The sequence below is a fragment of the Actinomadura sp. CNU-125 genome (assembly GCF_001942465.1).
In the GTDB taxonomy this organism is placed as follows: domain Bacteria; phylum Actinomycetota; class Actinomycetes; order Streptosporangiales; family Streptosporangiaceae; genus Spirillospora.
Window position 1 is genome coordinate 1 of the sequence record NZ_MKJY01000555.1, and the last position, 57005, is coordinate 57005.

General features: G+C 73.6%; 54 protein-coding genes and 6 pseudogenes (1 of these 60 running past the window's edge). 15 read left to right on the forward strand and 45 right to left on the reverse strand.

What is annotated here, in order from left to right; all coding sequences use genetic code 11:
• The 4 genes from BJF79_RS40485 to BJF79_RS40500 form a co-directional block, all read right to left on the reverse strand.
• The coding region (locus BJF79_RS40485; RefSeq protein WP_143220827.1) for a sigma-70 family RNA polymerase sigma factor at window positions 1-974 on the reverse strand (974 nt) is incomplete at its 3' end.
• A gap of 71 nt (window positions 975-1045) precedes the next feature.
• Window positions 1046-2251, reverse strand: coding sequence for an RNA-guided endonuclease InsQ/TnpB family protein (locus BJF79_RS40490; protein WP_075905364.1), 1206 nt, complete (start codon window positions 2249-2251; stop codon window positions 1046-1048).
• Between the two features lie 273 nt (window positions 2252-2524).
• Window positions 2525-4144 (reverse strand): alkaline phosphatase D family protein, encoded by a 1620-nt coding sequence (locus tag BJF79_RS40495; protein ID WP_075905366.1) that lies wholly within the window; start codon window positions 4142-4144, stop codon window positions 2525-2527.
• A gap of 74 nt (window positions 4145-4218) precedes the next feature.
• Window positions 4219-5208, reverse strand: a complete 990-nt coding sequence (locus BJF79_RS40500; protein ID WP_075905368.1) for an NAD-dependent epimerase/dehydratase family protein — start codon at window positions 5206-5208, stop codon at window positions 4219-4221.
• A gap of 98 nt (window positions 5209-5306) precedes the next feature.
• Here BJF79_RS40500 and BJF79_RS40505 point away from each other — a divergent pair, with 98 nt between their 5' ends.
• Window positions 5307-5975 carry an SMI1/KNR4 family protein gene (locus BJF79_RS40505; RefSeq protein ID WP_075905370.1) on the forward strand — a complete coding sequence of 223 codons (669 nt, stop codon included), beginning with the start codon at window positions 5307-5309 and terminating at the stop codon, window positions 5973-5975.
• Here the strand turns inward: BJF79_RS40505 and BJF79_RS40510 are convergent.
• From BJF79_RS40510 to BJF79_RS40540, 7 genes are all read right to left on the reverse strand, one after another.
• A complete protein-coding gene (locus BJF79_RS40510; protein ID WP_075905372.1) occupies window positions 5966-7432 on the reverse strand; it encodes a DUF4303 domain-containing protein in 1467 nt (488 codons plus the stop codon). The two genes, BJF79_RS40505 and BJF79_RS40510, sit on opposite strands and share 10 nt — an antisense overlap.
• 172 nt (window positions 7433-7604) lie before the next feature.
• On the reverse strand, window positions 7605-7997 hold the full coding sequence (locus tag BJF79_RS40515; protein WP_075905374.1) for a VOC family protein: 393 nt from the start codon (window positions 7995-7997) through the stop codon (window positions 7605-7607).
• 44 nt (window positions 7998-8041) lie between these two features.
• Complete coding sequence (locus tag BJF79_RS40520; protein WP_075905376.1) at window positions 8042-8650, reverse strand: Dps family protein; 609 nt, start codon at window positions 8648-8650, stop codon at window positions 8042-8044.
• A 101-nt stretch (window positions 8651-8751) separates the two neighbouring features.
• Window positions 8752-10026, reverse strand: a complete 1275-nt coding sequence (locus tag BJF79_RS40525) for a cytochrome P450 (RefSeq protein ID WP_075905378.1) — start codon at window positions 10024-10026, stop codon at window positions 8752-8754.
• 91 nt (window positions 10027-10117) lie between these two features.
• Window positions 10118-10702 carry a TMEM165/GDT1 family protein gene (locus tag BJF79_RS40530; RefSeq protein WP_075905380.1) on the reverse strand — a complete coding sequence of 195 codons (585 nt, stop codon included), beginning with the start codon at window positions 10700-10702 and terminating at the stop codon, window positions 10118-10120.
• A 264-nt stretch (window positions 10703-10966) separates the two neighbouring features.
• Window positions 10967-11626 carry a response regulator gene (locus BJF79_RS40535; RefSeq protein ID WP_075905382.1) on the reverse strand — a complete coding sequence of 220 codons (660 nt, stop codon included), beginning with the start codon at window positions 11624-11626 and terminating at the stop codon, window positions 10967-10969.
• Window positions 11614-12882, reverse strand: a complete 1269-nt coding sequence (locus BJF79_RS40540; protein WP_262403298.1) for a sensor histidine kinase — start codon at window positions 12880-12882, stop codon at window positions 11614-11616. The genes BJF79_RS40535 and BJF79_RS40540 overlap by 13 nt, the downstream gene beginning before the upstream one ends.
• 172 nt (window positions 12883-13054) lie before the next feature.
• On the opposite strand from BJF79_RS40540, the gene BJF79_RS40545 reads away from it, so the two are divergent.
• The gene (locus BJF79_RS40545) at window positions 13055-13258 is read left to right on the forward strand and encodes a hypothetical protein (RefSeq protein WP_075905386.1); all 204 of its coding nucleotides are present in this window, start codon (window positions 13055-13057) and stop codon (window positions 13256-13258) included.
• Window positions 13259-13400: 142 nt separating this feature from the next.
• Here BJF79_RS40545 and BJF79_RS40550 read toward each other — a convergent pair whose 3' ends face one another.
• Both BJF79_RS40550 and BJF79_RS40555 read right to left on the reverse strand, forming a co-directional pair.
• Window positions 13401-15734: a cation-translocating P-type ATPase gene (locus BJF79_RS40550; protein WP_075905387.1), complete on the reverse strand. Its 2334-nt coding sequence runs from the start codon at window positions 15732-15734 to the stop codon at window positions 13401-13403.
• Window positions 15731-17431, reverse strand: a complete 1701-nt coding sequence (locus tag BJF79_RS40555) for a hypothetical protein (RefSeq protein ID WP_075905389.1) — start codon at window positions 17429-17431, stop codon at window positions 15731-15733. The genes BJF79_RS40550 and BJF79_RS40555 overlap by 4 nt, the downstream gene beginning before the upstream one ends.
• A gap of 544 nt (window positions 17432-17975) precedes the next feature.
• Between BJF79_RS40555 and BJF79_RS40560 the strand changes: the two genes are divergently transcribed.
• Window positions 17976-20048 (forward strand): ABC transporter ATP-binding protein, encoded by a 2073-nt coding sequence (locus BJF79_RS40560; protein WP_187357131.1) that lies wholly within the window; start codon window positions 17976-17978, stop codon window positions 20046-20048.
• Between the two features lie 24 nt (window positions 20049-20072).
• On the opposite strand, the gene BJF79_RS63990 is transcribed toward BJF79_RS40560, so the two are convergent.
• From BJF79_RS63990 to BJF79_RS40605, 12 genes and pseudogenes are all read right to left on the reverse strand, one after another.
• The gene (locus tag BJF79_RS63990; RefSeq protein WP_262403299.1) at window positions 20073-20309 is read right to left on the reverse strand and encodes a 2-hydroxyacyl-CoA dehydratase family protein; all 237 of its coding nucleotides are present in this window, start codon (window positions 20307-20309) and stop codon (window positions 20073-20075) included.
• Window positions 20306-21382 (reverse strand): 2-hydroxyacyl-CoA dehydratase family protein, encoded by a 1077-nt coding sequence (locus BJF79_RS40565; protein ID WP_262403300.1) that lies wholly within the window; start codon window positions 21380-21382, stop codon window positions 20306-20308. The genes BJF79_RS63990 and BJF79_RS40565 overlap by 4 nt, the downstream gene beginning before the upstream one ends.
• A complete protein-coding gene (locus BJF79_RS40570; protein WP_075905391.1) occupies window positions 21382-22497 on the reverse strand; it encodes a 2-hydroxyacyl-CoA dehydratase family protein in 1116 nt (371 codons plus the stop codon). Before BJF79_RS40570 ends, BJF79_RS40565 begins: the two co-directional genes overlap by 1 nt.
• A complete protein-coding gene (locus tag BJF79_RS40575) occupies window positions 22494-23525 on the reverse strand; it encodes a CaiB/BaiF CoA transferase family protein (protein ID WP_262403301.1) in 1032 nt (343 codons plus the stop codon). Before BJF79_RS40575 ends, BJF79_RS40570 begins: the two co-directional genes overlap by 4 nt.
• Window positions 23480-23728, reverse strand: coding sequence for a CoA transferase (locus tag BJF79_RS63995; RefSeq protein ID WP_262403302.1), 249 nt, complete (start codon window positions 23726-23728; stop codon window positions 23480-23482). The genes BJF79_RS40575 and BJF79_RS63995 overlap by 46 nt, the downstream gene beginning before the upstream one ends.
• Complete coding sequence (locus BJF79_RS40580; protein ID WP_262403303.1) at window positions 23728-24990, reverse strand: CapA family protein; 1263 nt, start codon at window positions 24988-24990, stop codon at window positions 23728-23730. The genes BJF79_RS63995 and BJF79_RS40580 overlap by 1 nt, the downstream gene beginning before the upstream one ends.
• Complete coding sequence (locus BJF79_RS40585; protein ID WP_075905393.1) at window positions 24950-25765, reverse strand: amino acid ABC transporter ATP-binding protein; 816 nt, start codon at window positions 25763-25765, stop codon at window positions 24950-24952. The genes BJF79_RS40580 and BJF79_RS40585 overlap by 41 nt, the downstream gene beginning before the upstream one ends.
• Entirely contained in the window at window positions 25762-26628 is an 867-nt protein-coding gene (locus BJF79_RS40590; RefSeq protein ID WP_262403304.1) for an amino acid ABC transporter permease, read from the reverse strand. Before BJF79_RS40590 ends, BJF79_RS40585 begins: the two co-directional genes overlap by 4 nt.
• A complete protein-coding gene (locus BJF79_RS40595) occupies window positions 26625-27551 on the reverse strand; it encodes a transporter substrate-binding domain-containing protein (protein ID WP_262403305.1) in 927 nt (308 codons plus the stop codon). The genes BJF79_RS40590 and BJF79_RS40595 overlap by 4 nt, the downstream gene beginning before the upstream one ends.
• Before the next feature lie 263 nt (window positions 27552-27814).
• Entirely contained in the window at window positions 27815-28375 is a 561-nt protein-coding gene (locus tag BJF79_RS64000; protein ID WP_410050207.1) for a PaaX family transcriptional regulator C-terminal domain-containing protein, read from the reverse strand.
• Between the two features lie 155 nt (window positions 28376-28530).
• Window positions 28531-28749 (reverse strand): annotated as a pseudogene (locus BJF79_RS67850) (hypothetical protein); the annotation flags it as partial.
• A 49-nt stretch (window positions 28750-28798) separates the two neighbouring features.
• Window positions 28799-29299: a dual specificity protein phosphatase family protein gene (locus BJF79_RS40605; protein ID WP_075905395.1), complete on the reverse strand. Its 501-nt coding sequence runs from the start codon at window positions 29297-29299 to the stop codon at window positions 28799-28801.
• 302 nt (window positions 29300-29601) lie between these two features.
• On the opposite strand from BJF79_RS40605, the gene BJF79_RS40610 reads away from it, so the two are divergent.
• Complete coding sequence (locus BJF79_RS40610) at window positions 29602-31929, forward strand: glycosyl hydrolase family 95 catalytic domain-containing protein (RefSeq protein WP_143220830.1); 2328 nt, start codon at window positions 29602-29604, stop codon at window positions 31927-31929.
• Window positions 31930-32009: 80 nt separating this feature from the next.
• On the opposite strand, the pseudogene BJF79_RS52205 reads toward BJF79_RS40610, so the two are convergent.
• The 17 genes and pseudogenes from BJF79_RS52205 to BJF79_RS40685 form a co-directional block, all read right to left on the reverse strand.
• Window positions 32010-32375, reverse strand: a pseudogene (locus BJF79_RS52205) (substrate-binding domain-containing protein); the annotation flags it as partial.
• A 67-nt stretch (window positions 32376-32442) separates the two neighbouring features.
• A pseudogene (locus tag BJF79_RS67855) lies at window positions 32443-33045 on the reverse strand (LacI family DNA-binding transcriptional regulator); the annotation flags it as partial.
• Window positions 33042-34049 (reverse strand): Gfo/Idh/MocA family protein, encoded by a 1008-nt coding sequence (locus BJF79_RS40620; protein ID WP_075905399.1) that lies wholly within the window; start codon window positions 34047-34049, stop codon window positions 33042-33044. The gene BJF79_RS40620 and the pseudogene BJF79_RS67855, both read right to left, overlap by 4 nt.
• An 87-nt stretch (window positions 34050-34136) precedes the next feature.
• Window positions 34137-34781 carry an amidohydrolase family protein gene (locus BJF79_RS40625; protein ID WP_262403329.1) on the reverse strand — a complete coding sequence of 215 codons (645 nt, stop codon included), beginning with the start codon at window positions 34779-34781 and terminating at the stop codon, window positions 34137-34139.
• On the reverse strand, window positions 34667-34987 hold the full coding sequence (locus BJF79_RS64015) for an amidohydrolase family protein (RefSeq protein WP_262403308.1): 321 nt from the start codon (window positions 34985-34987) through the stop codon (window positions 34667-34669). The genes BJF79_RS40625 and BJF79_RS64015 overlap by 115 nt, the downstream gene beginning before the upstream one ends.
• Window positions 34984-35328 carry an L-rhamnose mutarotase gene (locus BJF79_RS40630; RefSeq protein WP_075905401.1) on the reverse strand — a complete coding sequence of 115 codons (345 nt, stop codon included), beginning with the start codon at window positions 35326-35328 and terminating at the stop codon, window positions 34984-34986. The genes BJF79_RS64015 and BJF79_RS40630 overlap by 4 nt, the downstream gene beginning before the upstream one ends.
• Entirely contained in the window at window positions 35325-35816 is a 492-nt protein-coding gene (locus tag BJF79_RS40635) for a VOC family protein (RefSeq protein ID WP_075905403.1), read from the reverse strand. The genes BJF79_RS40630 and BJF79_RS40635 overlap by 4 nt, the downstream gene beginning before the upstream one ends.
• A gap of 4 nt (window positions 35817-35820) precedes the next feature.
• Window positions 35821-37101, reverse strand: a complete 1281-nt coding sequence (locus BJF79_RS40640) for an ABC transporter permease (protein ID WP_075905405.1) — start codon at window positions 37099-37101, stop codon at window positions 35821-35823.
• The gene (locus BJF79_RS40645) at window positions 37091-38677 is read right to left on the reverse strand and encodes a sugar ABC transporter ATP-binding protein (RefSeq protein WP_083734603.1); all 1587 of its coding nucleotides are present in this window, start codon (window positions 38675-38677) and stop codon (window positions 37091-37093) included. The genes BJF79_RS40640 and BJF79_RS40645 overlap by 11 nt, the downstream gene beginning before the upstream one ends.
• Window positions 38678-38715: 38 nt before the next feature.
• On the reverse strand, window positions 38716-39705 hold the full coding sequence (locus BJF79_RS40650; protein ID WP_083734604.1) for a sugar ABC transporter substrate-binding protein: 990 nt from the start codon (window positions 39703-39705) through the stop codon (window positions 38716-38718).
• 46 nt (window positions 39706-39751) lie between these two features.
• A complete protein-coding gene (locus BJF79_RS57605; RefSeq protein WP_075905407.1) occupies window positions 39752-40747 on the reverse strand; it encodes an alpha-ketoacid dehydrogenase subunit beta in 996 nt (331 codons plus the stop codon).
• Window positions 40740-41690 (reverse strand): thiamine pyrophosphate-dependent dehydrogenase E1 component subunit alpha, encoded by a 951-nt coding sequence (locus BJF79_RS57610; protein WP_075905409.1) that lies wholly within the window; start codon window positions 41688-41690, stop codon window positions 40740-40742. The genes BJF79_RS57605 and BJF79_RS57610 overlap by 8 nt, the downstream gene beginning before the upstream one ends.
• Window positions 41690-43036 (reverse strand): lyase family protein, encoded by a 1347-nt coding sequence (locus BJF79_RS40665; RefSeq protein ID WP_262403309.1) that lies wholly within the window; start codon window positions 43034-43036, stop codon window positions 41690-41692. The genes BJF79_RS57610 and BJF79_RS40665 overlap by 1 nt, the downstream gene beginning before the upstream one ends.
• Window positions 43036-43782 carry an SDR family NAD(P)-dependent oxidoreductase gene (locus BJF79_RS40670; protein ID WP_083734605.1) on the reverse strand — a complete coding sequence of 249 codons (747 nt, stop codon included), beginning with the start codon at window positions 43780-43782 and terminating at the stop codon, window positions 43036-43038. The genes BJF79_RS40665 and BJF79_RS40670 overlap by 1 nt, the downstream gene beginning before the upstream one ends.
• Before the next feature lie 116 nt (window positions 43783-43898).
• The gene (locus tag BJF79_RS40675) at window positions 43899-44405 is read right to left on the reverse strand and encodes a hypothetical protein (protein ID WP_075905411.1); all 507 of its coding nucleotides are present in this window, start codon (window positions 44403-44405) and stop codon (window positions 43899-43901) included.
• Window positions 44406-44528: 123 nt separating this feature from the next.
• Window positions 44529-46094, reverse strand: a complete 1566-nt coding sequence (locus BJF79_RS57615) for a protein kinase domain-containing protein (RefSeq protein WP_262403330.1) — start codon at window positions 46092-46094, stop codon at window positions 44529-44531.
• A gap of 288 nt (window positions 46095-46382) precedes the next feature.
• A complete protein-coding gene (locus tag BJF79_RS40685; RefSeq protein ID WP_075905415.1) occupies window positions 46383-46841 on the reverse strand; it encodes a MarR family winged helix-turn-helix transcriptional regulator in 459 nt (152 codons plus the stop codon).
• A 258-nt stretch (window positions 46842-47099) separates the two neighbouring features.
• Between BJF79_RS40685 and BJF79_RS40690 the strand changes: the two genes are divergently transcribed.
• Entirely contained in the window at window positions 47100-48161 is a 1062-nt protein-coding gene (locus tag BJF79_RS40690) for an LLM class flavin-dependent oxidoreductase (RefSeq protein ID WP_075905417.1), read from the forward strand.
• Complete coding sequence (locus BJF79_RS40695) at window positions 48158-48796, forward strand: NAD(P)H-dependent oxidoreductase (protein ID WP_075905419.1); 639 nt, start codon at window positions 48158-48160, stop codon at window positions 48794-48796. Before BJF79_RS40690 ends, BJF79_RS40695 begins: the two co-directional genes overlap by 4 nt.
• Here BJF79_RS40695 and BJF79_RS40700 read toward each other — a convergent pair.
• Window positions 48774-49436 (reverse strand): NADPH-dependent F420 reductase, encoded by a 663-nt coding sequence (locus BJF79_RS40700; protein WP_075905421.1) that lies wholly within the window; start codon window positions 49434-49436, stop codon window positions 48774-48776. The two genes, BJF79_RS40695 and BJF79_RS40700, sit on opposite strands and share 23 nt — an antisense overlap.
• Window positions 49433-50284, reverse strand: a complete 852-nt coding sequence (locus tag BJF79_RS40705; protein ID WP_262403310.1) for a helix-turn-helix transcriptional regulator — start codon at window positions 50282-50284, stop codon at window positions 49433-49435. Before BJF79_RS40705 ends, BJF79_RS40700 begins: the two co-directional genes overlap by 4 nt.
• Before the next feature lie 215 nt (window positions 50285-50499).
• Here BJF79_RS40705 and BJF79_RS40710 point away from each other — a divergent pair, with 215 nt between their 5' ends.
• From BJF79_RS40710 to BJF79_RS64025, 4 genes and pseudogenes are all read left to right on the forward strand, one after another.
• Window positions 50500-51114 (forward strand): SDR family NAD(P)-dependent oxidoreductase, encoded by a 615-nt coding sequence (locus BJF79_RS40710; protein ID WP_262403311.1) that lies wholly within the window; start codon window positions 50500-50502, stop codon window positions 51112-51114.
• 81 nt (window positions 51115-51195) lie between these two features.
• Window positions 51196-51588, forward strand: coding sequence for an ester cyclase (locus tag BJF79_RS40715; RefSeq protein ID WP_075905425.1), 393 nt, complete (start codon window positions 51196-51198; stop codon window positions 51586-51588).
• A 106-nt stretch (window positions 51589-51694) separates the two neighbouring features.
• The gene (locus BJF79_RS64020) at window positions 51695-52366 is read left to right on the forward strand and encodes an FAD-dependent oxidoreductase (protein ID WP_262403312.1); all 672 of its coding nucleotides are present in this window, start codon (window positions 51695-51697) and stop codon (window positions 52364-52366) included.
• Window positions 52363-52575, forward strand: a pseudogene (locus BJF79_RS64025) (NAD(P)/FAD-dependent oxidoreductase); the annotation flags it as partial. The gene BJF79_RS64020 and the pseudogene BJF79_RS64025, both read left to right, overlap by 4 nt.
• 56 nt (window positions 52576-52631) lie before the next feature.
• Here the strand turns inward: BJF79_RS64025 and BJF79_RS64030 are convergent.
• Complete coding sequence (locus BJF79_RS64030; protein ID WP_262403333.1) at window positions 52632-52859, reverse strand: hypothetical protein; 228 nt, start codon at window positions 52857-52859, stop codon at window positions 52632-52634.
• Window positions 52860-52909: 50 nt separating this feature from the next.
• Here BJF79_RS64030 and BJF79_RS64035 point away from each other — a divergent pair, with 50 nt between their 5' ends.
• The 5 genes and pseudogenes from BJF79_RS64035 to BJF79_RS40735 form a co-directional block, all read left to right on the forward strand.
• The gene (locus tag BJF79_RS64035; RefSeq protein WP_262403334.1) at window positions 52910-53077 is read left to right on the forward strand and encodes a hypothetical protein; all 168 of its coding nucleotides are present in this window, start codon (window positions 52910-52912) and stop codon (window positions 53075-53077) included.
• A 112-nt stretch (window positions 53078-53189) separates the two neighbouring features.
• A complete protein-coding gene (locus BJF79_RS40725) occupies window positions 53190-55148 on the forward strand; it encodes an AAA family ATPase (RefSeq protein WP_410050210.1) in 1959 nt (652 codons plus the stop codon).
• Between the two features lie 556 nt (window positions 55149-55704).
• The gene (locus tag BJF79_RS67860; RefSeq protein WP_410050211.1) at window positions 55705-55944 is read left to right on the forward strand and encodes a helix-turn-helix domain-containing protein; all 240 of its coding nucleotides are present in this window, start codon (window positions 55705-55707) and stop codon (window positions 55942-55944) included.
• Between the two features lie 134 nt (window positions 55945-56078).
• Window positions 56079-56902, forward strand: a pseudogene (locus tag BJF79_RS40730) (alpha/beta fold hydrolase).
• 47 nt (window positions 56903-56949) lie between these two features.
• Window positions 56950-57005 (forward strand): annotated as a pseudogene (locus tag BJF79_RS40735) (alpha/beta hydrolase); it runs 909 nt beyond the window's last position.

Consider the following 57005-nt stretch of genomic DNA (forward strand, 5'->3'; position numbering starts at 1 on the left):
GGCGGTGCCGCCGGGACGACCGGCCGCGCGACGACCGGCGGTGCGGGCTTCGGCTCCGGCAGCGGATCGTCGTTCGACACCAGGGCCATGGCCAGCGCGACCGTGCACGCGACGGCGGCGGCGCCGCCGAGCGCCTGCTGCCCCCGCTTCGGCAACCGCCCCAGCCAGCCGAACAGCCCGCCGAGGAGCCCGCCGCCCGACGCCAGGTACGCGGTCGCCGCCGCGCCCAGCACCAGCGGCCCGAGGATCTCCCGCAGCGCGCCGTTCAGTTCGGCGAGTTCGAGGTAGACCGCCTTGCAGTCGGCGCAGCCGTCGAGGTGGCCGCGGACGCGCCGGGTGTCGCGGCGGGCGAGACCGTCCCGCACGTACGCGCCGAGCTTGTCCACCGCCGCACGGCACGGGCCGCGGTCGGCGGGCAGCGCCGCCAGGTGCATCTGCAGGTACGCCTGCCGCAGCCCCTCGCGGGCCCGGTAGGCGAGCGCGGCGACACCGCCCGGGGTGAGGCCGAGCAGCGGGGCGACCTCGGCGGGCCGCGCCCCCTCGATCTCGGTGTGCCACAGGACGGTCTGCCAGCGTTCGGGCAGCGAGTGGAACGCGCCGAGCACCATCGACCGCTCCAGGTCGCGGATCGCCGGGTCCTCGAAGGGGGTGCCGCGGTCGAAGTCGTCGATCCGGTCCGTCGGTTGGACGCGGCGGTCGGCGCGGTACCGGTCGTACACGGCGCGGCGCACGGCGGTGAGCAGGTACGGGCGGAACCCGGAGTCGGGGCCGCCGCCGCGCCGCATCAGGTCGAGGATCTTCGCGAGCGCCTCCTGGACGGCGTCCTCGGCGACGTCCCCGTCGGCGAGGTGCCGGGCCAGGCCGCGCGCGGCGTGCACGTGCCGTTCGCAGAGCGTCCCGTAGGCGTCGGTGTCGCCCGCGCGGACCCGCGAGATGAGCGCGGCGTCGCCCGCCTCTGGTTCCTGCTGCCGCACACCGCCCCCTCACGTCACGACCAATTTCCTAGCTCAGTTTGACCGCCTCGCCCCTTGAGGGGAGGCGAGTCCTACGGCTCGCGCCGCAGGTGTTTCTGCTTCTTGGCCGTCGGCGGTGGGGGTTTCCCCGGCCGTCTTACAGCGGCTCCACAGACATCGCCGGGGGACAGACGCCCGGCTACGGCCCGACCGGCCGCAAGGATGTTCTTGGCCGCGTTGACGTCCCGGTCGTGGCGGGTGCGGCAGCCCGGGCACGTCCAGTGCCGGGCGGAAAGACTCAGCTTCTCCAGACGGTGCCCGCAGTGCGAGCACGTCTTGGAGGAGGGGAACCAGCGGTCGATCACGATCAAGGTCCGCCCGGCACGCTCGGCCTTGTATTCGAGCATGCGGCGGAACTCGCCCCACCCGCAGTCGGAGATCGCCCGCGCCAGGGCGCGGTTGCGGACCATGTTGGTGACGGCGAGGTCTTCGATCACGATCGTGTCGGCGTCGCGGACCAGGTTGGTGCTGGTGCGGTGCAGGAAATCTTGGCGGGCGTCGCGGACCTTGCGATGGGTGCGGGCCACCTTGATCTTGGCTTTGCGGCGGTTGGCCGAGCCGGGCTGCTTGCGGGCCATGCGCCGCTGGTACCGGGCCAGATTCCGCTGCTTCTTCTCCAGGTGACGGGGGTTGGAGATGCGGGTCCCGTCGGAGGTCACCGCGAAATCCTTGATCCCCAGGTCGACCCCGATCGCATACCCGCTGGGGGGCACGGGGGCGGGGTCACCGGTATCAATGGCGAAGGTCAGATACCAGCGGCCGTCGGGTTCCCGCGCGACCACCACCATCGTCGGGTCCAGCCCCGCCACGTCCACATCGTCGAACGACCACACGAACGCAAACGGCGCGGTGGTCTTGGCCAGCCACAGCTCGCCGTTCTTCATGCGGAACGCCGAACGGGTGAAGTGCGCGGACTGGCGGCCCGTGCGGCTCTTGAACCTCGGGTAGCGGGCTCGCCCGGCGAAGAAGTTGGTGAACGCGGTGTGCTGGTGCCGCAGCGCCTGCTGCAACGGCACGCTCGACACCTCCGACAAAAACGCCAGATCCTGCGTCTTCTTCCACTCCGTCAGCACCGCGTCGGTCTGCTTGTACGACGTGCGCTTGCCCTGGGCGTGATCGGCGCGGGCACGTTCGGCGAGGGTCTTGTTCCACACCAGCCGCACGCACCCGAACGTGCGGCCCAACAGGGCCGCCTGCTCAGGGTCCGGGTACGCCCGGCACCGATACGCCGTCCTCACGCTCAGTGAGTTTACATGTTCATGGCGTTGCCTTGCGGGTGTTCGGCACTTCCCAGGAGACCGGAGCCGAGGGTGACGCTTTGGCGACCGGTTGTCGCTGTGTTCGGTGAGACCGCATTTTTTCTCGGTAGTCGCGTCATGGACGCGACGCGGTGCCGTTGGATGATGCGCGGACGATGCCGGAGGGGGGATCGTCCGCTACCGGGGGGTGTGCTCGCTCCGGCGAGGGGGCGGAGCGAGCACACCACACCCCCGGGCACACCCCCGGCGGGCTCAGCCGGTGATGTCGGCCCGGCCCATCTCCACGAGCGTGCCCGCGTTGCGGGGCGACTCCCAGGTGACGTCGCAGTCGCGGCCCGCGAGCGTGACGGTGGCGATCGCGTTGTCGAACCAGGGCCCGTCGGTGACGCGCCACTTCAGCGGCGGCGGGGGCACCTTCGCGAGCTTGCCGAGCCACCGGAACGGCGTCGCGGTCTCCCAGGTGCAGGCGATGCGCTGCGCGATGCGGAGCTTGCCGTCCAGCGGGTTGCGGAACGGGGAGCAGACGATCTGCGCGATCTTCGTCTCGATGTCCGGGGCGTTGACCCGCGCCAGGTACGAGAAGTGCACGTCGCCGGACAGGAACGTGATGGTCGCGGGGACGGCCCCGCGCGCGCCGCTGCCGATCTCCAGGACGTGCGAGGCGACCTCCCGGAACGAGCGGTCGAACGCCGCCCAGTGTTCGAGGTCGACGGCCTGCCGCATCTTCTCGCCGAGCGCGGCGCCGGGCCGTCCCCACGCGCCCTCGGAGATGGCCTCGTTCCAGTTCTCGGCGTCGTGGATGGCGCGGGGCAGCAGGAACGGCAGGGAGCTGGCGATGACCAGGTGGTCGACGTCGCCCTGGCACTGCTCGTCCAGCCAGGCGAACTCGCGGTCGTCGAGCATGCCGCGGCGGTCGGGCGTCAGGAGGCGGGAGCAGCGGCTGTCGACGACGATGAACCGGACGCCGCCGAAGTCGTGCGCGTAGCTCCACCGCATGCTCTCGGGTTCGCGGTCGGCGCGCTCGGTGAACGCGTCCAGGACGTCGGCGGCGTCGCCGGTCGCGTCGGACGCCTCGCGCACGGACTTGAAGATCGGGTCGTTCGCGCGTTCCTCCGGCGACATGTTGCCCAGGTGCTGGTACACCCAGTACGACCCGATCCCGCCGGTGATGCGGGCGCGCCACCAGGGCTGGGCCCACATCTCTTCCCGCCACGCGTAGGAGGTGTTCCAGTCGTCGCGGATGTCGTGGTCGTCGAAGACGGTGAAGATGGGGACGGTGGACAGCAGCCACCGCACCTCCGCGTCGTCGCGCCAGGCGAGTTCGTAGAGGCGGGTGTACTCCTCGTAGTCGGCGACCTCGCCGACCGGCGGTTCCTCGCCGCGGCGTGCGCGGATGTAGTCGAGCATCTCCTCGCCTAGCTCGTCGGCGTACACCTGGTCGCCGACCATGAGCAGGACGTCCGGCCACTCCACGGTGTCGCCGAAGGTGCGCAGGCGGGCGGCGAACGCGGTGAGGGCGTCGTGCCCGAACCGCTCGACGGTGCCGGGCGAGCGGCGGCAGGAGCCGAACGCGACGCGCAGCGGGGCGCCGCCGTCCGGGAGCGTCCGGATCTGGCTCGGGGGCTGCTCCGGGTCGAGCGGCCAGACGGTCTCGCCGTCCGCGATGACCTCGTAGGGGACGCGGGCGCCCGCGGGGAGCCCGTCGATGTCCACGACGGCGTAGTGGCGCCGGTGGACGGTGAAGGTGCGGGCCGTCGCGTCCAGGCCCGCGCCCACGACGCGGACCTCGCAGGGGCGGTCGGTCTCCACGAAGATCGTCGCCGTGTGGGAGCTCACGTGCCGGAGGTGGGGGCCGAGTACCAAAGCGGTCATACCTGCTCTTTACCGGGCCGGAGGCGCCGCGTCCACTGGAACGGCGTCCCCCGGTGCAACATCACGCCTGGCCGTCAGCTTTCGAGGAGCCGCGTCTCCTTCTCGCGCGGCAGTCCCGGTGACGGACGGTCTGGGCGCTGCGGCGCGCGGCCGCCGATCGTTCGCAGCCACGCCCACGTGTCCGCGACCGTCTCGTCCACGGGACGGCAGCGCAGGCCGGTGGCCAGGGCCCGGTCCACGTTCACGCGGTACAGGGAGTCGTAGAGCTCGCCGGGCGGTAGCCAGGCGGGGAGTTCGGTCCACGGTTCGATGCCCGTGTCCAGGATTCGCTCTGGGTCGGTCCAGACGAGTTGTGCGTCGGCACCCGTCACCCGGATGCAGGCTTCGAGAAGTTCGCGCATCGTCGTTCGGGCTGGGGCGCTCGTCACGTTGTACGGGCCGGACAGCGGTTTCTCGATCGCGTCCAACGTCCAGGCGGCGAGGTCCCGGGAGTCGATGAACTGCAGTCCGAGGTCGCGGGGTCCGGGTGCGAGGACACGGCCGCCTTCGGCGATCCGTGTCAGCCACCACGGCAGCCGGCCGACGTTCTCGTACGGTCCGAGGATCAGCCCCGCGCGCACCAGGAGGGTCCGGTCGGGGCCGAACTCCGCGGCCGCGGCGAGTTCCCCGCCGTGTTTCGCCTTCGCGTAGTCGTCGCCGCGGTCGTCGTCCGGGGAGCCCTGCACGACGGGGGCGTCCTCGGTGGTGCCGGGCGGCGAGGGGAGCGGGTAGACGGAGCAGCTCGACACGTAGCCGAACCGGTCGGCGCGTCCGGCGAGGGCGCGGGCGGCGTCGCGTACGGCGGACGGCGCCCACGACCAGGTGTCGACGACCGCGTCCCACGCGCCGCCGCCGAGGGCGCGGAGGCCGTCCGGCGCCGTCCGGTCGCCGTGCAGGACCGTCGCTCCGGGCGGGGGTTCGTTCCGGCCCCGGTTGAGGACGGTCACGTCCCAGCCGCGCGTGAGGGCGTCGTCGACGAGGGCGCGGCCCAGGAACTCGGATCCTCCGAGTATCAGCAATCGCATGAGGTCAACTGTACGCTCTGTACGTTTCGTACATAACCCCCGGATCCGCTCCGCCGAGCACCGGTCAGGACGGTCCGGGGACCGGTAGGTTCGCGCCCGTGACCGGTTTCGACATCGTCCGCGACCTCCCCGCCGCCCTCCGCGACCGCGAGGCCGCGTGGACGTACGTCCGGGGCTTCGCCGCGCACTGGGGCGTCCCGCTGCGCCCCGGCGACGGCACCCCCGGCGCCGAACTGGACGCCGCCGAGGAACGCCTCGGCGTCCGGCTGCCCGCCGCGTTCCGGGAGGCCTACGCCCTCTTCGGCCGCCGCCCCGACCTGCACACCAACCTGCACGGGCTGCTCGCCCCGGACGACTTCCACCTGCACGCGGGCGGGGTCGTGTTCCGCGAGGAGAACCAGGGCGTCGCGACCTGGGGCCTCCTCGTGACGGAACTGGACGCGCCCGACCCGCCCGTCCGCATCAGCACCGACGACGGCCCGTGGGAGCCGTGGCTCGACGCGTTCTCCACCGCCGCGCTGGAGATCGTCCTGTCGGAGGCGACGCAGGCCGGGGAGCACTGCGACCACCGCGACCTCGGCGACGGCGACGACCTCGACCGGGACTTCGCCCCGCTGCCGTTCCCCGCCTACGGGCAGCGGTTCTACGCCGGGCCGGGCGTGCTGCTGTGCGACGGCGGCGGCGACTGGCTCTCCGTCCGCGCCCGCGACGCGGGCACCCTCGACCGCTTCCGCGAGGCCCACCCAGGCCCCTGGCTCTACAGCTGAAACACGTGGACGGGCGGGCCGGAGTCGACGTCGCGTCCGGCCGCCGCCAGCCGCGCGTCGTCGAGCCACACGACCGCGTTCATCGACTCCTGCGGACCGCCCAGCCGCCGCACGTGCCGTCCGGTGCCTACCTCCCACACGTGGACGTCGCCGCTCTCGTGCGCCGTCGCCAGGACCGTTCCATTCGGGGAGAAGGCCAGGTCGGAGGGCTCGCCGGTATCCGCCGGAAACGCGAGCGCCCGGCCCTGCGCGAAGGCCCGGCCGTCCCGGTGCCACAGGCGGGCCGACTCCGGGTCGCCGACCGCGAGGAGGCCCCCGTCGGCCGACCACGCCACGCAGTGCCGCACCGCCGGGCCCGTCCGGACGAGTTCCGCCACCACCGATCCGTCCGCCGCGTCCAGCACCGCGACGCCCTTCGCGGCGCCGTCCCCGACGATCGCCAGCAGCGTCCCGTCCGCGCCGAACCGCACCGCCGACGCCGGACGCTCCAGCCGCCACCGCTCGCGCCCCGCCTCGAACGCCCGGACGGTCTCGCCCGCGGCCGCCGTGACGGCGCCGTCCGGCGACACCGCGACGTCCCACGCGTCGTCGAAGTCCGCCGCGCGGCACACCCCGCCGGGCAGCGAGACGCGCACCGGGGTGCCGCCGTCGCGCAGGACGAGCGTCCGCGCGTCCGCCGAGATCGCCGCCCGCCAGTAGCTCGCGTAGTGCCGCGCGGCCAGGACCTCCCGGCCGTCCGCCGCGTCCCACGCGAACACCTCGCCGCCGGACCCGCACGCCACGAGCAGCCCCGCGTCCGCCGCGAACGCGAGCGCCGTGACCTGGTAGGTCCCCATCGAGCCGAACGTCGTGGCGCCCTCGGACGGTTCGCGCACGATCAGCTCGCGGGCCAGCCGCGCGACCGCCGCCGGCGGGTTCAGCCGCCGCGCGTTCGCCAGCCGGCTCCGGTCGCTCTGGTCGCCCTGGAGCACCGTGACGATCACCCGGTCGCGGTCGTCCCCGCGCCCGAAGAACCCCTCGCGGTCCAGCCTGGCCAGCGCGCGGAAGCACGCCTCCAGGCGCGCTTCCGCCTCGTCCTCGACGTCGTCCTCGGCGGCCCGGCTGTCCAGCAGTTCCTCCACGGCGCCGAAGTGGTGCTCGCCGAGCAGGTGGTGCGGCGAGTCCGCCGGGCTCCACCGCAGCCCGTCGGCCTGCGCGTCGACCATGCCGCCGAACTCGGCCGTGTACACGCGCGCCACCGCCCGCAGCCCCTCCTCCGACGCGCACGTCGGCAGGATGTACTCCAGCAGCGGGCCCGTGAACAGCCCGTAGCAGTAGAACGTCTCGCCGGGGTGGGCGTCCCGGGCCTGGGCGAACGCCGCGCGCGCCGCGTCGACCAGCCGCGCCGCCAGCTCCTCGATCGTCTCCTCGCGGCCCCGGTCCGTGCCGACCGGACCGCCGCCGCCTCCGAACCTCACCGGGCGTCCCGGGCCGAACCGTGCACGTCCCTCGGAATTCTCACCCGAACCCCCTTGCCGCCGCCGCGTCGACACTTGATTACCACCATCCGCCGACGGGACGGGCGCGGCCGCGCGCATCGGCCGCCGTCCCGTCCGCATCCGGCCGCGGCGGTCCGGGGGGTGCCTGCCGTCAGGCGGGGCCGAGGAGGTCCCATCGGTTGCCCGCGATGTCGAGGAACACCGCCACGCGCCCGTACGGTTCGGTACGCGGCGCGGTCACGAACTCGACGCCCGCGCCCGCGAGCCGCGCGTGCTCGGCCTCGAAGTCGGCCACGCGCAGGAAGAACCCGACGCGTCCGGCGACCTGGTCGCCGACGGCGGCCGCCTGCCGGTCGCCGTCCGCCCGGGCGAGCAGGATCCCGGTCCCGCCCCCGGGCGGACGGACGACGACCCACCGCTTCGGCCGCCCGTCGTTCGTCCGCGCGGGCGAGTCCTCGGCGAGTTCGAAGCCGAGGACGCCGGTGAAGAACCCGATCGCCCGGTCGTAGTCGTCGACGACGATCGTCACCAGCTCGATGTGCATGCGGCGCCGCCCCCCGTTCCGGAGGGCGACACGCTACACGCGGGTCAGTGGTGGTGCGAGGAGCGCTGCGGGCGTTCGACGAGCGGGGTGTCGACGAGGTGCTCGATCAGGAACCACGTCTGCAGTTCGTTGGTGCGGATGACTTCGGAGACGAGCAGGTCGTTCGTCCCGTCGTCGCCCAGTTCCTGGGTGCGCGCCGCCGCGTCGTGGCAGGCCACGAGGATGGTCTCGTGCGCCTCGATCAGCCGCGACAGCATCGCCGGGACCTCCTCGGCGCCGTTCGGCGGGCGCGGGATGACGGTGATCTCCGCGACGTGCCGCGGGTCGCCGACCGCGACGCCGCCGAGCGTCTGGACGCGCTCGGCGATCGTGTCGACGAGTTCCAGTTGCTCGCCCGCGTGCTTGTCCAGCAGCAGATGCAGCTGGTAGAACGTCGGGCCGCGCATCAGCCAGTGGTGCTTCTTGTAGTGGCTGTAGAGGATCTGGGTGTCGGCCAGGATCTGGTTGAGCCGCTGGCAGGAGTATTCGCGCGCGTCGCGGGAGAGACCCAGCGGGAACATTCGCATGGTCCCGAACTCCTGGATCTCCGTGCCGTCCACGTGCAGCCACGGCTGACTGGAGCGGGTCGTGTTCGTCGAACGGTCGGCCGGCATGTACGGCTCCTTGCGAGGTAGACGATCGAGTACAACCGCCCATAACCTCCCCCGGCCCGCACCAAGGGCACCGCAATACCCCCAAACGGGACGCCAAAGCCTCAGCCGGTGGGCGTGAACTCGCAGGGCAGCCGCTTGATGCCGTTGATGAAGCTGGACCGCAGCCGGGCCGGTTCGCCGGACGCGCGGATGTCGGGCACGCGGCGGAACAGCTCGCGGAACACGACGGTGATCTCCCGGCGGGCCAGGTGGGCGCCGAGGCAGAAGTGCGGGCCCGCGGCGCCGAACCCGACGTGCGGGTTCGGGTCGCGGGCGATGTCGAACCGGTACGGGTCGTCGAACACCGACTCGTCCCGGTTCGCCGACCAGTAGCACAGCAGCACCTTGTCGCCCGCCGCGAACCGCTGCCCGCTCGCCAGCTCGTGGTCGCGGGTCAGCGTCCGCCGCATGTACACCACCGGGGACGCGACGCGGACGATCTCCTCGACGGCCGTCCGCGCGTACCCGTCGAAGTCCGACGCCCAGCGGTCCCGCTGCTCCGGGTTCTCGGTCAGCAGCACGAGGCCGTGCGAGATCGCGTTGCGGGTCGTCTCGTTGCCCGCGATGACGAGCAGCACGAAGAACGCCGCGATCTCCTGCCGGGTCAACCGCTCCCCGTCCGGATTCGCGTTGATCAGCGCCGTCGTCAGGTCGTCGGTCGGACGCTCGGCGCGCACCCGCGCGAGGTCGTCGAGGAGATCGCCCAGCCCGGCCGCGGACTCCAGCATCGTCGCGGCCAGGTCGTCGGTCTGGGCCGCGTACTCGGGGTCGTCGGCGCCGAGGATGACGTTCGTCCGCTCGAAGACGAACTCGTGGTCCTTCTCGTCGATGCCCATCAGGTCGCAGATGATCCGCAGCGGCAGCCGGGCGGCGATGTCCTTGACGAAGTCGCACGATCCCCGCCCGGCCACGTCCGCGACGATCTGCGCGGCGGTCCGCTCCACGTCGTCGGCGAACCGCTGGATCATCCGCGGGGTGAACGCCCGCGACACGATCCGGCGGAGCCGCGCGTGCCGCGGATCGTCCATCTCGATCATCGAGTCGAAGATCTCGAAGTCCGCGGGGGGCGGGTCGCCGATCCGGATGCCCGACGCCGAGCTGAAGACGGCCGGGAGGCGGCTCGCCTCCAGGACGTCCGCGTGCCGCGCCAGCACGTAGTAGCCCGGACCCACGCCCGCGCCGAAGTCCTCGGCCTCCGCGTAGAACGGCGCCTCCGGCCGCCCCCGCAGCAGCTCGAACGCGGCCTCGCGCTCGTCCAGGGGACGCGCCCAGAAGTCCAGGTCGGAGAAGTCGATGTCGTCGAAACCGATCGTCGTACGCGGTGGCTCCTGCCCCATTTTCGGCCCCTTCGCGGTGTACGCCGTCGCTCTCATACTCGCGTCGGCGCATGCGCTGTCAAGGTCGTGTCGGGGACCGGTTCCGGGCGGGTCAGGCGGTGAACGCCTCGAAGAGCGTCCACACGGCCAGGCCCGCCATGCAGAGCGCGCCGACGCGCTGCACGGTCCGCAGCGGGACGCGCTTGGCGATGAACCGGCCCGCGAGCAGCGCCAGCGCGGACACCGACATCAGCGCGGCGGCCGACCCGATCGCCGTCGGCAGCCAGCCGTTGGTGGCGGCCAGGTTGGCGGTGGTGATCTGCGTCAGGTCGCCCCATTCGCTGACGAACACGGCCATGAACGCGGCGGTGTAGACGGGCCAGAACGACGTGACGGTCTTGCCGCCCGCGTCCTCCTCGCCGTCGTCGCCGCCGCCCCGCCACAGCATGAACGCGCCGAACGCGAACAGGGCCGCCGACACCAGCTTCACGGCCGTCCCGGGCAGCAGGCTCAGCAGGCTGCCCGCCCCCACCGCCAGCGCCACGTGCACGATGAACGCGGTGGACGTGCCGAACCAGACGTACAGGGGGCGCATGCGCGTGCCCATGGCGAGCGACGCGAACATCGTCTTGTCGGGGAGTTCGGCGAGGAATATCAGACCGAAGGCGGTGAGGACCGCCAGCGGATCGAAGCTCATTGCGGGCGCTTTCTGCCTGGGCCGGGCAGAGCGCTCCGCCGGGGGGAGGACCACTCGGCCCGGCACGATGGGACGCCCCGCACGGGAGTGCGGAGCGCATCATGCCTGGCCGAAGGTCTCGTCCGCCCGCGTGAACCGTGGGCCCGATGGCCGGGACGTCCGAAGACGTCCAGTGTGTCGACCAGCGGTGTTACAGGACTACTCCCCTTCGCTGCATCCCATTCATACCCGCTCGTCCCCGCCGACTTCAAGAGCGGGCCGGGGTCAGACGCGCTGGCCCGTCTCGTCCAGGTAGCGCAGGACGGCCGCGACGCGGCGGTCCGCGCGGTCGGTCGGCGCCAGGTCGAGCTTCGCGAAGATGTTGCGGATGTGCTTGTGCACGGCCCCCTCGGTGACGACCAGCCGCTCGGCGATCGCGGTGTTGCCGAGCCCCTCGGCCATCAGCGCGAGGACGTCCCGTTCCCGTGCGGTCAGCCGCTCCAGGCCGCTGCCCGGACGGCTGCGCGTGAGCAGCTGCGTGACGACGTCCGGGTCGATCGCCGTGCCGCCCTCGGCCACCCGGTACAGGGCGTCCAGGAACTGCTCGACCCGGCCGATCCGCTCCTTCAGCAGGTACCCGAGCCGTTCGGCGCCGCCCGCGAGCAGCTCGTTCGCGAACGACTGCTCGACGTAGGCGGACAGCACGAGCACCGCCAGCCCCGGCTGCCGCCGCCGCGCCTCCACGGCCGCCTTGATCCCCTCGTCGGTGTGCGTCGGCGGCATCCGGACGTCGACGATCGCGACGTCCGGTTCGTGCTCGTCCACCGCGGCGAGGAAGTCGTCCGCGTTCTCGGTGGTGGCGACCACGTCCAGGGACTCGGCGCGCAGCAGCAGGGCGACGCCCTCGCGCAGCAGGAAATCGTCCTCGGCGGTCACAATCCGCACGGCAGCTCCACTTCGATGATCGTCGGCCCACCGGGTGGGCTGGTCACGGCGAGGCGGCCGTCGAGCGCCTCGATCCTGCTGCGGACGCCGGTGAGCCCGGTCCCGCCGCGGCCGTCCGCGCCGCCGACGCCGTCGTCCTCGATCCGCAGGGTCAGCGCGTCGGCGTCCCGGCGCGCGGTCACGCTCGCGTGCCGCGCCCGGCTGTGCTTGGCGATGTTGGTGAGCGCCTCGGCCGTCACGAAGTACGCGGTGGCCTCGACCGACACCGCGCAGCGCCCCGGGATGTCGACGTCGACCTCGCAGGGGACGGCGCAGTCCGCCGCGAGCCCCGACAGCGCGCCCGCCAGCCCCCGCCCCTCCAGCACCGGCGGCAGGATGCTGCGGACGACCGTGCGCAGTTCGGCGAGCGCCTGCTCGGCGGCGTCCTGCGCCTGTTCGAGCATCCCCTCGGCCTTCGCCGGGTCGCGGGCCAGCGCGCGGCGGGTCGCGCCGATCAGGACCGTCACGGCGACGAGCCGGTTCTGCGCGCCGTCGTGCAGCGACCGCTCGATCCGCCGCAGCTCCGTGGCGTGCGCGTTCAGCGCCGCCGCGCGCGTCGCCGACAGCTGCGCGATGCGCAGCGACAGGTCCATGTCGGCGGGCGGCGCGAGCAGCCCGCGTCCCGGCCGCGCCTGCAGCCGCGCCAGCATCGGGCCGGACGCCACGAACAGGACGGCCATGCCCATGCCGAAGAGCGCGACCGCGAGAGCGTCCCCGTCGGACTCCACGGTCCAGGGCACGAACGTCGGCGTGGCCTCGTCCGGCGGCAGGATCCGCCACCACATCGGGTACGTGACGTCCTGCACGGCGTGCAGCGCGAACGTCAGCCCGAGGATGCCGACGATCCAGCCGAACGTGCCGTGGATCAGCAGCCAGCGCAGCTCCCGCCGGACGACCGGGTCCGCGAGCGCGGGACGCAGCCGGTCCGCGGGGCGCCCCGCGCCGAACAGCTCGTCCGGGCCCCACCGCGTCAGCCGTCCGCGCTCGCGCTCGGCGACGATCCGGACGACGCGCGGCACGGTCCGCGCGAGCAGCAGGCCCACGCCGACCAGGCACAGCAGCGCCACGATGATGATCCACGCCAGTGCGGCCAGCGCCAGCACGGCCGTCCCGACGCCGCCCGCGAGGTGCTCGACCGCGTCGAACACGGCCCGGGCACGCCGGACGACGGGACCGCGCCGCGCGCGGCCCGCCCCGGCCGCCTTCCGCTCGCTCACCGTCATCGATACCTCACGGTATGAAGATCGTAGAGCTCATGGCGGGACTTGTCAGACGATTCCCGGTACAGCCTGCTGTACCCGCGGGTGACGCGATGGCTGGATCGCCGCCGACCGGCGCCGTCCTTAGCGTTGAGGACATCGAGATCGACGACCTCCCGAGGAGCTCACGATGGCCCAGCACACCGACGCCTCCGCCGCGAACGGCGTCCTCCGCCCGGCGCTGTGGCTGGCGCTCGCGATCGGCCTGGTCGGCAACGTCATCTGCTCGGCGACCGGCCTGTCGCTGATCGCGAACATCGCGTTCAGCCTGATCAGCACCGCCGCCGTCGTCGGCCTGGTCGTCCACCACTACCGCTCCCGCAAGACCCGCTGACCTACGCCGGCTCAAAACGACCCGACCACGGCGCCCCCGCCCCCACCGACCCCGTGCCCGCGCGACCGTGCCCGCGCGACCGGCGGGCCTACGCCGCGCGGCCGTCCGGCCGTCCGGCCTGGGGGTTGCTCCGCTCGGGCGGTCAGGTCGGGAGGAGTCTCGGGGCCAGGGCGGCGCCGGCGGTCGCGGCCGCCGCCGACAGCAGGACGATCGTCCACGCGCCCGCGCCCAGCGGGGTGCAGCCGAAGAAGCCGCTGACGCCCGGCGTCTCGACCACGGCGAACAGGGCGGCCGCCGACACCGCGCAGGTGGCGAGGACGAGCGGGCTGTGCCAGCGCGCGATGAGCGTCTGCCCGAGCTGGGCGCCGACCAGCGCGGCCAGCCCCATCGTGGACGCGCGCCGCGCGCCGCCCGGCAGGAACCCGGCGAGCCGTCCGGCCTGCCAGGAGACGAGCGCCGCGGCCGCGGTCGCGGTGCCGCGCACGGCCAGCACCTGCCGCATCTCCCGGCCGGTGAACCCGCGCTCCGGCGCGCCGCCGAGCGGCGCCGCCGGGTCGGTTCCCGGCCCGGCCGGGGTGATCGCGACGGCGAGCGACGGCAGCATGTCGGTGAGCATGTTGACCACGAGCACCTGCCGGGGGCTCAGCGGCGCGTTGCCTTCCAGCGCCGTCCCGAGGACGGTGAACGCCACCTCGCCCGCGTTGCCGCCGACGAGGATCGCGGCGGCGTCGCGGACGCGGCGCACAGCGCGCGGCCCTCGCGCAGCGCGTCCAGGACGAGGGCGTTGTCGGGCGCGGTGAGGACGAGGTCGGCCGCGCTGCGGGCCGCGCCGAGCCGCGCCCCGCGACGCGATGCCGACGTCGGCGCGGTGGATCGCCGCGGCGTCGTTCGCGCCGTCGCCGGTCATCGCCACCACCCGTCCGGCCCGGTGCATGTCCTTGACGATGCGGACCTTCTGCGCGGGCGAGACGCGGGCGAAGACGGCCGCTTCCGCGACGGCCTTCACCCGCGCGGCGACCGGCAGCGCGTCCAGCTCGACGCCGGTGACCACCCGGTCGGCGCCGGGGATGCCGAGCCCGGCGGCGACCGCGACGGCGGTGTCCGGATGGTCGCCGGTGATCATCGTGACCCGCACCCCGGCGCCGTGCAGCCGCCGCACCGCCTCCTCGGCGGTCGGGCGCGGGGTGTCGGCGATCCCGATGAAGCCGAGCAGGGTGAGGTCCGCGACGTGCGCGGCGACGTCGCCGCGCACGCGCGGCGTCCGGGACGGTCCGCTCGGCGATGGCGAGCACCCGCAGCCCCTGCCCGGCCAGCCGGTGCACGGGTCCGGCGCGGAGCGGCGCCGGGCGGCGGTGAGCGGCGCGTCCGCCGCGCCTCTGCGCCGCCCGCGCACCCGGCCGCACCTGGCCAGCAGCATCTCGGGGGCGCCCTTCACCGCGATGACCGCCCGGTCGGCGTCGAGGCCGAGGGACGCCGAGAACCCCCGGGTCGTCTCGAACGGCAGCTCCTCCGCGAGCCGCCACCCGGTGTCGGGCGGCAGGCCCTCCGCGCGCTCCAGGACGGCCCGGTCGGTCGCGTGCGGCGCCCGGCGGTCGCCCGGCGGGGGGCAGGCGCGCGCCGCGACCCGCAGGATGCGCCGCCCGTCGTCCCCGGTCAGCGGCAGCGGATGCGCGGGACCGGACGCCCGGACGACCTGCAGCCGCCCCTCGGTGAGCGTGCCGGTCTTGTCGAAGCACAGGGTGTCGACGCGGCCGAGCGCCTCCAGCGCCCGGGTCGAGCGGACCAGCACGCCGAGCCGCGACAGCCGCCGCGCCGCCGCGAGCTGCGAGACGGTCGCGACCAGCGGCAGCCCCTCCGGGACGGCGGCCACCGCGATCGCGACGCCCGAGCCGAGGGCGCGCCGCAGGTCGAGGCCGTGCAGGAGTCCGAGCGCGGTCACGGCGCCGCCGCCGAACGCGGTGGCGGGCAGCGCGCGGTGCGTCAGCTCCGCGAGCCGCGCCTGCATGCTGGACGACGGGTCCGCGCCGCCGCCGAGCGCGGCGGCCCGGCCGGCCTCGGTCGCCTCGGCGGTCGCGACGACCGCGGCGACCGCCGTCCCCGCGCTGACCGTCGTCCCCTCGTACACCATGCAGTGCCGGTCGGCCGGGTCGCCGCCCGGCGACGGCTCGACGCTCTTGCCGACCGGCACCGACTCGCCGGTCAGCGACGCCTCGTCCACCTCCAGCGACTCGGCCCACAGCAGCCGGGCGTCCGCCGGGACGACGTCCTCGGCGGCCAGCAGGATCGCGTCCCCGGCGCGGAGCCGGTCGGCCGTGACCCGGTCGCCGGGCGCGGTCCGCAGCCGCTCGAACCCGCCGGTCGTCCCGGCGGGGACGCGCAGCCGGCGGGCGTGGATCCGCTGGCCGAGCATGAGGTCTTCGAGGGCGCGTTCCGCCCGCATCCGCTGCGCGCCGCCGATCAGCGCGTTGCCCGTCATGCCCCGCGACCAGCAGCGCGTCCACGCTGGACCCGACCACCGCCGACGCCGCCGCGCCGAGCGCGAGGACGGGCGTCAGCGGGTCGTCGAGCTCCTGCCGGACGGCGGCGGCGAGCCGCAGACCGGACGCGACGGGGCCCCCGACCGTCCGCGTCGCCGTTCGTCCCCCGGTGTGCCGGGCCGTGGTGCGGGAGAGCCGCCGCCACGCCTCCTCGGCGGTGAGCGCGTGCCAGGCGTCCCGGACGACCGGTGGCGGCGGCGGCCGGTGGTCCAGCCGCCGGGCCGTCACCGCGTTCGCCAGCATCGCCGACAGCGACGCCGCGTGCACCGGCGGGACGTCCCGCCACAGGCCGGACGCGCGCCGCCGCGGCCGTCCCGCCAGCAGCAGCCGCGCCCAGCGCGGACGCGCTCAGCGACAGCTGCGCCGCCGCTCGCTCGCCCGCCGCGGCGGCACACCGCCGCCACCAGCCGCCACGCCTCCGCCAGCCCCGGCCCGCACAGCAGGTCCGCGCGCCAGCAGGCCGGGGCGGCGGCGCGCAGCACGCCGACGCCCACGTCGGCCGCGTCGAGCGCCGCGTCCGGCCCGCCCGCGACGACCAGCACCCCGTGCCCGTCGCGCAGCAGGTCGCGGACGCTGACGCGCCAGCCCGTCCGCCGCGACCGCCGAGTCGTCCCCCCAGGCGAGCAGCTCCCGGGTGCTGGCGTGCTCGGTCAGGCGACCGTGCCCGCTGCCCCGTGCGCCGCCGCCAGCAGCCCCTCCGCCAGCGGGTCGAGGGACGAGCCGACCCGGACCCGGCCGCACGCTCGCCGCGTCCGCCGATCAGGTCGAGCGTCACCCCGGCGGGGTCGGCGGGGCCGCCGGACGGCGCGTCCGGGGCGCGTTCCAGCCGCCGCCCGTCCGCGCCCGCCCAAGGGCCGGGGCCTTGCAGGTCGCCGGGTCCGTACGCGGCGAGCAGCGCGTCGGCCGCACGCCACACGCCCGCGTCGTCCAGCTCGTCCCCGGTGGAGACCGCCGACAGCAGCCGCAGTTCCGTGTCGCACAGCACCGCCGAGTCGATGACCACGGCACTGACCCGGTCCAGCCGCCGCAGGGCGCCCGGGTCGAGCTGCACCACGCCGCGCCGCGCGAGATCGTGCGCCAGCACCGCCGCGAACGCCTCCCGGCCGTGCCGCGCCGCCTTCGGGAGGGTCGCCATCAGCAGGTCCGCGGCCGCCGCCGCGTCGTGCGTCCCCGCCAGTACCCCGGCGTCGCCGAGCAGGTCGCCCAGCGCCGTGCGGTCCGCGGCCCGCTCCACCGGCCCGTCCGGCGGCGGGCACGGACGGACCGTGCGGGCGCCGCAGTCGCGCGGCTGCAGGCCGCCGCGCCGAGCTCCGCCTCCCGCGCCCGCCACACCGCCCGGCGCCGCCGCCGATCTCGTGCAGCTGGAACACCCGGTGGACGGCGTCGACCGCGTCCGGCGCGAGCCCTGCCCGGCGCCCTGCACGACCGCGTTCGCGACACCGAGCAGGACGTCCGCGCGCAGCGCGCCCAGCCGCCGCTCCACCGCGCCCCGCACCTGCGGGATCGAGTCCGCCACCGACACCGCCGCCCGCAGCGGGCTCGGCAGCGGCGGCCGGGCCAGCAGCCGCCCGGCGATCGCCCCGGCCGCGCCCGCCCAGTCCGCCGCCAGGGCGGACATCGCCGCGGCCCACGCCATGTCGTCGTCGGCGGCGCGCGTGCGCGGACTCGTCGAACCGGTCGGCGCCGTGCGCCGCCTCCACGTCCTCGATCGCCGCCACGAGGGCCGGCACGTCCAGGACGTCCTGCGCGTACGCCACCAGGACGTGCCCGGTGACCGCGTTGACCTCCGCCAGGTCGACGCCCTCCAGCCGCCGCAGCGCCCCGGTCAGCGCCACCGTGTACCGGCGGTGCGCCCGGCGCCGCCCGACAGGCCGCGCACCTGGATGTCGCGCCCGCCCGTCCCGCGCCCACACCCGGCGCGCGGCCCCGGGCGGCGAGTTCGCGACCCGCCGCGCACCCGTGCGGACGGCCCCGGCCACGGACGTCCCCGGGATCCGCACGGCCCGTTCCCCCTCCCACGGCGATTCGAGATCGACTACCCGGAGCAACGGACCGCAAACGGCGGCGGCTTACCGGCCCGGCGGAGAACTGTGGCGCCCGGGACGGGAGCAAGGCCCCTTCTCCCGGGACGCGTTCGCGGACGACAGTGGATCCGGTTCACCGGACTGCTGGAGGTCTCCATGCGGATCAGGCCGCCGCGGCGGCGCCGACGCGGGCGCGCCGCCGTGCCGCCGGCGCCCGCCGGGCCCGCGCTGAAGGAGCGCGCCTGGCACGCGAAGGGCACCGAGATGGCGCGGACCGGGACGCTCACCATGGCGCGCCGGCTCCCGATGCTGATCGGCCAGGTCATGCGGCTCGCGTGGCGGGCGGCGCGGCGCGACCTCGTCGCCACGATCGTGCTGAACGTCGTCGCCGGCGTCTTCACCGCGTTCGGGCTGCTCGCCACCACGGGCGTCCTGACCGCGCTGCTGTCGTCCGGCCCCACCCCCGACCGGGTGCGCGCCGCCGCACCGCAGCTCCTGCTGGTCGGCGCCGCCATCACCGCGCGGGCCGGGTGCGCGGCGGCCGCCCAGTGGGCGCAGGCCCGGCTGCGGCCGCAGGTGCAGCGGCTCGTCGAGCAGCGGCTGTACGAGCTGACCACCGCGATCGAGCTCACCGCGTTCGACGACGCCGAGTTCCAGGACGACCTGCACCGGGCGAGGCTGCGGGGCGTGGACTCGGCGCCGTCCATGGTCGACAACACCGTGGACCTGTTCACCGCCGCCGTGGGCGTCGCCGCCGCCGCGGGCGCGCTCGGCATCCTGCACCCGATCCTGCTGCCGCTGCTCCTGCTGACCGCGCTCCCCGAAGGCTGGGCGGCGGTCCGCGCCGCGCGGCTCGGCTACCTGACCCAGCTCGGGCTCATCGAGACGCGGCGGCGGAACTGGATCCTCACCGACCTCATGACCGAGCGCGTGCACGCCGCCGAGGTCCGCTCCTTCACCGTCCGCGACTTCCTCCTGGACCGCTACGCCGCCCTGGCCGCCCGCATCCGCGATGTCCTGCTCGACCTCGCGCGCCGCCAGACCGTCGCGCAGCTCCACGGCGACGTCCTCAAGGGCGTCGCGACGGCCCTCATGTACGCCGCGCTCGGCCTCCTGCTCTGGCGGGGCGTCATGCCGCTCGCCGTCGCGGGCACCGCCGTCCTCGCGATCCGCGCCGGGCAGACGTCCCTGATCAACCTCGTCTACTCGCTCAACCGCTGCTACGAGGACGGCCTGTACTTCGGCGACTACGTCTCCTACTGCGAGACCGCCGAAGGGCGCGTCCACACCGGCCGCGACAACGCCGATCCGCTCGCCGATCCGCCCGCCGATCCGCCCGCCGATCCGCCCGCCGATCCGCCCGCCGACGCGTCCGCCCTCCGGGACTTCCGGGAGATCACCGCCGAGGAAGTCACGTTCACCTACCCCGACGCCGACGCACCGTCCCTGACCAAGGTGTCCGTACGGCTCGGCCGGGGCGAGATCGTCGCTCTCGTGGGCGAGAACGGGTCCGGCAAGACGACCCTCGCGAAGATCCTCGCGGGCCTGTACGGCCCGCAGGACGGGACGGTCCGGTGGGACGGCGTCCGCACCGACGGCCTGCACCCCGACGTCGTCCGCCGCGCCATCGCCGTCGTCGCCCAGGACCACACGCACTGGCCGATGACCGCCGCCGAGAACATCACCATGGGCGACGACCTCGCCGCCCCGGGCGTCCGCGAGTCCGTCGGCCGCGCCACCGCCGCGTCCGGTGCCGACGAGGTCGTCGCCGCCCTCCCGCACGGCCTCGACACCCTCCTCGACAAGCGCTTCGCCGACGGGCACGAACTGTCGGGCGGCCAGTGGCAGCGGCTCGCGGCCGCCCGCGGCTTCTACCGCGACGCGCCCCTGCTCATCTGCGACGAGCCGACCGCCGCGCTCGACGCGCGCGCCGAACACCGCCTCTTCGAGCAGATCCGCGAGCACGCCGCCCGGCACGGACGCACCGTCCTGCTGATCACCCACCGGCTCGCGAGCGTCCGGCACGCCGACCGCGTCTACGTCCTCGACGAGGGCCGCGTCATCGCGCACGGCACCCACCGCGAACTCATGGCCGAGGACGGCCTCTACGCCGAGCTCTACAACCTCCAGGCGTCCGCCTACCGGCAGGACCTCGCCCCAGACGACGTCCCCGAGCCCCGGCCGGTGCCGTGCCCTACGTGCGTGCGAGGAGGTGGAACACCCGGCTGAACCCCGGGCGTCGGCCCGCCGCGGTCACGGCCGCTTCTCCTTCCGGGCCGCCTCCGGCAGAACCTGTGATTCCAGCCATTCCCCCACTTCGCGCTTGACGGCGGCATCGTCGTAGGTGCGCTTGTCGACGTTGTCCGCGTGGATCTCGATGACGGGGATTCCCGCGCGGCGCAGCGCCTGCGTGGTGAAGTAGCCGCCCCTGCCGTCGTCGGAGACGAGGTGGACCACACCGTCGACCCCGTGCAGCCGCGCCTCCTTCACGTACCATTCCGACGACCAGGGCGGAACGTAGAGCTGATCGCCGAAGGCGCGAAACGCGCCGCGAGCGCGCGCAGCGGATCGTCCCCGTACCGGATGTAACCGTCGGCCGCGATCGCCAGGTACATCGACCAGACGAACACCGCCCCGTACCGGTCTTCGAAGCTCTTGTAGAAGTCCATGTCGGACCACAGGCCGCGGCCGATCCACATGAGCCTGACGCGTTCGGTCTCGCACGCCGCCGCGCCCGCGTCGACCCGTTCGCGCACCTCGTCGTGGAAGCGGCGCGCGGCGTCCCGTGCCCATTCGGTGCCGCGATGCCACTGCGGCACCATCACGCTGGGGATGCTGTCGGCGACGCGCAGCGGGACGGGACGCGTGCGGGCGACGAGGTCGCGGGCCCGCCGGTTCCATTCCTCCTGCTCGTTGATGAGCGTCATGACCTCGCGGAACCTGGTCTCGCTGAACGCCAGTCCCGTGGTGGTCTCCAGGAACCTGATCAGCCCTTCCAGTTCGCCGACCATCAGGTCCAGGCGGGCACCGCCGACGGCGGTCTCCCACCGGTGCGGCATCAGTTCCCACCATTCCGGCGGAACGATGTTCTCGGCGGCGCTTTCCAGCGCGTAGTACGTGATCCCCGGCTGCTGGTCCCAGACGTCGAACATTTTGCGCGCGGTATCGGTCGTGGTCTCCCCGAGGACGATCGTGGGGCGCGGCAGCCCGCCCCACGGAGCCGTTCCGGGATCGTCCTCGAAGATCGAGGCCAGCGATATCGAGCTGTACTGTTCGGTGTAGTCGGGGTAACCGTTCTTCCGGAGCAGCGCGAGATACCGTCCGGTCTGCTGCTTGGCCGCCACGATCGACGCCCACCACTGGTTGACGACGTACGGGACGCCCATCGTCCGGAAGATCTCCTGCGGCGCGTCGGCGTTCACGAGCGCCAGCGGACGCCCGCCCGCCGCGTCCGCGCGCAGCCCGCGGAACCATTCGCGCTGGTAGCGGGTCGCGTCCACCGCCGACGCGAGCCGTTCCCCCGGTCGCCGTTCCCCCGGTCGCCGGTCCGCCGACCGCCGCATCACCGGCCTCCCGTCCGCGCGGAACGGAACGCGGAAGTCTCGAACGCGGACGTGTCGATCGCCCCGTACGGCTGCCGCTCGACCAGGACGGACGGGACTCCCGCGGCCTCGCGCTGCGCCGGGAAGTCCCAGGCCGCGGCCTCGTCGTGCTCCCGGCAGCAGGACACCAGCTCCTCGGCGCCGCACCGCTCCACCGCCATGGCGGTGTACCTCGCCCGCGCCCGGATGGAGGCGCGCGGGGCGGTCGGGCCGTTGTACTGGTACCGCTCCGCGAGGGCCTCCGGCGTGCGCCCGCCGACCCGGCGCTCGAAGAGCAGGTCGCCCCAGTCGTGGTCCTCGCCGACGATCACCCGGCCGGTGGACTCGACCCGCTCGTACACCTCCGGCGAGTCGTGCCCGCTTCCCGTCATGAAGACCCGGACGCCGTCGTGCCGGGGCAGCTCCGCCGCCTCCGCGAGCAGGCGTTCGAGCAGCCCGTTGTACGCGTGGACGGGCAGGACCGTCCCGGCGCCGACGATCGCGAGCCATTCCCGGCCGGTGACGCGCGCCGGGCTCCGCCGCCGGAGTTCCGCCGCCGCGGCGGCGAGCAGCCGCCGGCTCTCGTCGTGCGCCGCGACGGCCGCCGCGAGCGCGTCGTCGCCGATCGGCCCGCCCGTCCAGGTCGCCAGCCGGTCGCGCAGTTCCCGCAGCCGCCGAAGGTCGTAGCGCGTGGTGGTGCGGTGCGGGAGATGCAGCACGTCGGCCAGGTGCACCGGCGGCAGCGCCGTCGCGGGCTCGGTGCGGCGCAGCTCGCGCAGCGCGTAGAAGAGCCGCAGCGACGCCTCGCAGTCGCGCGCGACGACCAGCCCGTCCAGCCGTCCCCACCGGCCGGCCAGCAGCCGGGTGAGCGTCGAGCGCGCCGCCGGGTCGACGCCCCGGCCGAGGTAGCGGTCGCCGTCGGCGGTGTCCTCGCCCGGCCCGCCGGACAGCCGCAGCGGCAGCGCGCCCGCCGCCGTGATCAGCTCGACGGGCACGTCCGCGCCGACGTGGCCGATCACCGGGACCGGCGCGTCCGCCGGGCGCGGCGCGGCGGGCCGCCCGGCGTACACGCCGAGGAGGGTGTCGAGCGCGCTCATATGACCGCGTCCCTCGTCAGCTCGGCGATCCGCGCGTCGTCGTACCCGAGGAGCCCCTTCAGCACCGCGACGTTGTGCTCGCCCAGCAGCGGCGGCGGCTCCGCGAAGCCGACCCGCGCCGACGAGAACCGGATGGGCAGCCCGGTGCCGGAGAGCTCGGGCCCTTCGGGGTACCGGGGGTGGCGGATCGCGACGACCTCGCCCCGTTCGCGGACGGCCGGGTCCCGGACGGCCCGTGCGGGGTCGCGCACCTCCGCCGCCGGGACCCCGTTGCCCTCGAACGCCGCCAGGACCTCGGCGCGCGGCCGGTCCCGCGCCCATTCGGCGATCACGGCGTGCAGCTCGTCCGCGCGGGCGACCCGGTCGTCGCGGCGGCCGAAGCGCTCCCGCCACCGCTCGTCCGGCACGCCCATCGCGGCGAACACGCCCGCGGCGAACCGGTCCGTCGGGGCGCACAGCGCGATCCAGCCGTCCCGGGCCTCGAACACGCCGAAGGGCGCCAGCCGGGGGACGGTCGCGCCGGTGCGCTGCGCCAGGCCGACCGCCTCGTACGCGTCGAACGGCTCGCACGCGACGAGCGAGGTCAGCGCGCCGAGCATCGAGACGTCCACGTGCTGCCCGCGTCCGGTGGCGTCCGCCTGCATGACGGCGGTCAGCGTGCCGATGACCGCGTACAGGGGGGCGAGCAGGTCGCCGATGGGCAGGCCGAAGCGGACCGGGCCGTCGCCCGGCGCACCGGCGGTGGCCATCACGCCGCTGAGCGCCTGGACGATCGAGTCCATCGCCTTGCGCCCGTGGCCGCCCTCCGCACCGAACCCGCTGATCGAGGTGTAGACGAGCTTCGGGTTGAGCCCGCTCAGCTCGTCGTAGCCGATGCCCAGGCGCTCGGTGACGCCCGGGCTGTAGTTCTCGACGAGGACGTCGGCCGCGCGGACCAGCCCGGCGAAGACGGGACGCGCCCCGGGATTCTTGAGGTCCAGCGTCACGCTCTCCTTGCCGCGGCCCCGCAGCAGCATCGAGACGGACATGTCGTCCTCGTGCCGGCGGGCGAGGCGCAGGCCGTCGCGGCGAGGTAGGGGGCGTTGCCGCGGGACGAGTCGCCGCCCGTCGCCGGGTTCTCGATCTTGATGACCCGCGCCCCGAGTCCGGCCAGCAGCAGGGTCGCGTACGGGCCCGAGAGCGCGGTCGTCAGGTCGAGCACGATCCGGCCCGCGAGCGGACTGCCACCCATCACGTTCCCCCTCCGGCATCCGTCACGACGGTCGGCGTATCTGTGGCGAGCGTTCGCACCTCGTAGTTCTCCTGTCGGCTGTCGCGCCCGGCGTTCGCACCCCCGGCACCGAGCATCTGGTCACCCTCGTTCGCGATGCGGACCTCGCCGCCGCGCCAGGCGAAGCCCGTCCCGAAGCCCGCCTCCCGCGAGATCCGCCGGACGTACTCGGCCACCGGCCCGCCCCCGTCGTGCTCGCCGAGCGGGACGGGACGGCCCCGGTCGTCGATCCGGCAGGGGACGAACCCCGCCTCGACGAGCGCGCCCGACGCGTCGAACCGGCACACGGCGATCGCGGTGTTCCGGCTCTCGGGATGGAAGGGGTAGAACGGCATGTCCGGGTCGGGCGCGAATCCGTACAGTTCGGTCCGCCGCCGCGCCCACGCCTGCCGCTCCGGGCTGTCCCCGTCGCCCGGGTCGAGGGCGCGGGTGACGGTGACGAAGTTGCCCAGCCCGTGGTAGATCGGGCGTCCCCGGTAGACCTCGATCCCGCGCATGATGTGCGCGTGGTGGCCGAACACCGCGTCGGCGCCCGCGTCGACCGCCGCCCTGGCGACCTGCCGCTCGTACTGCTCGACCTTCGCCGGCGTGTGCCCGACGCCCTTGTGGAAGGAGACGCACACGACGTCCGCGTCCGCCCGCAGCGCGGCGATGTCGCGCGCCATCGCGGCGAGCCCGTCGGGGTCGGCGAACGTGTAGACCTTCGGCGGCCCGCCCGGGCTCGCGTGGTCCAGTTCGTAGTGGGTCAGGACGTGCACGTAGGCGCACCCCGGCTTGGCCGACGTCGCCCACGACTCCCGCGGCCCCACGCAGTTGTAGCTCAGCACGCCGACGCGGAGCCCGTTCCGTTCCACGATCGCGGGCCGCTTCGCCTCGTCCAGGTCCGCCCCGGCGCCCGCGACCGCGAGCCCGGCGTCCCGCGCGTGCCGGACGGTGTCGAGCACGCCCTTGTCCCCGCAGTCGGCGATGTGGTTCCCCGCGAGGGTGACCACCCCGAACCCGGCGCCCGCGACCGCCCGCAGCGCCGCGGGGTCCGCCGGTCGCGCGGGGACGTCCGTGCCGCGCTGCTCGGACGAGTCGGTGTGCGGCACCTCGACATGCCCGATCACGATCGTCCCCGCGGCCAGTGCCGCGCTCGCGGGGGCGAAGAACGAGGCCGGTTCGGGTTCGTCGAGGATCAGGTCACCGACCGCCAGCACCGTCGTCGCGTCCATGGCCCGCATCGCCCTCCTCGGAGAATCTGGACAGGAAAGTCCTCAGCCGCTCGGATCGAGCACCGCCGAAGATCTGCCGGGGCGGCCCTTCCTCGACCACCCGGCCCGCCTCCATGAACACGCACCGGTCCGCGACCTCGCGCGCGAACGCCATCTCGTGCGTGACGACGACCATCGTCATGCCGGCGTCGGCGAGCTCCCGGATGACCTTGAGGACGTCGTCGACCAGTTCGGGGTCGAGCGCGCTCGTCGGTTCGTCGAACAGCAGGATCCGCGGTCGCGGCGCGAGCGCCCGGGCGATCGCGACGCGCTGCTGCTGCCCGCCGGAGAGCCGGTGCGGGTACTCGTCCGCCTTGTCCGCGAGCCCGACGCGTTCGAGCAGGTGGCGGGCCCGCCGCTCCGCCTCGCGGGGCGACGTCCCGTGGACTCGGACGGGCCCCTCGGTGATGTTGCGCAGCACGGTGAAGTGCGGGAAGAGGTTGAACTGCTGGAACACCATGCCCATCCGGCGGCGCTGCGCCGCGCGCCGGGCCTCGGTCAGCGGCCGCAGGCCCCGCCGGTGCCGTTCGTGGCCGAGCAGTTCGCCGTCCAGGTAGATGGCGCCGCCGTCGATGGGTTCGAGCTGGTCCACGCAGCGGACGAGCGTCGACTTCCCCGATCCGGACGGGCCGATGATCGTGACGACCTCGCCGTCGGCGACGTCGAGGTCGACGCCGTCGAGGGCCGCGTGCGACCCGAACGTCTTGCGCACGCCGTGCACGCGCAGCACGGTCGTCCCGCTCATGCCGCGCCCCGCCCGAAGTGCCGCTCCAGCCGCCGCTGCCCCGCCGACAGGACCGTCACCACCGCCAGGTACCAGATGCAGGCGACGAGCAGCAGCGGCACGACCTCGTACGTGCGGCTGTAGACGGCCTGGACCGAATGCAGGAGGTCGGAGATCGCGATGACGCTCACCAGGGAGCTTCCCTTCAGGACGCTGATGAACTGGCTTCCGGTCGGCGGGACGATGAACCGCATCGCCTGCGGGAGGGTGATGCGGAAGAAGGTCTGCGGCGGCGTGAAGCCGGTCGCCCGCGCCGCGTCCCGCTGCCCCGCGGGCACGCTCAGCAGCCCGCCGCGGACGATCTCGGCCATGTAGCCGCCCTCGTGCAGGGACAGCGCGACGATCGCCGCGACCAGCGGCGTGATGACGCTGTTGGTCTGCCAGTACAGGAAGCTCGGGCCGAACGGGATCCCCAGCGAGAGTTCCGGCAGCAGGTACGCGAGGTTGAACCAGAACAGGAGCTGGACGAGCGGAGGGATGCCGCGGAACACGGTGTTGTAGGCCGTCGCGAGCCACCGGGCGGGCGCGAACCCGCTGAGCGCCGCGGCCGCCAGGCACACGCCGAGCAGCGAGCCGATCACCATGGCGACCACGGCGAGCAGCACCGAGACGCCCAGCCCCTTGAAGACCGAGGCGCTGAACAGGTGGTCGGCCACGACGTCCCACTCGAACGCCGGATCGGTCACCATGAACACCGCGAGCTGCGCCAGGAGCACCGCCATGACGATCCCGGCGGCCCAGCGGACGGGGTGGACGCGACGGCGGGCGCCGGCGACGTCGTCCAGGGCCTCGGCCACCGCCCCGGGTGCGAGATCCGCCTTCACGAGGCGCCGCCCGACGCGACGTTCATCTTCGGCTCGGGGACCATGACCTCCCGCATCCCCCACCGCGTCATGATCTTCTCGTACTCGCCGGTGCGGACGAGTTCCTTGAACGCGTCGAGGATCACCGGCCCGAGTCCGCTCTTCTTCGGCGCAAGCAACGCGAGCTCGGCCGTCCCCGCGCCCTCCTCCTCCGTCTGCGTGACGATCCCGTAGACGTTCTTCTCTTGCCGCATCACGTAGAGCGCGGCGTTCTGCGTCATGCCCGCGGCGTCGGCCCGTCCCGCCTTCACCGCCAGCAGCGTGCTGTTGGTGTCGGCCAGCCCGACCGGCGTGGGCGTCTCCTTCCCGGCCGACCGGCAGAACTCGGTGAGGCCGTCCATATGGTCGGCCACGACACTTCCCTCGACGATCGCCACCCGCATGCCGCACAAGTCGCCGGCCTTGGACGCCTTCACCCCCGAAGCCGTCGTGAACAGGTAGGAGGTCCCCGTGGTCATCCACACCACGTTGTCGAACCGCTTCTCGCGCTCGGCGGTGTCCTGCACGGGCCCGTTGAACACGTCGTGCCGGTCGGCGAGCATGCCGCCCAGCGACGCGGGCAGCCCGGTCACCTCCACCAGCTCGGTGCGCACCCCCAGCACCCGTCCGAGCGCCTTGCGGACGTCCACGGTGAGACCGCTGTCGATCTTCCCGCCGGTGCCCGTGATGCGGTACGGCGGATGCGGATCCCCGGCGAAACGCAGTACCCCGGCCCGCTGAACCTTCTCTGGCAGGCGGTCGTGCAGGGCCTGCACCGCCCCGTCCGGCAGGTCCTCCGCCTCCGACGACCCGGAGGACGTGCTGGCCCCGCACCCGGACAGCGCCATGACCGCGGCCACCGCGATCGGTGCGACCGGCCGGGACCGGTATCCACGCTTCGGCACGGCATCCTCCAGGTCACATTGAAGTTCACATCTCATGTCGAGCGACACAAATTGTGACTATCTTCAATGCGCGCCGGAGGCCCGTCAAGACCCGGATCGCCTGATGAGAGAAGGTGACCGCCCAGAGCAACCGCCGTCGGCCCCGGACGTCGCGTCCGAGCACTGGCACCGAAGCCGCCGATCCGCTCGTCATGACAAGCGTCACCCATGGATCGGCGGAGACGCCGAAAACCCTCGGCAACGCCGAGGGGAGGAACCCTAGATCACTCCGCGTCGATCACCGAGTGCGTGGTGTGGTGCCGCACCAGCTCGCCCAGCGCGGGCGAGAACCCCGTCACGATCTGCCGGACGCGGATCTCCGCGGGCGGGCCGAGCTCGTCGTAGAGCCGGGCGAACATGTCGTGGGCCCGCCTGAGCGGCCAGTCGGCGGGAAGCAGTTCCGGCGGCAGCTCGGGATCCAGATTCGGGAAGTGCCGCCAGGTGTCCATCACTTCGGTACGGGCCAGCAGCGCCTCGGACGTGCTGACGTCGCCGTCCAGCACCCGCCGCAGCAGCCCCTCCCGCTCGGCGACGAACCGGTCGTACCGCGCGCGGAGTTCCGCGAGGTCCCAGGCGTCCAGCGGGTCCAGGCCCTGCGGGACGCCCGCCGGTACCCGCGCGACGACCACGCTGTAGCTCTTCAGGTCCAGTTCGGCCAGCGAGCGCGCCGCCTCCTCCGCGACGTCGTGCGGAGAGATCCACACGCCGTCGTAGAGCGGGGCGAAGCCCGACCAGCGCAACCGCGTCCGGGCGGCGTGCCGCAGGTCGCGCTGCCCCTCGGGCACGGAGAACGCGGCGACCCGCCACTCCCCGTCCCAGGCACGGCGCTCCGCCCGAACGACATGATCCGGTGGGCGCCGTCCTTCAGCATCTCCGACGCGCGCCCGGTCATCGCGTAGTACGAGCGCCGCCCCTCCTTCGACACCCGGAGCAGGCCCCGCCGCGCGAGCCTGCTGAGCGCCGCCCGCGCCGCGACCTGCGAGATCCCGAACTCGCCCAGCAACGCCACCAGCGCCGCCGACGGCAGCGGCTCGTTCCGGTCGAGCCAGTAGTCGCCCAGCAAGGTGATCAGCAGGTGCTGGGGCTGCGCCCCCTGCTGCATCCGGGGCAGCCGCACCTCCGGAGCGGAACCCTCGCCATCGACCGTCATGGCCCCCATCTTAGAGACGACACCGCCTCGGACGATCGCAAGGGATCGTGCATCGTTCTCAGGCGTCGAGCCCGGTCAGCAACCGCGCGACGTCGAGCCCCGTGCCCAGGTAGTCGACGAACAGCGCGTTGTTCAGCGCCCACTTCGACCGGCGGTGGCGGACGAGGAAGATCGCGTCCTCGGTGGTGTACCCAAGGTCGACGAGGGCTTGGGCCACGACGAGCCCGGAGCGGTTGTAGCCGGAGTGGCAGCGGACCAGCACCCGCCGCCCGTCCCGGACCGCCGCCACCACCGACTCGGCCGCCCGGCAGACGCTCTCGATCTGCTCCGCGCTCAACGGCCCGTCCGGGACCTCCGCGCACCGGTGCTCGACGCCGCCGCCCGGACCGTGCCCCTCGCGCACGTACAGGCTGACCACCAGATCGAACTCGCGGTCCACGACGGCCGGGACCCGCGTTCCCGTCGCGTCCAGGTAGAAGTGACCCCCCATCCACAGCATCGGGACGATCTCGTCCCACGGCGATCCGGGATCGGGTACCTTCCGGCCCTTGGTCCGCATGGCCTCGCCCTCCGCAACCGCCCGACCGAACCGGGCACTTCTTCCCGAGCCGATTCCAACACGGAATCGATCGACGTGTCGTCATCAATTCGGCGCCCGCACGGAGGAAAGCACCGGCCAGGGGTCGCTGCTGTTCCGCCGCACGACTCTCGCGTCCGGCACCCCGCCCGGACCCGGGAGCCGGCGCCGCTCGCCGGAACAACGGATCTTGCCCGAGCCCAGAGTGACGTGCGACACTCGAGATCATCGATCTAGTCAATCGATTGACCAATGAGGGAGGACGGCGTGAGAGGGCTGAGAACGTGAGGCGGGGGTGGCGGGGCGCGGTCGCGGTGGTCGCGGCCGGAACGCTCCTGGGGACGGGCGCCACCGCGGCCGCCGCCGGGCCCGACGCCCGGCCGACGACCGCGTGGCGGCACGGAGAGCTGCAGGTCGACACGGCCGGGGTCGTGTCGCGGTCGGACTTCGTGCTGAAGAGCCCGGCGTGGCGGGCGTACCAGAGCATGCCGGTCGGCAACGGGACGCTGGGCGCCGCCATGTGGTCCGAGGACGGGTTCATGGCGCAGTTCAACCGCGCCGACACCTTCCCCGACCTGAAGTCGGCCGGGCAGCTGACCGTCCCGGGCCTGCTCCCGCTGATGCAGGCGGAGGACTACCGGGGACGGCTGCGGCTGCACGAGGGCGACCTGGTGCAGCAGGGCGGCGGGATGTCCGCGCGCGGTTACGTGCGGGCCGACCGCGACCAGTTCGTCCTGGAGGTGACCGGCGCCGACCCGGACCGGGTGCAGACCGCCGACCTGCGGCTGTGGGAGGGACGGTCGCCGACGGCCTACGCGCGCGGCGGCGTCGCGGCGCTGGCGGAGACGTTCGCGGACGAGGCGTCGGGCAGCCTCACCGGCGCCGTCGCCGCGCTGACCGCCGACGGACGGGACGTCACCGCGAAGGTCGTCGACGACAAGACGGTGCGGCTGACCTTCAAGCCGCGGAAGGACGGCGGTTTCCGCATCGTCACCGGCGTCCCCGCCTACACCGGCGGCGACCTCGGCGCGGCGGCCGCGAAGGCGCTGCGCGGCGCCTCGGACGGCGACCGCGCGCACCGCGCCTGGTGGCACCGGTTCTGGGACGGCGCGGCGCCCATGCGGATCACGTCGCGGGACGGCGTCGGCGAGTACATGGAGCAACTGCGCGCGCAGCAGCTCTACATGACCGCCGCGACGATGCGCTCGGCGGTGCCGAGCAGCCACGGCGGCGTCATCAACATGTTCTCGCCGTGGCGGGACGAGGTGCACTGGTCGGCCGACCACTGGTGGCACTTCAACCTGCGCCAGCCCGTCTACACCAACTTCGGCGCGGACACCGAAGAGTTCAACGAGCCGTACTTCCGGCTCTACCTCGACCGGCTGGAGGAGATGCGCGACTGGACGAGGACCTACTGGAAGGACGCCGAGGGCGTCTGCGTGGCCGAGTTCCTGCGGTACGACGGGACGGCCGAGGCGTGCGACAGCGAGCGGCCGCCGGACTGGCTCAACCGCATCGTCACGACCGGGCCCGAGGTCGTCCACAACCTGTGGCTCCAGTACCGCTACACCGGGGACCGCGACATCCTGGACGAGGCGTACCCGCTGATGAGGGACGTGGCGCGGTTCTACCTGTCGATCCTCGAAGAGGGCGACGACGGGAAGCTGCACCTCCACAACGTCAACGCCATGGAGACGCAGTGGGACGCCACCGACCCGGCGCCCGACCTCGCCGCCATGCGGGTGATCTTCCCGGTGATCGCGGAGCAGGCGGACCGGCGGGACGACCGCGGGCTGGCGCGCGAGCTGCGCGCGGCCCTGCCGAAGATCCCGGACTTCCGGACCGTCACCCGCAACGGTGAGCGGGTGATCGCCTGGTCGGCCACCGACGAGGAGGCGCACAACACGCAGAACCCCGACACCGAGCCGCTGTTCCCGTGGGGCCTCTACGGCCGGGACTCCGAGCTCATGCAGTCGACGTTCCGCAACCGGGTGTTCGTGAACACGCGGGAGTGGGCGGAGGACGCGCTGCTCGCCGCCCGGCTCGGGCTGTCCGGGGAGATGCGGAACCTGCTCGTGCAGGGCACCGGGGACTTCCAGATCTTCCCGAACGGGTTCGGCTCGCACAGCGTCGACGACGATCCGACCGAGATGACGAACTACTACAACGGCTGGAACGCGGTGGTCGGTTCGTCGCTGCAGGAGTCGCTCGTCCAGTCGTACGAGGGCGTCGTGCGGGTCGCGTCGGCGTGGCCGAAGGGCTGGGACGTCGCCGGGTCCGTGCAGGTCGAGGGCGGGCACCGGGTGAGCACCGAAGTGCGCGACGGTGTGCCGAACCTCGTCGGCGTCGAGGCGGGCGGCGACGGCACGCTCGCGATCGCCAACCCGTGGCCGGGCGAGCGGGTGCGGGTCGTCGACGGCGACACCGGGCGCGGCCGTCCGATCGTGCCGCCGACCGGCGACGAGGTGATCCGGTTCCGGGTCGAGGACGGGCGGTCCTACGTCGTCGAACGGGCCGACCGTCCGTTCCCGTCGTTCCGCTTCGACGGCGTCGACGGGAAGCCGGCGACGGACGTCCGGCGGCTCGGCGACCGCACGCTCGGCGTGGAGTGACCCCCCGCTAGCCGCCGCGAAGGCGGCCGCGGCACCCGGTTCCGGGTGCCGCGGCCGTCTTCGCGGTTCCGATCCGCGCGTCAGCGCGGCTTGGCCGTGGACTGCCGGACGATCAGTTCGATCGGCTCCCGCACGATCTCCTCGACCGGATGGTCGGCGGGCACCGACAGCAGGAGCTTGGTGGCGCGCGCGCCGAGCGCGCGCAGCGGCATCCGGACCGTGGTCAGCGGCGGGACGAGGTGCTCGGCCAGCGGCAGGTCGTGCACCGCGACCACCGACATCTCCGCCGGGACCGAGACGCCGCGGGCGCGCAGCGCGCTGAGCACGCCGATCGCGGACGCGACGTTCGCGACGAACATCGCGGTCGGCGGCTCCGGACCGTCCAGGAGCCGCTGCACCGCCTGGACGCCGCCGCGGTCCGTACACGTCCCGGACGACGAGCCGCGGGTCCTCGTCGAGGCCCGCCGAGCGCAGCGCCGTCGCGTACCCGTCGTGGCGGCGGTGCGCGGTGTCGGCGCCGGGCGGCCCGCCGACGTGCGCGATGCGGCGGTGGCCGAGGTCGAGCAGGTGGTCGACGGCGACGCGGGCGCCGAGCACGTCGTCGAGGATGACGTACCGGCCGGAGGCGGGGCCGCGGCGGTTGACGAACAGCCACGGCAGCCCCCGGTCGGCGAGGGTGGCCTGCTCCTCGTCGGTGATCGTGCCCCCGGCGAGGAGCAGCCCGTCGACGCGTCCCTGCCCGAGCAGGTCGAGGTAGCTCCGCGCGCCGCGTCCGGCGGTGGACGAACCGACCATCAGCGCGCAGCCGAGGTCCGCGGCCGCGGTCTCCGCACCGGTGATGATCTCCGCGTAGACGGGGTTGGCGAAGTCGGGGATGTACAGCCCGACGGTCCCGGCCTTCGCCGTGCGCAGGCTGCGCGCCGCGACGTTCGGCCGGTAGTCGAGTTCCTTGAGGGCGGCGTTCACCCTGGCCCGCGTCTCGGGGCGGATGTTCAGCAGGGGGTCGGCGTTGACGACGCGCGACACGACCGCCTTGTCGACCCCCGCCTTGCGGGCGACGTCGGCGAGCGTCACCCGGCGGGCCCGCGAACGGCCGCCCCCGGTCGACTGGGTCACAGTGACTGAGCCTCACCGCTGTCGATGGATTTGTACAGAGCCTGGACGAGTTCCAGCGTACCGAGATTCGCGCGCGCGGCCGTGGGAGACGGCTCGTCCTCGGCGATCCAGCGCAGCAGCCCGGCCATCGGCCCGGCGAACGCGCCGGGGATCCACCGTTCGGTCACCGGGTAGGCCGTCCAGCCGTCGGTGGGCGCCGTGGAACTGGACACCTCCAGGGTGTCGGGACGGCCGTGCGGGTAGTCGTACAGCAGCCCGAGGGTGCCGCGGATCGCGCCCTTGTCGCCGTCGATCCGGAACTCGGCGCGGAAGTCGCCGGTGCGGTTCTCGTGGTTGACGTGCAGGAGCGCGCGGGCGCCGTCCTCGAACAGCAGGGTGCTCATCGTCCTGGACTCGCCCGTCTCCGCCTGGCCCGGCGTACGGGACGCGGCGCAGAAGACGCGGACGGGGTCGCCCAGGATGCTGCGCACCGCGTCGAGGTAGTGGATCGAGTGGTACATGATTTCGAGGCGTTCGGAGCGGACGAGCCAGGACCAGCCGCTCCAGTCGGTCTTCACGTCGACGTTGAACGACATCGCGGTGGGCGTCCCGATCCAGCCGGCGCGGACCATGGCGCGGGCCGCGGCGATCCCCTCGTCCCAGCGGAGCTGCTGGTTGACGGCGAGGCGGCGGCCGCCCGCCTCGGCGAGCGCGGCGAGCTCGCGGGCCTCGGCGAGGTCGGGCGCGAGCGGCTTCTGGCACAGCAGGTGCTTGCCCGCCGCCAGCGCGGCCCGCGCGATCGGCGGCTGCGCGTGCGGGACGACGGCGATGTCCACGACCTCGACCCCGTCGTCCGTCAGCAGGTCGTCGAGGGAGTCGTAGACGTGCGGGACGCCGTGCCGGGCGGCGACCTCGCGGGCGCGGTCCCCGTCGAGGTCGAAGATCCCGCGGACGGGCAGCCCGTGCGCGGCGTAGGCGGGCAGGTGCGCGACGTCGACGATCGCGCCCGCACCGACGACGGCGATCGGCCGCCGGTGGTGCTCGGGGACGAGACGCGGGTCTCGGCGGCGATCGGGGCGAACAGGTCGAGCATGAGGGCGGCTCCGGGTAGGTCAGGCGGGGTCGGGGATGCGGTAGACGTCGGCGGCGGTCCCGCCGAGGACGCGCGCCCGGTCGGCGGGGTCGAGGCCCAGGTCGTCGAGGAGGTTCGCGGTCTCGTCCCACACCTTGCGGTAGCCGCCGGCGAGGACGGAGATGGGCCAGTCGCCGCCGAACATCAGCCGGCCGGCGCCGAACAGTTCGAACGCGTGCTCGGCGTAGGGGCGCAGGTCGGCGGCCGTCCAGGTCTCCCAGTCGGCGGCCGTGTTCAGCCCGGACACCTTGGCGTGGACGTTCGGGTGCTCGGCGGCGCGGGCGAGCAGGCCCGCCCAGGGTTCGCGGCCGCGCTCGGCGATCGGCGGCTTGGCGAGATGGTCAATCACCAGCCGCAGGTCCGGATGCCGTTCGGCGAGCAGCGGCACGTGCTCCAGATGCCGGGGCCGGACGGCGACGACGTCGAACGTCAGGTCCCGTTCGGCGAGCGCGTCCAGCCCGTCCCGTACCTGCGGCCGCAGCAGCCAGTCCGGGTCGGGCTCGTCGTGGATCAGGTGCCGGACGCGACGTAGCGCGGGTCCCGCCGGTAGCGGTCCAGCGCGGCGGCGGCCTCGTCCGGGCGCAGCAGCGGCACCCAGCCGACGACCGCCCGCACGCGCGGCCAGCGGTCGGCGACCTCCAGCATGTAGTCGGTGTCGGCGTAGGAGTCGGCGGACTGGACGAGGACCGTCCCGTCGACCCCGCACGCGTCCAGCAGCGGTTCGAGGTCGTGCTCCTCGAACGTCCGGTGGATGGGGCCCTGGTCGGGCGTCAGCCACGGGTACTCGACCCGGTCGAGGTTCCAGAAGTGCTGGTGCGCGTCGATGATCACGAGTGTTCCTCCCCGGGGCGCGGCGACTGCTCCCGAAGATTCCACACCTTCGCGAGCGCGTTCGTCCGGCCGTCCTCCCCCGGTTCGAAGCGGTCGACGAACTCCCCCATGTGCCGTTGCCACGCCTGGTCGGCGGGGTCGCCCGCGAGGACTTCGAGGGCGGCGGCGAAGTCGTCGGCGTCGACCAGGTGGAACAGGTCGCGGCCGCTGCGCCAGATCGTCCAGTCCCGGATCCCGGCGCGGCGCAGCGCGGCGAGCAGGTCGTCCGGGACGGCGGCGTGCTCCCGGTCGTAGTCGTCCTCGCGCCCTTCGCGCAGGACGCTGTGCAGCGCGACCTTCACGCGGAACCTCCCGGGAGCAGCGCCGCGCGGTGCGGCGGCGGCTGGACGAGTTCGAGCGTGATGTCGTCGGGGTCCAGGAAGTAGCAGGCCGCGCCGCCGGTGTTTGCGCCCGCCGTGATGCGGTTGGGCGGCGACACGAACCGGACGCCGAGGGCGGCGAGCCGGTCGTGCTCGGCGGCGGCGTCGGCGACCGCGAACGCCATGTGCGCGGCGCCCGGATGGTGCCGGGCGGGGTCCTGGCGCTCGCCGCGCGGGACCACGTACTCCACCAGCTCCAGGTCGTGGGTGCTGACGTGCGCGGGCCGTCCGGGGACGGCGAGCTGCGCGACCCGCAGGCGCGCGTCGGGGTAGCCGACGAGCGCCCGCGTGTACTCGTTGTCCTGGTCCTGGACGTGCACGAGGTCCATGCCGAGGACGTCGCGGTAGAACGCGACCGACCGGTCGAGGTCGGCGACGTGGAAGCTGAAGTGCCAGATCGCGGCGAGCATCGGCTCAGTCCTCCTTCCGGACGGCCGCACCCGGCTGCGCGGATACCGTCGGTTTCTCGGGCGGTGGCGGCGGCTCCGGCCCGTCCTCGCCGGACGGCCCGGTCGCGGCGGGCGTCTCGGCCTCCCTGATCCGCCGGGTCTGGCCGCGCCGCAGCGAGATCGTGTAGACCCCGGCGGCGACGATCAGCACGACGCCCTCGACCAGGCCCTGCCAGTTCGCGCCGAGGTTCAGGATGTTGAACCCGTTCCGCAGGGTGATCAGGATCAGCGCGCCGACCAGCGACTTGCCGACGCTGCCGAGGCCGCCGAACAGCGACGTCCCGCCGAGGATCGCGGCGGCCAGCGCCGTCAGCTCGAAGCCGGACAGGGCGCTCGGGTTGATCGAGCCGAGCCGGGCGGCGTACAGGACGCCGACGAACGCCGCGACCGTCCCGTTGAGGACGAACGCGACGACCTTGTACCGGTCGACCGCGATGCCCGACAGCCGGGCCGCCTCCGGGTTGCCGCCGGACGCGTACAGCCGCCTCCCGATCGTGGTGTAGCGCAGCACCCACGCCGCGACGATCGCCAGCAGCAGCAGGTAGAGGGTCCGCTGGGTGATGCGGATCGTGAAGATCGCGACGGGCGACGCGGCGATCAGCACGACCCCGGCGACGAGCGGCACCAGGATCCGCGGCGGCCGCCACTCCTTCGACCGCGCGGCCCGCCACGCGCCGACCGCCAGCACGACGATGCCCGCGAGCAGGTAGAGGTTCGGGGTGATCCACGAGCCGCCGTCGACGGCGCGCAGCCCGTCCCGGACCGCGCCCTCGGGCGCCGTGACGGTCCGGCCGTCGGTGACGATGAGCACGACCCCGCGAATGGCGGTCATGGTGCCCAGCGTCACGATGAACGCGTTGATGCCGAAGTACTGCACCACCACGCCGTTGAACAGGCCGATGACGGCGCCGACGGCGAGCGCGGCGAAGAGTGCGGGCCAGAACCCGATGTCGTCGGCCAGGCTCAGGCAGACCGCCGCGCCGAGCGCGGCGACGGCGCCCACCGACAGGTCGAAGTTGCCGCTGATCAGGACGATCGTGGTGGTGACCGCCATCAGGCCGATCAGCGTGGTCTGGTCGAGGATGTTCGCGACGTTCGTCGGCCCCAGGTAGAACACCCGCCCCTGGGCCTGCGCCGCGAAGGTCAGGACGGCGACGAGCAGGACGAGCGCGTACACGACGCCCGCGTTGCCGAGCCGCAGCGCGGCGGGGAGCCGCGGCCGTCCGGACGTGGTCTCAGTGCTCACGCGGCACCTCTTCTTCTTCGTTCCGGCCGGACGGCTCGGGCCGCGCCGGCCGCCGCGTCCGCAGGCCGTGGGCCAGCATCAGCAGCTCCTCCTCGGTGGTCTGCGCGGCGCGCCGCTCGGCGACGATCCGGCCGCCCCGGACGACGAGCACCCGGGTGGCGACCGACAGCAGCTCCTCGAACTCGCTGCACACGAGGACGACCGCCTTGCCCTGCGCCGCGAACCGGCGGACGAGCCGCAGCAGGTCGGCCTTCGCGCCGACGTCCACGCCCGCGGTCGGCTCGTCGAGCAGCCACACGCGCGTGTCGGCGTACATCCACTTCGCGAACACGACCTTCTGGGCGTTGCCGCCGGACAGCTCGCCCGGCACGGCGTCGACCCCGGCGGTGACGATGCCGAGGTCCGCGACCGCCCGCTCCGCGCGGGCCCGCTCGTCGTCGGCGCGCGGCACCAGCCGTCCGCGCGACAGCCGGGCCAGGTCGGGCAGGGAGATGTTCTTCCACAGCGGCAGCCCGCCGTGCAGCCCCTGCCCGGCGCGGTCCTCCGGGACGTACGCCATGCCCGCCCCGACGGCGGCCCGCGCCGAGTTCGCGACCTCGGTGCCGCCGACGCTGACGGTGCCGGTGGCGGACGAGTCGTCGCGGAACACCGCGCGCAGCAGCTCCGACCGTCCGGCGCCGAGCAGCCCGGCGACGCCGACGATCTCCCCGGCGCGCACGTCGAACGAGACGTCGCGCACGCCCGTCGCCGACGACAGCCCGGCCACCCGCAGGACGACCGGCGCGGCGGCGTCCGGCTCCGGCTCGCCCTCGCGTTCGACGGCGAGCAGTTCCCGGCCGGTGACGGCGCGGACGAGCATGCCCTCGGTGACCGCGTCGGTCGCCTCGTCGAGCACCGTCTCGCCGTCGCGGATGACCGTCGTGTGGTCGGTCAGCTCGAAGATCTCGTCGAAGAAGTGCGAGATGTACAGGAACGCGGTGCCCTGCGCCGACAGCCGCCGCACGGCGTCGAACACGACCCGCCGCTCCTTGTCCGACAGCGACGCCGTGGGCTCGTCCATCACCACCAGCCGGGCGCCCGCCGCGAGGGACTGCAGCACCGACACCATCTGCCGGGCGCCGATCGGCAGGTCGCCGACGACCGCGTCCGGGTCGACGGGGTAGCCGAGCCGTTCGACGAGCGCGCCGAACTCCGCGCGCAGGTCGCGCGTCATCCGCCAGGCGCCCGACCGGTCGAGGAACACGTTCTCGATGACGGTGAGGGTGGGCACCAGCGGGACGTGCTGGTGGATCGTCGCGATCCCCGCCTTGCGGGCGGCGCCGGGGGCGCGCCAGCGGCGGTCCCGGCCGGCCCAGCGCAGCACGCCGCCGCTCGGCGGATGCGCCCCGGAGATGATCTTCACGAGGGTGGACTTGCCCGCGCCGTTCGCGCCGACGAGCCCGTGCACGCTGCCCGGCCGCACCGCGAGGGAGATGCCGCGCAGCGCGCGCGTCCCGTTCGGGAACGTCTTGGTGACGCCGTCGAGGAGCAGGAGCGGTTCGCCGTCCGGCCGTGCGTCCGGCGGTGCCTCCGGCATGGCTTCCTCCTTCCCTTCCGCGTCCGCAGCCGCGGGCCTCACCATTGCGGCTTGCACTCGCCGACGTTGTCCTTCGTGATCGCCGGGGTGTCGTAGGTGACGAACTCGGCGTCGTGCTTCTTCGCGCCGGTGAGCTGCTCGTGCAGCACCTTCATGGCGCGCGCGCCGAGGTCCTCGGGCTTGTAGCAGACCGTCCCGTACAGGTCGCCGCTCTTGACGCCGTCGATGCCGAGCTTGGAGCCGCCGACGCCGATGACGGCGGCGTCCGATCCGGCCGCCTTCACCGCCTTCGCGCAGCCGACGCCCATGTCGTCGCTCTCGGCGTAGAACAGCTTGACGTCCGGGTGCGCGGCCAGCATGTTCTGGCAGGCCGACTGCGCCTTCTCCGGCAGCCAGTCGCCGGGCTGCCGCGCCACGACCTTCAGCTCGACGCCCTTCTCCTTCGCGGGCGCCTCGAAGTCGCGGTACCGCTGGTGGGTCTCGGCGAACCCGGCCGTCCCCTCGACGACCGCGATCTCGCCGCCGTCGGGGAGCACTTCGAGCGCCAGTTCGCCCGCCGTGCGCCCGGCCGCGTACTCGTCCTGCGTCGCGAGCGCGACCAGGCCCGGGTAGACGTCGGTGAGCTCGCGGGACTTCGGGTCGCCGACCTGGGACGCGACGGCGACGGTCGGGATCCCGGCCTGCTTCAGGCCGTCGGCCATCCCGGCCGCGACGCTGGAGTCGACGGGCAGCAGCAGCACGCCGTCCGGCTGCTGGCCGATGAGGTCCTGGATGTCGCTGGACTGCTTCTGCGCCTCCCCCTGCGCGTCGACCTCGATCACCTCGACGCCGAGCCGCTCCGCCTCGGCCTTGATCCCCTTGGTGACGGCGGCGGGGAACGGGAAGCTCTGCCCCAGGGTGGACACCCCGACGGTCAGCTCGCCCTTGTCCGCCGCCGCCTCCGTCTCGCCGGCCTGCCCGCACCCCGCCGCCAGCGCCGCCATCGCGAGCGCCGCCGCAGCGGCCGCCAGCGTCTGCCTCCGTGCCATCCGCGGCACCTCCGTTCTAACGATTGACTAAGGGAGGGACGGCCGGTCAGGCCGCCGCCGTCTCGGCGATCCGGGCCGCGATCGGCCCGGCCGTCGGCAGCACCGCCGCCGCCAGCCCCGGCGCCGCCGGGATCCGCACGTCCGGGGCGCCGATCCGCACCAGCGCCGCGTCCAGGCCGATGCCCGCCTCCGCGACCCGCGCGACGATCTCGGCGCCGAAGCCGCCCGTCACGTTCGCCTCGTGCACCACCGCGAGCCGCCGCGTCCGCGCGACGCTCGCCAGCACGGCGTCCAGGTCCAGCGGGTTCAGCCAGGTCAGCTCCAGGACCTCCGCCTCGACGCCGCGCGCCGCCAGGCTCTCCGCCGCCGCCAGCGCCTGCCCGGCCACCGCGCCCCAGCTCACCACCGTGACGTCGCGGCCCGGCCGCCGCAGGTGCGACCAGCCCATCGGCCGCGGCGCGCCGCCCAGCTCGACCTCCGCCTTGTCGCCGAAGTACAGCGACCGGTTCTCCACGACGATCACCGGGTCGTCGGCGTGCACCGCGGCGACCAGCACGTCATGGGCGTCCTGCGCGGTCCGCGGCATCGCCAGCCGCAGCCCGGGGACGTGCAGGAACAGCGCCTCCAGCGACTGCGAGTGCTGCGCGCACGCCCCCGGCGCGTTCCCCTGCTGGGTGCGGACGACGATCGGTGCGGGCGCCGCGCCCCGCGAGACGTACCGGGCGTTCGCCGCCTGGTTGACGAGCTGGTCCAGCGCCACCAGCGAGAAGTCCGCCCACATGATCTCTACGATCGGCCGGGCGCCCATCAGCGCCGCGCCGACCGCGCTGCCGAGGATCGCGGCCTCGCTGATCGGGGTGTCGAACACCCGCTCGCCGAACTTGCGGCGCAGCCCGCGCGTCACGCCGAACACGCCGCCCGGCTTCGCGACGTCCTCCCCGTACAGGAGGGTCTCGGGCACCTCCTCCAGCAGCCGGGCCAGCGCCGCGTTGACGGCCTCTCCGTACTTCAGCTTCCTGGTCTCTGCGGTGGTCTCAGGCATAGACGTGGTCCTTCGCGGTGTCGGGATCGGCGGGCGGAGCGGCCAGTGCCGCCGCGGCGGCCTCCTCGATCTCGGCGCGGGCCCGCGCCCGCGCGTCCTCGATCCGTGCGGCGGGGACGGCCGCCGCCGCCAGCTCCCGGGTCAGCCGGGCGATCGGTTCCTCCTCGCGGGCCCGGTCCAGCTCGCCCGGCCTGCGGTACTGCTCGACGTCCCCGATGTAGTGGCCGACGAGCCGCTGCGTCATCAGCTCCAGCAGCATCGGGCCGCCGCCCGAACGCGCCCGTCCGACCGCGTCCCGCACGGCCGCCCGCACGGCGGCCGGGTCGTTGCCGTCCACCCGTGCCCCGGCCATGCCGTACCCGGCGGCGCGGCGCCACAGCTCCGGCTCCCCGACCATCTCGTCGATCGGGGTCAGCTCCGACCAGTAGTTGTTCTCGCAGACGAACACGACCGGCAGCTTGAACGCGGCGGCCATGTTCAGCGCCTCGTGCGACGCGCCCTGGTTCAGCGCACCGTCCCCGCAGACCGTCAGCGCGACGCGCCCGCTCCCGTCGAACCGTCCGGCCAGCGCGGCGCCCACCGCGATCGGGAGCCCGGCCCCGACGATCGAGTTCTCGCCGTGGAAACCGTGCTCGGGCGCGGTGAAGTACGCCGAACCGCCCCGGCCCCCGTTGACGCCCGTCGCGCGTCCCGCGCACTCGGCGATGACGCCCTCGGCGGGCACGCCCCGCGCGAGCGCCCAGCCGTGCCCCCGGTAGGTCGCGAACAGGGCGTCGTCCGGGCCGAGCTCCGTGCAGGCGCCCACCGGCCCGGCCTCCTGGCCGATGCACAGGTGCACCGACCCGACGACCTCCCCGCCGATCCGCAGTTCGCGGATCTTCTCCTCCAGCGCCCGGACGCGCCACATCGCGTGCAGATCGGCGAGCCGCTCCGTATCGTCCATTACTGCTTCCCTCCTTCGTCGCGGACGGACTTCCACTCGCGCAGCGCGCCGGCCGCGACCGACATCGCCTCGCCCAGATAGTCGGACGGGTCCAGCTTCAGCGGCCCGACCGCCGCGCGGACCTCGTCGGGCAGGTCGCGCACGCACGTCGCGACCAGGTCGCCGCCCTCGGCGCGGGCCCGCGCCGCGGCCGCGTACACCAGGTCGTGCGCCCGCTCGCGGCCCAGCGCCGGCGCGAGCCGCATCATCAGCGCCTCGCTCATCAGCAGGCCGTCCAGTTCCACGTTGGCGCGCATCCGGTCGGGGAACACCCGCAGCGAACCGGCCGTCTCGCCCGCCAGCCGGACGGCCGCGGCCGTGTACTCGGCGACCTGCGGCACCGCGAGCCACTCGACCTGCCACTCCCCGGCGCTGCGCTCGTGCCCCGCCTCCATCGCCCGGCCGAGCAGGGCGGACGCCCCGGCGGCCGCGACGCCGTAGCCGATGACGGCCTCGGAGTAGATCGGGTTGACCTTCTGCGGCATCGTCGACGACGCCCCGCGATGGTGCCCGCCCTCTTCCCCGACCTCGCCGATCTCCGTCCGGGACAGGTCGACGACCTCGCGGGCGAACCGCACGCACGTCGCGGCCAGCAGCGAGCACGCCTGCCCGAACCGGGCGACCCGGTCGCGCGCCACGTGCCACGGCACGTCGGTGTCGGCGAGCCCGAGCCGCCGCGCGACCCCGCTCCGCACCCGCGCACCGTCCTCGCCCATGGCCGCGTTCGTGCCGCCCGCACCGAACAGCGACACCACGCCCACGTCCGCGCGCGCCCGGCGGACCTCGGCGACCTCCCGGGCCACCTCCCCGAGGAACACCGCCGTCTTCGCGCCGAACGTCGTCGGGACGGCCTGCTGCGCGTGCGTGCGCGCGGCCATCACCACCTTGGCGTTCGCGCCGGTCAGCTCCGCCAGCGCGTCCCCGAACCGCACCGCGAGCTCGATCAGCCGGTCGCACGACCGGACGAGCTGCAGCGCCAGCCCGGTGTCCATGATGTCCTGGGTCGTGGCGCCGTAGTGGACCCGCCCGTCCGGCCCCTGCGGCAGGTGCCCGGCGAGCTGCCGGATCAGCGGGAGGATCGGATACCCGACGTTGCGCGACCGCTCCCACAGCAGGTCCATGTCGATCAGCTCGGCACGGCAGACGGCGCTCACGGCGTCGGCGTCGTCCCTCGTCAGCAACCCCACGTCCGCTTGGGCCTGGGCGAGCGCCGACTCGGTCCGCAACCAGGCGTCGACGGTGTTCTCCGGCGACCAGACGCGCACCATCTCCTCGTCCCGGTACAGCGCGGACAGCAGGTGACCCATCAGTCCATCTCCAGTCCGCCGTCGACGTTGATCGCCTGGCCCGTCACGTACGAGGCGAGGTCGCTGAGCAGGAACGCCACCACCGCGGCGAGCTCCTCGGGACGCCCGTCCCGCTTCAGCGCGGTCGCCCCCGTCACCTCGTCGAGGTAGGCACGGCCCGCCCCGGCCCCGAATCTGCGCTCGCGCTCGGCGATGATCCCCTCCCACATCGGCGTCATGAACACGCCGGGACAGACCGCGTTGACCCGCACCGCCGGTCCGTACGCCAGCGCCGCCGACTTCGTCAGCGACAGCAGCGCCGCCTTCGACGCCGCGTAGTGCGCCGCGTTCGGACGTCCCGACCGCGCCGCGACCGACGCGAGCGTGACGATCGCGCCGTTCTCCATCAACGCCGCCGCCTGCTGGACGACGTGGAAGACCGACGTCAGGTTCAGGTCGACGATCCGCCCCCACTCCTCGGGCGTGAGCCGGGCCAGCTCCTTGGTCTGCATGGCACCGGCGCAGTTGACCAGCCCGTCCAGCCCGCCGAGCGCCTCCGCCGCCCGCCCGGGCAGCGCCCGGGCCTGCTCGGGGTCGGCGAGGTCGACCGCCAGCGGCACCGCGCCCGCGACGTCGTCCTCGCGCACATCGGCCGCGACCACCCGCGCACCGCACCCGGCGAGGTGCGCCACGACCGCCCTCCCGAGGCCCCCGGCGGCACCGGTCACCAGGACCCGCCGCCCGCTGAGAGTCGGCTCCACGGTCACGTTCCACTCCGTTCAATCGATTGACTACCGCGGAAACGTAACCCACGACACACAACCGGCACAACCCCCCGACCTCCACGTCCGTCGACCGCGCCCCGTCCCGTCCCGTCGACGGTTCAGTCGCGCCACACCACGACGGCCAGGTGATTCTCGGCGGCCACGGCGTAGAAATCGCGGAGCGCGTTGAAATGCGTGGTGATGTAAGGCCGCGGATCGCCAATGAAGTCGGCAAGGGCTCCGAGGATCGCGGCCTTCAATTTCCGAGGGTCCGATGGCAGCACAGAAAGAACATGACCCATGTCGATGTCACATAGCGCGGCCGCCAGCGTGAGAACGTCGGACGGCTCCAGAGCCTTGGGCTGCTCCCAAACCGAGTACGGGTGATCACGGTAAGCGGGATTGACCTCGTCATCTCCGCCGGTCGCCCGCCGCAGGGCGGGTACATTGCCGACACCGGCGCGCTCGCACACGCGGATCAGGGCGTCGTCCGCCCAGTCCAGATCAAGGTGCTCCGACGCCGGGACCAGCTCGAACGAGCACAGTCCGTCCAGCTCGGCGACCGAGCGCCGGCACTCGGAGAGCCGTCCGGGCGTGATCCGGGCAAGCTGCGTCGTAATCGCCACGCTCGAAGTCTCGCACCCTGCATCCGTTGGAACGATGCAATTCATTTCGGCCGCACCGCGGCATTCTCAAGGCCCGGTACCGGTCATCGCGCGATGGGCCGGTGCGGCCTTGGGGAGCGCCGGTCAGGAGCGTTGGAGGTTGGCGCTCTCGCTGGTTTCCATGTCCTCCCACGCAAGGCCCACGCCGCTCGGGGTGAGCAACTGCTCTCCGCCGAGCACGCACCCAGCCGTCTGGGTGAGCAGCCGGATCGGAATGAAGTGGATCTGCTTTTCGGCGGAGATCAGCATGGCCGTGGACTCGCAGGTCAGATCGCCGACGGTGGTGGTGATCTTGATGCTTTCGGTCCCGACGGCGCCGCCGCCGATGTCGAACCGCCTGCGCATCCCCTGCGTGGGGACGGTCGCGGTGAGCCCCAGGGCCGTCCCCGACCAGCTTCCGCGCAGTTCCGCCGGCACCGACTCGTGCTTGGCGCGGGCCAGGGTGCCCGACATGCCCTGCGCGGTCCAGTGGACATCGGCTTCGTTCAGGGTCATCGACTGGCTGGGCGGGACCTCGCACTGGCCGGGCGGAATGCTCCGGGTGAGGCGGGGGCGAAGGGACACCGAGGGAGAGGCCGACGTCATCGTGGCGGCGTATTCGCATATCTGGTTGGCGCCGGTCGTGCGGATCCGGGCGACGTCCGCGCCGAGTTCGCCTTGCACAAGGGTGACGCGGTGATGCCGCCACATGCCGCCCTCGCCCTCCTGGACCGACCCGTCCCACGTACCGACCATGTCCGCGGGCACGTCGCCCCGACCGGCGGCCCCGCCCCCGGCGCCGCCGCCCGAACCGGTGGCGTTCGTCCTGTCGCCGTCCAGGAGGGCGATGACCAGGCCGACCGCGACGGTGCCGACGGCGGCCGCGGCCCCGGCCGCCACCAGCGCCCGCGACGCGGGGCGGGCGACCGCGTGTTCGTCTCGGCGGCGGTGAGGTCGTCCCGGGCGGCAGTGCCGGCACCGTCGGCGGGGTCGCGCCGCCCCGGGTCCGGCGGGGGCCTCGGCGGTGTCCAGGGCGAGCAGTCCGGCGGCGTGGCGGCCCAGTTCGGCGAGGACCTCGGCCGGCAACCAGCGGTCGGGCACCGGCGGCAACGACTCGAGAATCTCGGCCGGGGTGGGACGCCGCTCGGGCTCCTTGGCCAGGCAGGACTCCGCGAGAGCACGCACCGGCCCGGACATGCCCTCCATATCCGGTGGCTCCTGCAAGACGCGGAAGAGCAGCGCGTGCAGTCCGTTCGCTCCCGAGCCGAACGGGCGGCGGCCGGTCGCCGCGTACACCAGCACCGAGCCGAGGCTGAAGACGTCGCAGGCCGCGGTGACGTCGGCACCGCGGACCTGCTCGGGCGCCATGAAGGGCGGCGAGCCGATCAGGGCCCCCGACCGGGTGGCGACGCTCGCGTCCACCGCGCGCACGATGCCGAAGTCGATCACTCGCGGCCCGTCGATCGTCACCAGCACATTGGACGGCTTGAGGTCGCGGTGGATCAGGTCGCAGGCGTGCACGGCCTGCAGCGCACGGGCGAGCCCGGCCGCCAGCGCGAGGACCGACGCCTCGGGCAGCGGGCCGTGCCGTTCCACCGTCTCTGCGAGCGTGGGACCGGGCACATAGCCGGTGGCGACCCAAGGGGCGGCGGACTCGGTGTCGGCGTCCAGGACGGGCGCCGTCCACTCGCCGCCGTCCGGCGCGCGGCCTCCACCTCGCGGCGGAACCTCCGGAGGAAGACCGGGTCACCGGCCAGCTCGGCATGCACCAGTTTGACGGCGACGGTCCGGCCGCCGCGGGAGCGCCCCAGGTAGACCCGGCCCATGCCGCCGGAACCGAGCCGCCCGAGCAGGCGGTAGCCGCCGACCTCCTCCGGGTCGCCGGGACTCAGAACCTCCACGCCCACCCTCCCTGCAGAAGATCGCGGATCACGTAACGGTGGGGCCGCCCCGGGCCGCTCAGGACGTGGCGGGGTCGTCTTCGGGGGCGAGCCGCGTCCAGACGGCGGCGAGGTTCCGCAGGTCGTCGTCGTCGAGGCGGTCGAAGAAGAGGCGGCGCAGGTCGTCGTACTGCTGCTTCCATGCCTTGCGCAGCAGCGCCCGCCCCTCACGGGTCAGGATCACCTCGAAGCCGCGACCGTCCTCGGCCGACCGCCGCCGCTCGATCAGCCCGCGCTTCTCCAGCCGGTCGGCGAGCCGGGTGAACCCGCCGGTCGACATCACCCGGCGCTCGGCCAGCTCGGACATCCGCATTCCGTCACGGCCGGCATCGCCGAGCAGGGCCAGGACGCTGTACTCGGCCATGCTCACGCCGAACGGCGCAAGACCGGCCTCGATCTCCCGCCAGATCCGATCATGCGCGTACAGGAACCCGCGCCAAGCCTGGTCTTCGAGCTCACTCAGCCGCACGGTCGCCATGCCGCGAACAATACCGCCCCCAGGGGCGACGAAGCCCGCGAAGCCTGACTGCGCAGGCAGCGGTACGGGCCGGCGCCCTCCCCTGTGCGGCCGACCGTCCGGCGGCGACGAGCCCGCGCGTCGCGGCGGCCGCTTCCCCCCATTCCCGGATTCTCCGCGGGTCGTCAGGCGGCGGCACGGCCCCGGCCGGAAATATTTGTCTGCGCAGACATGTTCTGGGACGGTGACCGCACCGCACGAGAGAGACGAGGACCAGAAATGACGTTCGAGATCGGAATCCTGACCTTCGGGGAGATCACCGCGGACCACGCCACCGGAGAGCTTCCGTCCCCGCGGCGCAGAATGCGGGAGACGATCGAAATGGCGCAGGTGGCCGAGCAGGTCGGCCTGGACGTGTTCGGCGTCGGAGAGCACCACCGCACCGACTTCGTCGCGTCCGCCCCGGCCATCGTGCTCGCCGCCGCCGCGCAGGCCACCGAGAAGATCAGGCTGACCAGCGGGGTCACCGTGCTCGGCTCGGAAGACCCGGTACGCGTGTGGGAGCAGTTCGCCACGATCGACCTGATCTCCGGCGGCCGCGCCGAGATCATCGCGGGGCGCGGCTCCTACACCGAGTCCTTCCCGCTGTTCGGGTACGACCTGAAGGACTACGCGGACCTCTTCCGCGAGAACCTCGACCTGCTGCTCAAGATCCGCGACCGGAACCCGCTCACCTGGTCGGGCCGCTTCCGCGCCCCGCTGCTCGACGCCGACATCGCGCCGCGCGCGGCCGGGGACACCCTCCCGATCTGGGTCGGCGTCGGCGGCTCGCCCGCCTCGGCCGTCGGCACCGGCCGGCTCGGCCTGCCCATGACGCTCGCCCTGCTGCTCGGGCCGATCACCTTCCACCGGGAGACCGTCGACCTCTACCGGTCCGCCGCGGCCGAGGCCGGGCACGACGCGGACGCGCTGCCGATCGCCCTCACCGCGCACGGCTACGTCGGCCGCACCGGCCGGCACGCCCGCGACACCATGTACCCCTACTTCGCCAAGGGCATGATGGACAACAACCACCGGCGCGGCCGCGGCTTCAAGATGCCCCGGGCCGCGTTCGACGCCCAGTCGTCCCCCGCCGCCGGGCTGCTGGTGGGCGGCCCGCAGGAGCTGATCGACAAGCTCATGCGCTACCGCGAGCTGTACGGGCTGAGCCGCGTGCTCGTCCACATCGGTTTCGGCGGGATGCCGCAGCGGGAGGTCCTGGAGGCGATCGAGCGTCTCGGCACCGAGGTGGCCCCCGTCGTCCGCCGCGAGACCGTCGCGACCCCGGAGGTGACGGCATGACCGGCGCTCTCGGCGCGGCCCCGCCGTCGGGCACCGCCGCGACCCCCCTCCGGGTCGTCGTCGTCAACGGCAGCCCGAGCGAGAAGTCCAAGACCATGGGGCTGGTCGACGTCGTCGTCGGCACCCTGCGCGACCTTCTCGCGGCGGAGGCCCTCACCGTCGAGGAGACCAGAATCGACGTCTACCGCCTGGGCCCCGGGTTCACCGGAGCCCTGGAACGCGACGGCGTCGCCCCCGACGTGGAGGCCGCCCTCCGCCGCGCGGAGGAGAGCGACCTGCTGATCGCGGCCACTCCGGTGTTCCGCGGGTCCTACACCGGGATGTTCAAGCACTTCTTCGATCTCGTCGACCAGTACGCCCTCGCCAACAAGCCCGTGTTCCTGGCCGCCACCGGCGGCGGCGACCACCACGCGCTCGTCCTGGAACACGCCCTGCGGCCCCTGTTCGGGTTCTTCCAGGCGCTGACCGTGCCCGTCGGCGTCTTCGCGTCGTCGGGCGACTTCGACGGGACGAACCTGCTCAACCCGCGCGTCCACGGACGCGTCGAGATGGCGCTCACCGACGTGGCCGACGTCCTGAAGGCCCGTGCCGGGACGAGGACGGACGCGCGGCTCAGCCTCGCACGGGGTAGGTGATGCGGCGCGCGTCGGCCAGGTTGGCGGCGAGTTGCTCGCGCGTCTGGTGGGCGTGCGACAGCCAGGCGGGCTGGCCCGGGCCGCTCCGCCAGGACTCGCTGAGCGGACTGTTGTCGACGGTGTCGAAGCCGAACTCGTCGTACAGGCGCGTGACGAGCTCCACCGCCTCGGGGTGGTCGCTGGAGACCGAGAGGGCGTGCCGGTCGGGGGTCCCCGGGGCACTGGCGGACAGGAAGAGGCGCGGCGCCTGGACGTGCGTGAACGCCTTGGCGACCTTCGAGGCGGGCAACTGCTCCTGCCGCAGTTCGTGCACGGTCTTCTCCCCCGAGTCGACCGCCGGGAAGTGGCCGTCGCGCCAGGGCATGTAGTTGTTGGTGTCGAGCACGATCTTGCCTGCGAGCTGCTCGACCGGCATGTCGTTGACCGGCTTGAGCGGGACGGCGACGATCACGAAGTCGCCCGCCTCGGCGGCGTCGGCCGCCGAGGCGGCACGGGCCGAGGGCCCGAGCTCGTCGACGAGGTCCGCCAGCGTCTCCGGTCCTCGCGAATTGGCGATGACCACCTGGTAACCGTGCGCGACGGCCGCGCGGGCGAGTTGTCCGCCCACCTCGCCCGCCCCGATGATGCCGATCGTGGTCACGCGTCGCTCCTCTGCGCGGAGATGATGCCGGCGAGTTCGAGCTTGGACTCGTCCTCGCTGCCCGGGACCGCCGTATAGGCGACGATCTTGAGGTCGGTGTCCCCGTCCGTCAGGACGTCGCAGTCGACGCTCACCTCCCCGACGACGGGGTGCCGGATGGTCTTGCGGTCCTCGGCGTGCCGGCCCACGGCGGCCTCGGCCCAGAACGCGGCGAACCGGGGGTTCCCGGCGACCCGGCCGGCCACCAGCTCGGTCACCCGCGGATCGTCGGGGAAGCGGGCCGCGGCCTGCCGCAGGTCGGCCACCAGGGCCCGGTCGGCGGCCTCGGCGTTGTCGGGGATCACCGGCCAGCTCGTCAGCCGGCCGCGGTCCGAGGCGACCGGAAACCGCAACCGCACCAGGTTGCGCTCCTCGACGCTGATCTTCGTGGGTTCCCCGAACAGCGCCGCCCACCTGGGGTTCCACCAGACCAGCGTCCAGTCCGCGGCGAAGACCGCGACCGGAGTGGAGTCGAGCAGGCGCAGCAGCCGCCGCATGCTCGGCGGAATGTCGTCGACGACCCGCCGGTCCTGCGGCGGCCCGAACCCGGCGAGCCGATGGAGGTGGTCTCGCTCGTCCCGGGAGAGCCGCAGGGCGCGCGCCAACGAGCCGACGACCTGCTCGGAGGGGCTGACGGCCCGGCCCTGCTCCAGCCGCACGACGTAGTCGACGGAAAGACCGGCCAGCTCGGCGAGCTCCTCACGCCGCAGGCCCGGCGATCGACGCGCCCTGTCCATCGGCAGTCCGACGGTTTCCGGCGAGAGCCGGTCCCGCCATGCCCGAAGCGTCGCGCCCAGCTTGGTTGTCAACGGCATATCCACTGCTCACCACTGCATCTTAAGCAGCCCCGCGTCCGTCCCCATTCCCGCTCGGGTGGTACCGGTGGTCCTACCGAGAACCGTTCCCTGGCTGATTCCAGCGGCTTGGTCAAAGCTCGGGGCATGTCCAAAACCACATTCATTACCGGCGCCAATAAGGGCCTCGGTTTCGAGGCGCCCGCCGCCTCACCGAACTCGGCCACACCGTGCTCCTCGGTGCCCGCGACGCCGATCGCGGACGCCGCGCGGCGGCGGAGCTCGGCGCCCGCTTCGTCCAGATCGATGTCACCGACGACGCCTCGGTCGCGGCGGCGGCCGCCGACGTCGCGTCCGCCGAGGGCCGGATCGACGTCCTGATCAACAACGCCGGGATCACCGGCGGCGCCGCGTCCGCCGAGGAGCTGACCGGCGCGGAGGCCGCACTGGTGCTCGACACCAACGCGGCCGGCGTCGTGCGGGTCACCACGGCCTTCCTGCCGCTCCTGCGCGCCTCCGGCGCTCCGGCCGTCGTGAACGTCACCAGCGGCCTCGGGTCCGTCGCGCTCACCCGCGACCCCGAACGGATCGAGTCGAAGGTGATCGCCCCCGCCTACGCGGCGTCCAAGGCGGCCGTCACGATGCTGACCACGCAGTACGCGAAGGCGTTCGGCGACGTCCGGTTCAACGCCGTCGATCCCGGCTACACCGCGACCGACCTCAACGGCCGCACCGGCACCCAGACCGTGACCGAGGGAACCGACGCGATCGTGACCCTGGCCACCGAGGGCCCCGACGCCGGAACCGGTCGGATCATCGACCGCTACGGCCCCCTCACGTGGTGAAGCGGAGCCCGCGACACAAGGCTCCCTCTCCACTTTCCATCGAATTCCGCACACAAATTGACGACCCAGAAGGAGAAACCGATGACCGACTCCGGCCTTAAGGATTGGTACCTGCGCTACGTGGCGGCGCTCAACGCCCACGAGTTCGACGGCATGGACGAGTTCATCGCCGACGAAGTCGTGCTGAACGGCGAACCGGGCACCCGCGACGACGTCATCGCCGTCCAGAAGCATGACGTCGACGCCGTTCCGGACCTCCGCTGGGAGGTCAAGCAACTGCTGTTCGACCGGGACCGGATCGCCGTGCACGCCGTCAACACCGGCACCCCGGTGAAGGAGTGGCTCGGCGTTCCTCCCTCCGGCGCCTCCTTCGAGATCACGGAGTACGCCATCTACAAGGTCCGGGACGGCCGCTTCGTGCAGATGACGGCACTGCACGACTCGTCCGACCTGCTGCGGCAGCTGGCCGCATGACCCCGTCCGGTGTCGGCGCGGCGTACCGGGATCCCCCGGTACGCCGCGCAACCGTCTGCGGGCGCGCGGGGTTGCGATATGCGGCGTTGTGGTGTGCGGTCGGTGTGTGACTGAAGAGACATTTGATGTTGTGGTCATCGGTGGTGGCCCGGTCGGGGAGAACGCGGCCGCGCGCGCGGTTCGCGGCGGGCTGAGCGTGGCTCTGGTGGAGCACGAGCGGTTCGGCGGCGAGTGCTCGTACTGGGCGTGCATGCCGAGCAAGGCCCTGCTGCGGCCGGGCAACGCGCTGGCCGCGGCCCGCAGGGTGCCCGGGGTTCCGGTCGGTGATCGCCTCGACCCCGGCCCGGTCTTCCGGCGGCGCGACTCGTTCGCCGCGGACTGGGACGACGGCGGGCAGGAGCGGTGGGTCCGGGAAACCGGGATCCAGCCGGTGCGCGGCCACGGCAGGCTCACCGGGGAACGGGAGGTCACGGTCGGCGACCGGGTGCTGCGCGCCGGGCACGCCGTCGTGGTGTGCACCGGCAGCGTGGCCAGGCTGCCCGACCTGCCGGGCCTGCCGGACGCGCGCGTCTGGACGTCGCGGGAAGCGACGTCGGCGAGCACGGTGCCCGGCCGACTGGCCGTCCTCGGCGGGGGCGTGGTCGGGGTGGAGATGGCCCAGGCGTGGGCCCGGCTCGGCTCCCGCGTCGAGCTGATCATCCGCGGCGACCGCCCGCTGCCCGCGTTCCCCGGGTTCGCCGGGGACGCGTCGCCGACGGGCTGGAGGCCGACGGGGTGACCGTCCTGCGGGGAGCGGACGCCACGCGGGTCTCGCGCGTCGACGGTGAGGTGCGGATCGCCCTCGCGGACGGGCGGAACGTGGTAGCCGACGAGCTGCTGGTGGCCACCGGGCGCAGGCCCGCCACCGGCGAACTCGGGATGGAGACGCTCGGGCTGACCCCCGGCGATCGTCTCGACGTGGACGATTCCGGACTGGTGAACGCCGTCCCCGGCGGCTGGCTCTACGCGGCGGGCGACGTCACCGGACGCGCGCCGCTGACCCATCAGGGCAAGTACGCCGCCCGGGTCGTCGGCGACGTGATCGCCGCCCGCGCGGCGGGCACCGACGTCGCGGCGGGGCCGTGGACCGCGTATGCGGCCACCGCCGACCACCACGCCGTGCCGCAGGTGGTGTTCACCGATCCCGAGGTGGCCGCCGTCGGGGTCACCGGCGCCCGGCGGAGCACCGGGAGGTGGAGATCGACCTGGCCGTCGCGGGCTCGGCGCTGCACGCCGACGGCTACACCGGCCGGGTACGGATCGTGGTGGACGCGACCGCGACGTGCTGGTCGGCGCGACGTTCGTCGGGCAGGACGTCGCCGAGATGGTGCACGCCGCCACGGTCGCCATCGTCGGCGAAGTCCCGCTGCGGCGCCTCTGGCACGCCGTGCCGGTCTTCCCCTCGATGAACGAGGTGTGGCTGCGGCTGCTCGAAGAACTCGGGCTCTGACCGGCCGCCCGCCGGTGGGATACCTTCTGGCTGACCGCGTTGCCGGCCGTTCGGCCGCTTCACGCGCCAGGAGGGCGACACAGCGGATGCGAGGGCGGGAGCGGTGCTAGGCGTGGGCTTGGACCCCATCGGGCTGGTCGGCCGGGACCACGAGCTCGCCGAGCTGGCGACGTTCCTGGACAAGGCCGCGACGGACGGGGCCACCGTCCTGCTCACCGGTGAGCCGGGCGTGGGGAAGACGGCGCTCCTCGACGCGACCGCGAGAAGTGGCGGTCGCGAAGGGGCTCCGGGTCGTCCGCGGGAGCGGCGTCGAGTACGAGACCGACATCGGCTTCGCCGGACTCCACCAGCTCGTCGCCTCGCTGTCGCACGAACTCGATCGTCTGCCGGGTTCCATGCGGGAAGCGCTCGAAGTCGCACTCGGCCTCGGCACCGGTCCCGCGCCGCGGCCGATCGCCGTCATGAACGCGGCGCTGTCGCTGTTCGACGAGGTCGCGAAGGAGCAGCCGCTCCTCCTCGTGGTCGACGACCTCCATGTCGTCGACCACGCGAGCCGGTCCGCGGTGGGCTTCGTCGCCAGAAGGCTGGGCGGCCGCCGCATCGGGGTGCTCGCCGCCCGGCGGCCGGAGTCCGGGGAACCGTTCCCGGCCACCGGCCTGACCGAGGTCGAGGTCACGCCGCTCAACGACGCGGACGCACGGCGGCTGCTGTCCCGGCGCTTCGCCCACCTCCCCGGCCGCGTCCTTTCCACCGTGGCGCGGGAAGCGCAGGGAAATCCCCTCGCCCTGCTGGAGTTCGCCGGCTCCACCAGCGTGTCCGGCGACCGGGACGGCAACGACGCGGGGTGGGCGAGCGGCCCGGGACGAGACGTCCGTGCCCTGTACGGCGCCCGCGTCGAACGGCTGCCCCGGCGAACGCGCGAGTTGCTGCTCCTCGCGGCTCTCGAAGGCTCCGGCGACATCGGCGTCCTCGAAGCGGCCGGTGGACCGGACGGGCTGGAGGGGCTCGCCCCGGCCGAGCGCGACCACCTGGTCATGGTGGCCGAGAGCGGCCGCACCGTCCGCTTCCGGCACCCGCTGGTCCGGTCCGCGGTGGTCGACGGCTCCACCGGCGAGCAGCGGCGCAGCGCCCACCGCCGGCTCGCCGACGCGCTGGCGGACCAGCCCGAACGTCGCGGCGATCACCTCGCGAGAGCCACGACGACGCCCGACGAGGCGGTCGCCGCCGTGATCGAGTCGGCGTCCGAAAGGAGCCTGCGGCGCGGCGACGCCGACGGCGCGGTCACCAGGCTGCGGCGCGCCGCCGAACTGAGTCCCGACCGGACGGACCGAAGGCGCCGCCAGTCGCGGGCCGCGTACATCGCCGCGTGGGTCGCGGGCCACCTCGACGTCTCGTACGAGATCATGCGCGAGGTGCGGGGCGATCCGGCCGCCCGGTCGCTCTCGGCGGCCGCGGCCTCCGGCTTCCTGGTGCTCGTCACGGAGGGGGACGCCGACACTGCCCACACGCTCCTGATGGAGGCCATCGAACAGGCCCCGGCCGACCCGCCGCACGACGACCTGGAGACCGCTCTTTTCACCCTCACGCTCGCCGGCACGTTCTCGGGACGGCAGGAGCACTGGCGGCCGCTGATGAACGTGCTCGCCCGGCTCCCCGAAGCATCGCCCTCCGCCGCGGCGTCCCTGGGGCGCATCCACCACGACATCGGTTCCGTCACCGACGACACGCTGCGCCGCCTGGACGAGGAGATCTCGCGGCTGAAAGACCAGACCGACGCCGACGTGGTCATCCGCACCGCCCTCGTGGCCGAGTACTTCGACCGGCTTCCGGGCTGCCGCGACGCCGTGCTGCGGGTCATCCGCGACGGCGGAGCGGTCGGGGCGAGCATGCCGGGCCTGATCTTCGTCGCCGTCGACCACATGTACGCCGGCCGGTGGCGGGCGTCGGCCGACGCCGCGGCCGAACTCATCGCGCTGTGCGAGGACACGGGATACCTCTTGTTCGCCCAGGTGGGGCACTACTTCGCCGCGATGGCCGCGGCGCAGCACGGCGACCTCGACCGGTGCCATGAGCACTGCCGGAGCATCTGGGACTGGTCGGGGCCCAGGCGCCTGCGGCGGCTGGTGAACCACGCCCACCAGGCCGCGGCCCGCGCGGCCGTCGGCGCCGCCGACTTCGAGACGGCCTACCGGCACGCCACGTCGATCTGCGACCCCGGTGTGCTGCCGCCCTTCAACCCCGATGTCGAACTGTCCGCACCCGACCTCGTCGAAGCCGCCCTGCGGACCGGACGGCACGCCGAAGCCCGACGGCACGCGGAAGCGATCCGCGACGCCGGCATCGGCCACCTGTCGTCCCGGTTCGCCCTCACGGTGGCCACGGTCACGGCCATGACATCGGCTCCCGAAGACATGGCCCGGCGCTACGAGGAGGCCCTCGGCCTGCCCGGCGCCGAACAATGGCCCTTCGAGGTCGGCCGCGTCCGGCTGGCGTACGGCGAGGCGCTGCGCCGTCAAGGACTCAACCACGAATCCCGGACGCAGCTGACCGCCGCCCGCAAGCGCTTCGAGGAACTCGGCGCCCGCCCGTGGGAGGCCCGGGCGGCGGCGGAACTCCGGGCCACCGGAATGACGCGGACGGCCCGGGGCAAGGCGGGGGAAGCCCTCACCCCGCAGGAGCTGGAGGTCGCCGGGCTGGCGGCGTCCGGATTGTCGAACCCGCAGATCGCGTCGCGTCTGTTCCTGTCGCCGCGGACGGTGTCGTCCCACCTCTACCGCGCGTTCCCGAAGCTGGGCATCACCTCGCGCACCGAACTCCGCGACGCCCTGGAGGCGTTGCCGTCCGAGCCGCCGACCGCCGAGGCGTGACGGCAGTACCGACGTAAGCGCCCCGTCCGCCGGATGTCAGTCGGCTGACGGAGGCTGTCGGCACGGTGGCCGAGCCAACCTTGTGGAGACAGCGAAGCCGTCCGGCACTCGGACGGGACCACAAGGAGCAGACCATGCCGTTCGTCACCACCGGCGACGGAACCGACATCTTCTACAAGGACTGGGGCTCGGGCCGGCCGTCATGTTCCACCACGGCTGGCCGCTGAGCTCCGACGACTGGGACCCCCAGTTGCTGTTCCTCGTCCGGCGGGGCTACCGCGTCATCGCCCACGACCGCCGGGGGCACGGACGCTCCGCCCAGGTCGGCCACGGGCACGACATGGACCACTACTCGGCGGACGCCGCCGCCGTGGTGGCGCACCTCGGCCTGCGCGACGTCGTCCACGTAGGCCACTCCACCGGTGGCGGAGAGGTCGCCCGGTACGTCGCCGGACACGGTGCCGGACGAGTCGCCAAGGCCGTCCTCATCGGTGCGGTCCCACCGCTCCTGGTACGAACCGAATCGAACCCGGCAGGGGTACCGGTCGAGGTCTTCGACGGCTTCCGCGAAGCCGTGGCCACCGACCGCTCCCAGTTCTACCTCGACATCGCCTCCGGTCCGTTCTACGGGTTCAACCGGCCGGGCGCCGACACGTCCCAGGGCGTCATCTGGAACTGGTGGCGCCAGGGGATGGCCGGTGCCGCACAGGCGCACTACGAGGGGATCAAGGCGTTCTCGGAGACCGACTTCACCGACGACCTCCGGGCGATCGACGTGCCCACGCTGATCATGCACGGCGACGACGACCAGATCGTCCCGATCGCCTGCTCCGCCGAGGCGGCGGTCACGTTCGTCGAGAACGCGAGCCTGAAGGTCTACCCGGGGCTGTCGCACGGCATGGGCACCGTGAACGCCGCGACCATCAACGCCGACCTCCTCGACTTCATCGAGAACTGAAACCGCGACACCGACCCGTCACACCGAACCGTTCAAGGAGTCTCGTCATGTCCGAACACACGCCGACCCCCGTTCTGGAAACCGCCGCCGCCGAGTTCGCCGC

Coding starts and splice junctions, on each gene's coding strand:
- BJF79_RS40495 (WP_075905366.1), bottom strand. CDS start 4,144: ATGACCGCTTTGGTACTCGGCCCCCACCTCCGGCACGTGAGCTCCCAC.
- BJF79_RS40500 (WP_075905368.1), bottom strand. CDS start 5,208: ATGCGATTGCTGATACTCGGAGGATCCGAGTTCCTGGGCCGCGCCCTC.
- BJF79_RS40515 (WP_075905374.1), bottom strand. CDS start 7,997: ATGCACATCGAGCTGGTGACGATCGTCGTCGACGACTACGACCGGGCG.
- BJF79_RS40520 (WP_075905376.1), bottom strand. CDS start 8,650: ATGCCGGCCGACCGTTCGACGAACACGACCCGCTCCAGTCAGCCGTGG.
- BJF79_RS40525 (WP_075905378.1), bottom strand. CDS start 10,026: ATGGGGCAGGAGCCACCGCGTACGACGATCGGTTTCGACGACATCGAC.
- BJF79_RS40530 (WP_075905380.1), bottom strand. CDS start 10,702: ATGAGCTTCGATCCGCTGGCGGTCCTCACCGCCTTCGGTCTGATATTC.
- BJF79_RS40545 (WP_075905386.1), top strand. CDS start 13,055: ATGGCCCAGCACACCGACGCCTCCGCCGCGAACGGCGTCCTCCGCCCG.
- BJF79_RS40550 (WP_075905387.1), bottom strand. CDS start 15,734: ATGACGGGCAACGCGCTGATCGGCGGCGCGCAGCGGATGCGGGCGGAA.
- BJF79_RS40555 (WP_075905389.1), bottom strand. CDS start 17,431: ATGGCGTGGGCCGCGGCGATGTCCGCCCTGGCGGCGGACTGGGCGGGC.
- BJF79_RS40560 (WP_187357131.1), top strand. CDS start 17,976: ATGCGGATCAGGCCGCCGCGGCGGCGCCGACGCGGGCGCGCCGCCGTG.
- BJF79_RS40565 (WP_262403300.1), bottom strand. CDS start 21,382: ATGCGGCGGTCGGCGGACCGGCGACCGGGGGAACGGCGACCGGGGGAA.
- BJF79_RS40570 (WP_075905391.1), bottom strand. CDS start 22,497: ATGAGCGCGCTCGACACCCTCCTCGGCGTGTACGCCGGGCGGCCCGCC.
- BJF79_RS40575 (WP_262403301.1), bottom strand. CDS start 23,525: ATGTCCGTCTCGATGCTGCTGCGGGGCCGCGGCAAGGAGAGCGTGACG.
- BJF79_RS63995 (WP_262403302.1), bottom strand. CDS start 23,728: ATGGGTGGCAGTCCGCTCGCGGGCCGGATCGTGCTCGACCTGACGACC.
- BJF79_RS40580 (WP_262403303.1), bottom strand. CDS start 24,990: ATGCGGGCCATGGACGCGACGACGGTGCTGGCGGTCGGTGACCTGATC.
- BJF79_RS40585 (WP_075905393.1), bottom strand. CDS start 25,765: ATGAGCGGGACGACCGTGCTGCGCGTGCACGGCGTGCGCAAGACGTTC.
- BJF79_RS40605 (WP_075905395.1), bottom strand. CDS start 29,299: ATGCGGACCAAGGGCCGGAAGGTACCCGATCCCGGATCGCCGTGGGAC.
- BJF79_RS40635 (WP_075905403.1), bottom strand. CDS start 35,816: ATGCTCGCCGCGATCTGGCACTTCAGCTTCCACGTCGCCGACCTCGAC.
- BJF79_RS40645 (WP_083734603.1), bottom strand. CDS start 38,677: ATGCCGGAGGCACCGCCGGACGCACGGCCGGACGGCGAACCGCTCCTG.
- BJF79_RS40650 (WP_083734604.1), bottom strand. CDS start 39,705: ATGGCACGGAGGCAGACGCTGGCGGCCGCTGCGGCGGCGCTCGCGATG.
- BJF79_RS57605 (WP_075905407.1), bottom strand. CDS start 40,747: ATGCCTGAGACCACCGCAGAGACCAGGAAGCTGAAGTACGGAGAGGCC.
- BJF79_RS57610 (WP_075905409.1), bottom strand. CDS start 41,690: ATGGACGATACGGAGCGGCTCGCCGATCTGCACGCGATGTGGCGCGTC.
- BJF79_RS40665 (WP_262403309.1), bottom strand. CDS start 43,036: ATGGGTCACCTGCTGTCCGCGCTGTACCGGGACGAGGAGATGGTGCGC.
- BJF79_RS40685 (WP_075905415.1), bottom strand. CDS start 46,841: ATGGCGACCGTGCGGCTGAGTGAGCTCGAAGACCAGGCTTGGCGCGGG.
- BJF79_RS40690 (WP_075905417.1), top strand. CDS start 47,100: ATGACGTTCGAGATCGGAATCCTGACCTTCGGGGAGATCACCGCGGAC.
- BJF79_RS40695 (WP_075905419.1), top strand. CDS start 48,158: ATGACCGGCGCTCTCGGCGCGGCCCCGCCGTCGGGCACCGCCGCGACC.
- BJF79_RS40715 (WP_075905425.1), top strand. CDS start 51,196: ATGACCGACTCCGGCCTTAAGGATTGGTACCTGCGCTACGTGGCGGCG.
- BJF79_RS67860 (WP_410050211.1), top strand. CDS start 55,705: ATGACGCGGACGGCCCGGGGCAAGGCGGGGGAAGCCCTCACCCCGCAG.